The 49,708-nt window shown below is 44.1% G+C and carries 38 protein-coding genes and 1 tRNA gene; 23 read left to right on the forward strand and 16 right to left on the reverse strand.

The annotated features are described in order from the left end of the window. Positions 1-91: 91 nt before the first annotated feature. The gene (locus QZX97_RS01045; protein ID WP_295654655.1) at positions 92-1,306 is read right to left on the reverse strand and encodes an IS4 family transposase; all 1,215 of its coding nucleotides are present in this window, start codon (positions 1,304-1,306) and stop codon (positions 92-94) included. Between the two features lie 822 nt (positions 1,307-2,128). Between QZX97_RS01045 and QZX97_RS01050 the strand changes: the two genes are divergently transcribed. The 4 genes from QZX97_RS01050 (at position 2,129) to QZX97_RS01065 (ending at position 5,718) form a co-directional block, all read left to right on the forward strand. Continuing rightward, positions 2,129-3,457, forward strand: a complete 1,329-nt coding sequence (locus tag QZX97_RS01050; RefSeq protein ID WP_295664025.1) for an alpha-L-fucosidase — start codon at positions 2,129-2,131, stop codon at positions 3,455-3,457. A gap of 89 nt (positions 3,458-3,546) precedes the next feature. Continuing rightward, on the forward strand, positions 3,547-4,416 hold the full coding sequence (bla, locus tag QZX97_RS01055; protein WP_295654653.1) for a subclass B3 metallo-beta-lactamase: 870 nt from the start codon (positions 3,547-3,549) through the stop codon (positions 4,414-4,416). An 83-nt stretch (positions 4,417-4,499) separates the two neighbouring features. Further along, positions 4,500-5,285: an SDR family oxidoreductase gene (locus QZX97_RS01060; RefSeq protein WP_295664028.1), complete on the forward strand. Its 786-nt coding sequence runs from the start codon at positions 4,500-4,502 to the stop codon at positions 5,283-5,285. Between the two features lie 67 nt (positions 5,286-5,352). Then, positions 5,353-5,718 (forward strand): hypothetical protein, encoded by a 366-nt coding sequence (locus tag QZX97_RS01065; protein WP_295654650.1) that lies wholly within the window; start codon positions 5,353-5,355, stop codon positions 5,716-5,718. A gap of 132 nt (positions 5,719-5,850) precedes the next feature. On the opposite strand, the gene QZX97_RS01070 is transcribed toward QZX97_RS01065, so the two are convergent. Both QZX97_RS01070 and QZX97_RS01075 read right to left on the reverse strand, forming a co-directional pair. Then, entirely contained in the window at positions 5,851-7,140 is a 1,290-nt protein-coding gene (locus QZX97_RS01070) for a glycosyl hydrolase family 28 protein (protein ID WP_295654648.1), read from the reverse strand. A gap of 52 nt (positions 7,141-7,192) precedes the next feature. Then, entirely contained in the window at positions 7,193-8,854 is a 1,662-nt protein-coding gene (locus QZX97_RS01075) for an alpha-L-fucosidase (RefSeq protein WP_295654646.1), read from the reverse strand. A gap of 217 nt (positions 8,855-9,071) precedes the next feature. Between QZX97_RS01075 and QZX97_RS01080 the strand changes: the two genes are divergently transcribed. After that, positions 9,072-9,749 (forward strand): PRC-barrel domain-containing protein, encoded by a 678-nt coding sequence (locus tag QZX97_RS01080; protein WP_295654644.1) that lies wholly within the window; start codon positions 9,072-9,074, stop codon positions 9,747-9,749. Positions 9,750-9,814: 65 nt separating this feature from the next. Here the strand turns inward: QZX97_RS01080 and QZX97_RS01085 are convergent, their stop codons facing one another. Further along, positions 9,815-10,876 carry a proline iminopeptidase-family hydrolase gene (locus QZX97_RS01085; RefSeq protein ID WP_295654642.1) on the reverse strand — a complete coding sequence of 354 codons (1,062 nt, stop codon included), beginning with the start codon at positions 10,874-10,876 and terminating at the stop codon, positions 9,815-9,817. Positions 10,877-11,242: 366 nt separating this feature from the next. On the opposite strand from QZX97_RS01085, the gene QZX97_RS01090 reads away from it, so the two are divergent. The 7 genes from QZX97_RS01090 (at position 11,243) to QZX97_RS01120 (ending at position 20,065) form a co-directional block, all read left to right on the forward strand. Further along, positions 11,243-13,030, forward strand: a complete 1,788-nt coding sequence (locus tag QZX97_RS01090; protein WP_295654640.1) for a hypothetical protein — start codon at positions 11,243-11,245, stop codon at positions 13,028-13,030. A 373-nt stretch (positions 13,031-13,403) separates the two neighbouring features. Beyond that, positions 13,404-13,868: a nucleoside triphosphate pyrophosphohydrolase family protein gene (locus QZX97_RS01095; protein ID WP_295654638.1), complete on the forward strand. Its 465-nt coding sequence runs from the start codon at positions 13,404-13,406 to the stop codon at positions 13,866-13,868. 128 nt (positions 13,869-13,996) lie between these two features. Then, on the forward strand, positions 13,997-15,085 hold the full coding sequence (locus QZX97_RS01100) for an alpha/beta fold hydrolase (RefSeq protein ID WP_295654636.1): 1,089 nt from the start codon (positions 13,997-13,999) through the stop codon (positions 15,083-15,085). Positions 15,086-15,136: 51 nt separating this feature from the next. Next, complete coding sequence (locus QZX97_RS01105) at positions 15,137-17,101, forward strand: DUF3857 domain-containing protein (RefSeq protein ID WP_295654634.1); 1,965 nt, start codon at positions 15,137-15,139, stop codon at positions 17,099-17,101. Between the two features lie 92 nt (positions 17,102-17,193). Continuing rightward, the gene (locus QZX97_RS01110) at positions 17,194-17,946 is read left to right on the forward strand and encodes a peptidase (protein WP_295654632.1); all 753 of its coding nucleotides are present in this window, start codon (positions 17,194-17,196) and stop codon (positions 17,944-17,946) included. Further along, positions 17,943-18,788: a transglutaminase family protein gene (locus QZX97_RS01115; protein ID WP_295654631.1), complete on the forward strand. Its 846-nt coding sequence runs from the start codon at positions 17,943-17,945 to the stop codon at positions 18,786-18,788. The genes QZX97_RS01110 and QZX97_RS01115 overlap by 4 nt, the downstream gene beginning before the upstream one ends. A gap of 80 nt (positions 18,789-18,868) precedes the next feature. Continuing rightward, the gene (locus QZX97_RS01120) at positions 18,869-20,065 is read left to right on the forward strand and encodes a hypothetical protein (protein ID WP_295654630.1); all 1,197 of its coding nucleotides are present in this window, start codon (positions 18,869-18,871) and stop codon (positions 20,063-20,065) included. A 17-nt stretch (positions 20,066-20,082) separates the two neighbouring features. On the opposite strand, the gene QZX97_RS01125 is transcribed toward QZX97_RS01120, so the two are convergent. Next, entirely contained in the window at positions 20,083-23,412 is a 3,330-nt protein-coding gene (locus QZX97_RS01125; RefSeq protein WP_295654629.1) for a DUF5107 domain-containing protein, read from the reverse strand. 15 nt (positions 23,413-23,427) lie between these two features. Next, positions 23,428-24,774: a sugar porter family MFS transporter gene (locus tag QZX97_RS01130; RefSeq protein WP_295654627.1), complete on the reverse strand. Its 1,347-nt coding sequence runs from the start codon at positions 24,772-24,774 to the stop codon at positions 23,428-23,430. A gap of 133 nt (positions 24,775-24,907) precedes the next feature. On the opposite strand from QZX97_RS01130, the gene QZX97_RS01135 reads away from it, so the two are divergent. Beyond that, complete coding sequence (locus QZX97_RS01135; protein WP_295654625.1) at positions 24,908-25,801, forward strand: AraC family transcriptional regulator; 894 nt, start codon at positions 24,908-24,910, stop codon at positions 25,799-25,801. A gap of 5 nt (positions 25,802-25,806) precedes the next feature. On the opposite strand, the gene QZX97_RS01140 is transcribed toward QZX97_RS01135, so the two are convergent. Continuing rightward, the gene (locus QZX97_RS01140) at positions 25,807-27,009 is read right to left on the reverse strand and encodes a glycoside hydrolase family 27 protein (protein ID WP_295664031.1); all 1,203 of its coding nucleotides are present in this window, start codon (positions 27,007-27,009) and stop codon (positions 25,807-25,809) included. A gap of 443 nt (positions 27,010-27,452) precedes the next feature. On the opposite strand from QZX97_RS01140, the gene QZX97_RS01145 reads away from it, so the two are divergent. The 3 genes from QZX97_RS01145 (at position 27,453) to QZX97_RS01155 (ending at position 31,494) form a co-directional block, all read left to right on the forward strand. After that, on the forward strand, positions 27,453-28,427 hold the full coding sequence (locus QZX97_RS01145) for a ribonucleoside-diphosphate reductase small subunit (RefSeq protein WP_295654621.1): 975 nt from the start codon (positions 27,453-27,455) through the stop codon (positions 28,425-28,427). Between the two features lie 144 nt (positions 28,428-28,571). Continuing rightward, positions 28,572-30,950 (forward strand): ribonucleoside-diphosphate reductase subunit alpha, encoded by a 2,379-nt coding sequence (locus QZX97_RS01150; protein ID WP_295654619.1) that lies wholly within the window; start codon positions 28,572-28,574, stop codon positions 30,948-30,950. A gap of 322 nt (positions 30,951-31,272) precedes the next feature. Then, positions 31,273-31,494, forward strand: coding sequence for a (4Fe-4S)-binding protein (locus QZX97_RS01155; RefSeq protein ID WP_295654618.1), 222 nt, complete (start codon positions 31,273-31,275; stop codon positions 31,492-31,494). On the opposite strand, the gene QZX97_RS01160 is transcribed toward QZX97_RS01155, so the two are convergent. Then, the gene (locus QZX97_RS01160; protein ID WP_295654616.1) at positions 31,491-32,054 is read right to left on the reverse strand and encodes a hypothetical protein; all 564 of its coding nucleotides are present in this window, start codon (positions 32,052-32,054) and stop codon (positions 31,491-31,493) included. The two genes, QZX97_RS01155 and QZX97_RS01160, sit on opposite strands and share 4 nt — an antisense overlap. Before the next feature lie 104 nt (positions 32,055-32,158). On the opposite strand from QZX97_RS01160, the gene QZX97_RS01165 reads away from it, so the two are divergent. The 3 genes from QZX97_RS01165 (at position 32,159) to QZX97_RS01175 (ending at position 35,540) form a co-directional block, all read left to right on the forward strand. After that, on the forward strand, positions 32,159-33,787 hold the full coding sequence (locus tag QZX97_RS01165) for an ATP-binding cassette domain-containing protein (RefSeq protein WP_295654614.1): 1,629 nt from the start codon (positions 32,159-32,161) through the stop codon (positions 33,785-33,787). A 107-nt stretch (positions 33,788-33,894) separates the two neighbouring features. Next, positions 33,895-33,967: transfer RNA gene (locus QZX97_RS01170), tRNA-Lys, on the forward strand. Between the two features lie 271 nt (positions 33,968-34,238). Next, positions 34,239-35,540, forward strand: a complete 1,302-nt coding sequence (locus QZX97_RS01175) for an OFA family MFS transporter (protein ID WP_295654612.1) — start codon at positions 34,239-34,241, stop codon at positions 35,538-35,540. A gap of 20 nt (positions 35,541-35,560) precedes the next feature. Here the strand turns inward: QZX97_RS01175 and QZX97_RS01180 are convergent, their stop codons facing one another. Further along, on the reverse strand, positions 35,561-36,847 hold the full coding sequence (locus QZX97_RS01180) for a glycosyltransferase family 39 protein (RefSeq protein ID WP_295654610.1): 1,287 nt from the start codon (positions 36,845-36,847) through the stop codon (positions 35,561-35,563). An 81-nt stretch (positions 36,848-36,928) separates the two neighbouring features. Between QZX97_RS01180 and QZX97_RS01185 the strand changes: the two genes are divergently transcribed. Continuing rightward, complete coding sequence (locus QZX97_RS01185; RefSeq protein ID WP_295654608.1) at positions 36,929-37,282, forward strand: hypothetical protein; 354 nt, start codon at positions 36,929-36,931, stop codon at positions 37,280-37,282. On the opposite strand, the gene QZX97_RS01190 is transcribed toward QZX97_RS01185, so the two are convergent. Continuing rightward, positions 37,279-37,938 carry a PepSY-associated TM helix domain-containing protein gene (locus tag QZX97_RS01190; protein WP_295664033.1) on the reverse strand — a complete coding sequence of 220 codons (660 nt, stop codon included), beginning with the start codon at positions 37,936-37,938 and terminating at the stop codon, positions 37,279-37,281. The genes QZX97_RS01185 and QZX97_RS01190 overlap by 4 nt on opposite strands. Then, positions 37,928-39,448 (reverse strand): DUF2271 domain-containing protein, encoded by a 1,521-nt coding sequence (locus QZX97_RS01195; protein ID WP_295654603.1) that lies wholly within the window; start codon positions 39,446-39,448, stop codon positions 37,928-37,930. The genes QZX97_RS01190 and QZX97_RS01195 overlap by 11 nt, the downstream gene beginning before the upstream one ends. Before the next feature lie 474 nt (positions 39,449-39,922). On the opposite strand from QZX97_RS01195, the gene QZX97_RS01200 reads away from it, so the two are divergent. Both QZX97_RS01200 and QZX97_RS01205 read left to right on the forward strand, forming a co-directional pair. Then, a complete protein-coding gene (locus tag QZX97_RS01200; protein WP_295654602.1) occupies positions 39,923-40,084 on the forward strand; it encodes a hypothetical protein in 162 nt (53 codons plus the stop codon). Between the two features lie 95 nt (positions 40,085-40,179). After that, positions 40,180-40,656, forward strand: a complete 477-nt coding sequence (locus tag QZX97_RS01205) for a VOC family protein (protein ID WP_295654600.1) — start codon at positions 40,180-40,182, stop codon at positions 40,654-40,656. 3 nt (positions 40,657-40,659) lie between these two features. Here the strand turns inward: QZX97_RS01205 and QZX97_RS01210 are convergent, their stop codons facing one another. Continuing rightward, entirely contained in the window at positions 40,660-42,276 is a 1,617-nt protein-coding gene (locus tag QZX97_RS01210) for an ATP-binding protein (protein ID WP_295654598.1), read from the reverse strand. Positions 42,277-42,415: 139 nt separating this feature from the next. After that, complete coding sequence (rpoN, locus tag QZX97_RS01215; RefSeq protein ID WP_295654596.1) at positions 42,416-43,894, reverse strand: RNA polymerase factor sigma-54; 1,479 nt, start codon at positions 43,892-43,894, stop codon at positions 42,416-42,418. Positions 43,895-44,084: 190 nt separating this feature from the next. Here rpoN and mscL point away from each other — a divergent pair, with 190 nt between their 5' ends. Further along, a complete protein-coding gene (gene mscL, locus QZX97_RS01220; RefSeq protein ID WP_295654595.1) occupies positions 44,085-44,495 on the forward strand; it encodes a large-conductance mechanosensitive channel protein MscL in 411 nt (136 codons plus the stop codon). On the opposite strand, the gene mutS is transcribed toward mscL, so the two are convergent. From mutS to QZX97_RS01235, 3 genes are all read right to left on the reverse strand, one after another. Beyond that, positions 44,492-47,101, reverse strand: a complete 2,610-nt coding sequence (gene mutS, locus QZX97_RS01225) for a DNA mismatch repair protein MutS (protein WP_295654656.1) — start codon at positions 47,099-47,101, stop codon at positions 44,492-44,494. The two genes, mscL and mutS, sit on opposite strands and share 4 nt — an antisense overlap. Before the next feature lie 146 nt (positions 47,102-47,247). Continuing rightward, positions 47,248-48,018, reverse strand: coding sequence for a rhamnogalacturonan acetylesterase (locus QZX97_RS01230; protein ID WP_295664036.1), 771 nt, complete (start codon positions 48,016-48,018; stop codon positions 47,248-47,250). 109 nt (positions 48,019-48,127) lie between these two features. After that, complete coding sequence (locus QZX97_RS01235) at positions 48,128-48,778, reverse strand: hypothetical protein (protein WP_295654592.1); 651 nt, start codon at positions 48,776-48,778, stop codon at positions 48,128-48,130. Positions 48,779-49,708: the final 930 nt, after the last annotated feature.

A 49,708-nucleotide genomic window follows, 5' to 3' on the forward strand; every position in this document is an offset into this window, starting at 1 on the left:
CATTACTGTCCGGTAAAAATCAGTTTTAGTAAAAATAGCCGATTTTGAGCGAATGGGCTTATGTTTTTTCTTTTAGTTCAAACCTAAGCCCCTACCCATCAAAGATAGTTGGTTGTACAACAGGTTTTTCCTGATATTTCTTGCGCCATTCCTTTTCCGATCTTCCGATCAGCTCGGTGAGCTTATGGTAGCTAAACAGGTGCTGGCGGGCAAAACTCACCAGGTTTGAAAAGGATATTTTCTCCTTTATGCCTTTTTTAATGACAGTAAAGAGCAGATTGGCGATCAGGGTACACCATATCTGTATTTTAATGGCATTTTCATTGTCGCCTAAAAAGTATTTCAGCGGAAAGTTCTGTTTCAGTTGTTTAAAAAGCAGTTCTATTTGCCAGCGTAGCTTATAAAGTTGCCCTATTTCTTCTACTGTCATATCAAAGATATTGGTCAGGAACTGGAATAGCCTTTTCTTCTCATCGTCATAATAAACAACCCTTCTCAGGAACAGAAGCTGTTCTTTTTGGTCTTCACCTTTGTAGCTGATCTGTATTTTTTCATCTTTAAGGTAGCCAGCTGGGATGTTGTCGGGTATTTCTGCTTCTTCCAGCCCATCGTAAACAGCATTATCCTTCAGTCTGGTCACAAAGTGTACCTGTTCACCTGTCCATTTGGCGTATTGCTTATAATCAACGTAGGCGCGGTCAAAAACAGCGATCTGATGGGGCTTTAAGTCCAGTTTGGAAAGAAAGGTATGGTCATGTGTGGCCGCATCTGTAAAATGGATCAGTTGTGGCACCTGTTCATAGGCGTTTAACATCGTGTGTACCTTAATGCCGCCTTTGCTTTTGCCATCAATTGGTTTGCGCCCTACGCACTTCATAATGGCCTTAAAAAGGCTTATGGTAGTGCTGTCGATCAGATATATCCGTTTGAGCAATTGTTTGTCCAGTTGGCTGTCCGATAAAACCTCTTTATAACGCTTGTAGAGTTTATCGTACACTGCCCCAAAGAATTCTTCGCTACGGTTGGCATTGGCATCACTCAACGTACTGCGGGGTGGGGTATAGTTTATCCCTAAATGGATAAGCTTATCGCCATACGCCGCTATACCATGGGTTACCTCCCGCAAAGACGTGCAGTTGTTCATGATGCAATAAAGCATACACATTAAATGCTCCCATGATTTGCAGCGTTTGCAATAGTAATCGGCTTGCTTTTGTGTAACCAGTGTCTCAAAAGACGACCGGCTGATCATCCCTGTTAATTGTGCGAATACCGGCTGTCCGGAAAATGTTGTACCTTTAAGCATACTTTTTGAGTGTGGTAACTTAAAGGTAGAAAAAACGGGCGGGCTCTGGCCCTCCCGTTAATTTTTTGGTTTGTTAACCGGACAACAATGATATAAAATATTGAATGGAGAAATTTCGGGCACTAAATTACACTTAAATGAACATCATTGGGGCGACAGGAAAATCCCATTACGCAATTTAATTGTTTTAATAAATCATAAGCCAATTGAAGAGTTTCAATATGTAAAAATCTTGACTTTAAATGACCTGCTTAATTATGTGAGTTATTTTAAGCCCTGTTTTACAACGAAAGAGACGCAAAAAATAGCTAATCATTTACTGAATTTCATAAGAAGATAAAAGAATACCCCCTACGCTCTTTTTTTATTAGCAAGTGATTAAATTTTGTCTAGCTCATCATTTTTTGCGTATTTAAAATCTTAAATTTTAATACTATTTAACGCCCCTCATTTTGCTTATCCATAATGACACCGCCCAAATACAGGTGACAGCAAATACCATAAATACGGGAACATAGTATTGACGAAAGAAGGAATGGAAGTATCCTCCCACCAAAACATACGCAGAAGCAACACAAAGTTTTAGCACGATAAATTCGGTGTTCGACCAGCTGGTTTTAGTTTTAAAAAAGTTCATATAACCATTTTTTATAAAAATCGCTAAAGATAAGCAATTGTATATTGACAGTCATCACATTATTAGTTGACTATTGGCCATTGAATCAAACCGGTAAGTGTACCCCAATAAATGGTCTGATGCCGGTGCATCGGCAAAATCTTTTTATCATTGTATTTGTTATTTAAGAACCATCCACACCCGCTATGATGAAACGATTGATATTGACCTTCATTTTTTGTGTTATTACTGTTTTGGGACATGCTCAAACCAAAATAGACCCTAAAACCATCGCCGCCAAAATGCAATGGTTCCAGGATGCTAAACTGGGGATATTTATACACGCGGGTATTTATTCGGTGAACGGCATTGATGAATCATGGAGTTTTCATAACAAAAAAATCAGTTATGCCGATTATATGAAACAGCTGAACGGGTTTACCCTAAAGCATTATGACCCCACTTTTTGGGCCGAACTGATTAAAGAAAGCGGTGCAAGATATGCCGTTATTACTACTAAACACCACGACGGTGTGGCGATGTACGATACCAAAAAAGACAACCTGAGCATCGTAAAAGCAACGCCTGCTAAAATGGATATGATAAAACCCCTTTTTGATGAACTGCGCAAGCGGGATATTAAATGCGGGGCTTATTTTTCGTTGATTGACTGGTCGCATCCGGATTACCCCGGTTTTTTGAAAGATAGTTCGCGCTATAATGTTAAAGATGATGATGCGCGCTGGAACAGATTCAGGGACTTTTTTCAGGGACAAATCAAAGAAATTGGTGAGAAATTCAATCCTGACCTGTGGTGGTTTGATGGGGATTGGGAGCACAGTGCTGAAGAATGGGAATCGGAAAAGGTGAGGCGTATTATTTTGACAAAAAATCCCGCTGCTATTATTAACGGCCGCCTGCAAGGTTACGGCGATTATACCACCCCAGAGCAAAATTTCCCGGTGAGCCGCCCACCCTATAATTGGTGGGAACTGTGTATGACCACTAATGACAACTGGGGCTACCAGCAGCACGATCAAAACTGGAAGACGCCTTATGAAATCATTTCGATTTTTGTTGATGCCGTGGCCAACGGCGGAAATTTACTGCTTGACATCGGACCAAAAGAAGATGGTACCATACCACCTGAAGAAATCAATATATTGAAGGAACTGGGCGCCTGGAACAAAAAGAACGGAGAAGCAATATTTAACACCGTGGCCGGCATCCCGCAAGGTCATTTTTATGGGCCTACTACCCTATCGAAAGATTCGACGACGTTGTATTTGTTTGTGCACGGGAAAACAAGCGGGCAACTTATGTTGAAAGGATTGGATAATAAGATAAAGGACATTTCGGTAGTGGGTACCGGCACTAAACTGAACCATAAAGTTGTGGGAAAAATATCATGGAGCCCTGTTCCCGGTCTGGTTTATATCAATTTGCCCGAAGGTGTGCAGGATAAATATATCACTGTGTTGAAATTAAAACTTGACAAACCGATAAAACTTTACCGGGGGCAAGGCGGGTTATAGAATAGCTTGGGGCAAAATAATTTAAAAAGGATTGCACCGATAGGGATTTATTTGGCGCAACACATTAATTTAGCATGTAACTAAATGCAATGAAAGCACAGTTTAAATCCATTTTGATGGTGTTCTGTTTAATGAGTACTGCCTTATTTGTTTATCCCCAGCAAATTGTAAAATTGACCCCTTCGCCGGAATGGTCAAAGGCATACCCTCCTTTCCGCATAGTAGGGAACTTGTATTATGTGGGCACTTACGAGCTGACCAGTTACCTTATTGTTACGCCAAAAGGGAACATTTTGATTAATACAGGGCTGCCCGGTTCAGAAAATATGATACGGTCGCAAGTGGAGAAACTGGGTTTCAAGTTTTCGGATATCAAATTATTACTGACCAACCAGGTACATTCGGACCATGTGGGCGCTATGGCTGCTATCAAAAAAATGACGGGTGCAAAAATCATGGTGAATGAGCAGGACGCGCAGGAGTTGGCCGATGGCGGCCAATCGGACTATGTGCTGACGGACAAAAGTTTTTTTTACCCTCCGGTTAAAGCGGATGTATTATTGCACGAACACGATACCATAAAGTTCGGTCGCACACAGATAGTTGCGCTGCACCACCCGGGCCATACCCGAGGCGCCACCAGTTTTTTGTTTGATGTGCAAGACGGGCACCGCAGTTACCGCGTACTAATAGCCAATATGCCCAGCATTGTGGGCGATACCAAGCTATCGGGCATGCCAACCTATCCTAATGTAGGCAAAGACTTTGCTTATACCTTAAAGGCGATGAAAAACATCAAATTCGATATTTGGCTGGCAGCACATGCCAGTCAGTTTGACCTGCATAAAAAGCATAAACCGGGCGACCCCTACAACCCCGATGCGTTTAGGAACCAAAAGGGTTATGACGCCGCTTTAAGGAATCTGAATAATGCTTATTTGAAGAATTTGAGCCAATAAAGGCTGAGTTCTTGTCAATAACACTGAGCTTAATTGCTTAGTTTTGGATATTGAAAATAAATAAAATTTAAACAATCTAAATCATGAAAACTACTGCTTTAATAACAGGAGCCTCCGGCGGCATTGGGATGGAATTGGCAAGAGTACATGCCAAAAAAGGTGGAGATTTAGTTTTAGTTGCAAGAAACAAGGGAAAGCTTGACGAGATAAAAAAGGAATTGGAAAGCTTATACAACGTTAGCGTACACACTATAGGCAAAGATCTTTCACTCGAAAATTCAGTCAAAGAAGTGCATTTAGAAACTACACAAGCCAATATTCAAATTGATTACCTGATTAATAATGCTGGTTTTGGGGATTTTGGCATGTTTTGGGAAACGGACGGGAACAAAGAGCTGGAGATGATTAATTTGAATATCACTGCCCTAACACTACTCACCAAACTGTATCTAAAGGAAATGGTTACGCGTGGAAGTGGTAAAATAATGAATGTGGCATCCACGGCCGCTTTTCAGCCAGGACCTACCATGGCGGTTTATTGTGCCACAAAAGCTTATGTGCTGAGTTTTTCGGAGGCAATCAGCAATGAAGTGAGCGATAAAGGGGTTACGGTAACTGCCCTTTGTCCGGGCGCTACAGAAAGTGGTTTTCAAATGGCAGCCGGTATGGAAAACAACGAACTTTTTAAAGGCAAAAAATTACCAACCTCAAAAGAAGTTGCCGAATATGGTTATGCGGCGATGCTAAAAGGCAAAACCGTTGCCATTCATGGGTTCATAAACTATATGATGGCTACCTCAGTCGGGTTTTTACCACGGGCACTTGTTTTAAAAGTTTCGCGCATGGTTTTAGGAAAAGTAAAACAATAAAAATGATATGCTATTTGTTTCGATAACCCGACTACGTGTAAAAACGATATTTTATTTATTTGCTTTTATGAAGGCCAATGAGGCTTCCGTGAAGACGCTTGTAAATTCGGAAGGCTTGATAAAAGGCAAGGAACTGGTGGACAAGAACCTGACTTTTTGGACCATTACCTTATGGGACAGCGAAGAAGCCATGAAAGGATTTAGAAACTCGGTTGCGCACAGAAATGCCATGCAGCAATTGCCTACCTGGTGCAGTGAGGCATCATACCATCATTGGATACAGGAAGAAAATGTATTGCCGGATTGGCCAACAGCTTCGGATAGGTTATTTAATGAGGGTAGATTATCTAAAGTCAGAAACCCTTCAAAGGCGCAAACAACAAACAAATTTCCTGCTATAAAATGGACGAAGATGGAGCGGGTGTTGAAATAACATCCGTTCTTCTATCCATTAGCGTGCTCAATGCCATCGTGCTGCGCACTAAAAAAAGTTCACCATTACCAGCTGTTTTAAACAAAAAAGCAGGGTTCCCTTTCGGAAGCCCTGCAATGATATGGTTTGGGTTTACTGTTTTGCGGGAGCCGGGGTGGTTACTGCGGTTCCGTTTATCACCACGTTTTCGAGGATGGCGGTTTTGAACTTGCTCACGTCGTAATCGGCATTTTTGAGGGTTACGTTTATGTTTTTGAGCGTAATGTCTTCGAAGGTGGTGCCGTTATTACCTGCTACTTTGCCTATAGAGCCGCCCGTGCCTTTGATGTTTGACAGTTTGATGTTACGCACCAGCGATGTTGGCGGTGCCTGACCTTTCAGGTCGAAATACTGGGTCCAGGGGGCAATGCTGAGGATGACTACGTTGGGGCCAGCGATGGTGATATCATCCAGGCTGATGTTTTCGTATTGTTGCGGGGTATCGGGGCGCAGTTTGAGGCGCAACACAGTGGGGCCGGTGGTGGTACAACGCCTGATGTCCACATCGCGCACCAGTGTGGCTTCGCTGCCGCAGGTCATGATGCCGCCGCCTTGTTCAAAGGTACAGTCGTAAATATGGATACGCTCATCGGGCGGGCTGTCTTTGTCTTGCATTGCAAAGGGGCCTTTTGAGCCTTTAAGGGCAATATCATCATCCCCTACCGAAAATGAACAAAAGCTGATTGTTATATCCTGTGAGCTATCGACGTCGATACCGTCGGAACTTGGTGCATGGTTGTCCGGTACCTTGCCGCTTGGTGCTTCAAAGCGGCAATGGTCAACAGTTACTTGCTGGTCGCGGTACAAGTGCAGGTTCCAGAAGCCGGAGTTATGAAAAGTGATGCCTTGTATCACCACATCTTTTGAGTTTTGGATAAAGGTCAACTGCGGACGCTCAACACTGAGGTTGGTGGTGTTACGGTCGGCACTGCGGCGGCTGTAGAATAGTTTCCAAAAGGGTTCGCCGTTACCGTCGAGCATGCCCTTGCCGGTGATGTGCAAGTGGTCCACCTTGTCGGCATTGATGAGCGCGCAACGCCATGGCTCTGTATGGCCTTCTATGCGGCGCGGACCTTTTGGGTAATCCTCGATATTTTGTGAGCCGCGGAGTACGCCGCCTTCCTGAATATCGAGGTTAACACCGGGTTTCATAAAGATTGCGCCGCTTAAAAAAGCGCCTTTAGGTATCACTACTGTGCCTCCGCCTTTTTTAGCGCATTCGTCGATAGTAGCCTGTATAGCTTTGGTGTTTAAGGTGGTGCCATCGCCAACTGCACCGTGGTCGGTAATTTTGTAGAGTTTGGGGGCAGTGCCTGCTGCCAATGCCGTTGTTGCCAGCATCGTGGAAAACAACAGGACTACGAGGGTTATTTTGGTCTTCATTTATTGGTTAATTGGGTAGGCAATGATACTAAATTTAAGTAAAACGGTACAATTAATTCGCGCCAAGCGATGCTTCATAGTTTGGTATCGGGTTGCCAGATGTTGTGGTTGTTGGCGGGTTCATTTTAAGGCCGGTTATTTTTAGCACATAGGCGTAATCGCATGGGGCGGTTGCAGGTAGCGTAACCTTTAAACCGCTGGCATCCTGCCCGAAGGCCAAGGATCCTGCCGAGCCCAGCATGGTTACCGAACTAATTTTACCCGCCGGAGCTTTGCCATCGGCCAATGAAGCGATGGTTATTATGCCTCCCTGCCATTTACCAACAATGATGGCGTATAACGCATCGCCATTTACAGTAAAGCGTATGCGTGGGCCATTGTCTTCGCCGAATTTAATCCAGTTGTGGGTATCATAAATAGCCTCACCGTTGATGCCAAGCCATTTGCCGACACCCAATAAAGTTTCCTGTTGGGCCTGCGGGATGGTGCCATCGGCCATAGGTGACAGGTTGAGCATCATGGTGCCGTTTTTGCTCACAATATCGACCAGGTTACCGATGACCGCACCGGGGCCTGCTACATGCATACCGGTTGTATAACCCCAACTGGAGCCTATCTTAGTATCAACATCCCAGGTACCTGTGCGGATTCCGGGAGGAACTTTACCTTCAAAATCGAGGATGGACCCTATGGTAGCGACGTTGGTACCAGATGGCGCGTACGCGGCTTTTTTGGTATTCAGAGATACTTCTTTACCCCATTTTTTTGCACTGTTGTAGTAGTATGCGGCTACCATTAGTTTCAAGGGGTCGAGGTAGCGCTGATCCACACCGTTATCGAACCAGAGCATATCGGGTTTGTAATTGTCTATCAGTTCGACATTCCGTTCGAACCAATTAACGAGGAACTTGCGGCATGCTTCGTCGCTGCGGTCGGCTACGTTGTAAAAGGCTGTCCATTTGGGGTCGAAGAGGTCGGCTTGTTCGGCTTTCATCTTGTCGAGCATGGCCTGCGGCGGGTTGATGAACTGGAAGTTTTCGATCTGGTGGTTGGTAAAGCCAAATTTGAGGCCTTGTTTACGAACGGCAGTACAGAGCTCGCCAATCAGGTCGCGGTGAGGGCCCATTTGTTTGGCGTTGTATGGGTTCACCTTGCTGTCCCATAAGGAAAAGCCATCATGGTGCTGGCAGGTGGGCATCACAAATTTAGCGCCCGACTTTTTGAAAAGTTCGGCCCAGGCGTTCGGGTCGAATTTCTCTTGCGTAAACATGGGGATAAAATCCTTGTAGCCAAATTTATCCTGCTCGCCAAAGTGCTGCACGTGCCATTCCATGATGCCTTTGGTGCCGTACATGTGTTTTTCGTACCACTCGTTATGGTAAGCCGGAACAGAATACAGGCCCCAGTGCATGCAAAGGCCAAATTTGGCGCCTGCGTACCATTCGGGCACTTTATAGTTCGCGGCAAGCGATTCCCAGGTAGGTTTGAAAGGCCCCGAAGGCATTTTAGTTGGTATGGATTTTACTGCGGCCTCAACCACTTCGAGGCGGGTTTCGGGTGCCATATCAAAGTCATGGGCGTTACCCTCCTCACCTATCAGTTTATTAAAGGTTTTTGGAGTGTCAATTTTTGCTGTTTGTGCGTTTACAGAGCTCGAAGCGAGGAATATTGCCGCGGTAAAAAGCAGGTATGGGAGTGTTTTGGTATTCATCATAATTGGTTTGCAGGAATTAAAAAAGGTAATGCGATGGTAAAATTATAGTTAGTGGCAATAGTTGGCATCCTGTGCTATCCTGTGAAATTAACGATGTAACCTGAATATTACCGGCAATGGTTATACTAAACGTTAGGTCGTTGTTTATATGCAAAACAAATGCTTTATCTAAAGGTTAGTTGGTTAGTACATTTTTGTAAATCAAGACTATAAATTTATGAAACGTAATGTAAACAGTTTAATTGGCTTTAGTGTTGCCGCAACTGATGGCGAGATTGGTGAAGTTGAAGACTTTCATTTTGACGACGAGACCTGGACGATACGTTACCTGATTGTTAAAACGGGGAGCTGGCTATCGGAGCGAAAGGTGCTTATTTCGCGTGAAGCTTTGCTAAAAGATTCGTTTGCCGCCAGCATATTCCATGTAAATATGACGATGGAACAGGTGCAAAACAGTCCGGATATTGATACGGACAAACCTGTTTCGCGCCAGCAGGAGGCTAAGCTAAATTCGCACCATTTTTGGGGTATTTATTGGGAAGGTGGTAATTACGCCGGAGGTATGGGTGTTGGCAACCCACCGCATGTTACTCCAAAAGAGAGCGACAAAACGGGTGAAGATTTCCATTTACGCAGCGCAAAAGAGGTAAGTGGTTACCGTATACATGCCCTTGATGGTGAGATTGGCCACGTTAACAATTTTATTGTTGATGATGAGAACTGGCAACTATTAAATTTTGTTGTAGATACGCATAACATCATTGGTGGCAAAAAAGTACTGATTTCGGTAAAGGATGTAAGGTTTATATCATTTACCAATTGGGAGGTTTTTGTGAACCTGCCGATAGCCGATGTTGAGGGCTGCGAGTTATTTGAAGAAAGTAAATATGAATAATTTTAACAACAAAAGCCATGTATAATTATACCCGGCTTTTGTTAGAAAGGTATCCAAATAAAGGGTTACATCTTCACCTTTTTATCCCCGGCATCCACAGCTTTTATAAATTTGGTAAGGCCAGCCATATAGGTTTCCTGATCGTCGTACAGGCTCATATGGCTGCCTTTGGGGCAATACAGGTAGCTCCCGTTTTGAACCTGTTTCGACATCCATTCCATGTGTTTGGGGTCCATTGTGTCGTATTTGCCGCCGATGGTTAATGTGGGTACATATAGTTTGGGCAGGTCGGCTTTGCGGTCCCACAGGAGCAATTTGCCCGAAATGCCAAACTCGCTTGGGCCCTGCATGGTTACATACAACGATTTGTTGAGCTTGCCCAGAGAACGGTTTACCGGCTCGGGCCATTTATCGGGCGGGAAACGGCAGATATGTTGGGCATAAAAATTGGGCATAAGCAACTGCATGTATTCGGGGTTGTCAAAATCTTTTTTTGCTTCGATGGCGCGCAGGCGGGCCAATACTTTGGGGTCCATGGTTTTTGACAGCACCTCAGCGGCATATTTGCCATAGTCGGGGCAACTCGACATCATGTTCGATATAATCAGCCCTTTCAGGTTTTTCTGGTATTTCAATGCGTACTCCATGGCTAAGATACCACCCCATGAGTGGCCCAACAAGTAAAAGTTGGTACTGTCCAATTTGAGCGCCGTACGTACCTGTTCCACCTCTTCCACGTAACGCGGCAGGCTCCACATCGAGGTATCTTTAGGGTCGTCGGAGTTACCGCAGCCTAATTGGTCGTAATAAATGAGCTCCACTCCTTCTTTTGGTAAAAAGCTTTCCATGCACTCAAAATATTCGTGCGTAGCGCCGGGTCCGCCGTTGAGCAACAACAATTTGATTTTAGGGTTATCGCCCAGCTTTTTTGTCCAGATGTTGAACTTTCCTTTTGGTGTATTGATGGGGATTATTTGTATACCCCCTGTTTTTACCCCGGCGGTGGTGTCTTTAAAGTATTCGGCCAAGGTGATAGACCCGGTTTGCTGCGTAGCAGGACTTTTACAGGCGCAAACGGCAGTAACGGCCAGCATAAAGATGGCCTTGATAAAAGAATTTGTTTTCATGGTTTTTTAATGAGGCGTTATGGTGCTAATATAATAGTTTATGATGAAAAAGCGGCAATGATCCTATTCCAAAAAAAGGGGAAAAATGAAAGCTTATTGAGACATCAACATATTTTAAATAAAATATGATATTTTAAAATAAACACCTTATCTTGCATTAACATACCTCTATATTACCATGCGATATCCCCGTAGCGCATTGTAAACCAATTTTATATAGCTAATAGTTAAAAAAACTGCTTAGTGTTAAAATTGCCGTTGAACTATTTTTATAATAATTAATTATTAATCTACAATTAATATTACATTAACTATAGAGTATTAAATTAACCAATTATATCAACCACTAATTAACCTTAATCAATTATGAAAAGAACGACAGGAATTATTGCTTTTATGCTTCTCATGGGTTTTGTTTTATGGAAATGCAGCACCCACCGCTCCGCAATCCAAGGAGCTTTACCGCCGGATGTTTGTCCGACGTGCGTGGTCGCGGCCGACACCTTCAAACACTGGTTTGTTGGCGATTCGGTAAAACTTAACGGAACCGTAACGCCCGCCAACAGCGTTGCTTTTCAACACAAAAACAATTGTCAGTTCTACCAATGGTCGGAAAGGATGTTTTTGTGGGCGACCTCGCCGACCAAAAACGGGCCGGTACTTGCGTCGAGCGAGTTTTTTAACGTTACGCCTCCTGATTCGGCCGGTAACCGCATGCTCATCCCTCACGTGGCAGGTTATCCCATCCGAATGACGGGGCATATCGCAAAATTTGGCCCTAACAGGTTACCGATTGTTGTAGACAAAAAAGGAAAGTTCTTTGAAGTGGAAAAACCAACACCAGGTGCCAAAACTGTTGTGAAAGATGCCAGCGGAGCTACCGTTGAGGTTGACCATGTTATAGTTGCCGCGCATAACTTCTCATTCATTGACAAGACCGGAAAAGCCATCGTGCATCCTCAGGCGCTCATCCAGCATAAGCGCAATGCTTCGCATTTCGTTCAAAAGTTTATGGTTGGCAAAAAGGCCGTGTTCCTTGACGGTGCGGGCAATGTTGTCGACTCGGAAGAAGGGCAAGCTACAGGCGACGCCTTGCGGGCACAAAATGGCTCGTTGGTATACTATCTTACCCTGGTTAATGATGTTTATGCCGAATACCTGAACCTGGCAAAAACTTTTGCGCCCGCCATGCGTAAAAGATTCCCAACAACAGCTACCGAACTGCACGCCATAGTTGTGTACGCCAAAGCTCATAACCGACAGTTGCCTGATTCGAATGCGCTGGCAATGGAGATAAAATCGTCATGGGTAGAAGCCAGTTCGCTTGGTGCGGATTCAAGCAATTATGTGCTGATGACGGCTACCATCCCTACTTATGATACCACGAAAAACACTATCTGGTTGCCAAAAAGCGAAAAGACGGTTAGAATGGCCTTGGTGGGCATGCATATTGCCGGTAGCGTTGCAGGCCACCCTGAGATGGTTTGGTCGACATTTGAGCACAAAATGAATACCCCGAACGCGCCATTTTCTTATTTAAATTCCAAAAAAGATACCGTAAATGTACCACAAGACGGTGGCACGGGTTGGTTGTTTACCGCCAACGCAGCCGATACAGCATTCAACGTATCGCATATTACAACTAACGACCCAAGCGTACAAAACGGACCAAACACAGATACCCTTTTTGCCCAACCAAATTTTACCATTAGTGCCAGCAATACACTACGGACTATGCCCTGGGGCAGTCCGAGCCCGGCAAAGGCTTATAGCAACCCGCAGGATACCACATCGGTTGCTTCGAACACGGAGATACTATCAATCAATACGTCCATAACCGGAATGCTCGCGCCCGGCGATATCAGGGCCAACTACCTTTTGATAGGCGCCACCTGGACGCCTAACGGCTCTGCGCCAAGCGGCAACAGCTATAGCGGTGTTGATACTGCCGGGGTATCGATAGGCACAAGCGTGTTGGCCAACAGCACGATGGAAACCTACTTCCAATCGCCATCACAATCGTGCTTCACCTGCCATAGCAATAATCCGGGCACACCAACATTAAGCCCCGATACGATAAGCCACGTCTTCACAAATATCCAAATCTTTCCACCTGTTTTTACAGGAGTTGCAGGAAAGGGTAAAAAAAAGTGACATATAATTAACTGACCTAAAGCCTTGTATGAAAATACAGGGCTTTTTTTTGGCTTTCTGCACAGGACTATGCATAGTCTGCATTTGAAGATACGGGAAAGATTTGCTATATTGTATACTTTAAAAAAGTGTTTACACGTGTTGCAAAGTATTAAAAAGAAATAAAATATACCCATATTTACCCATAATGATGGAGGACGGAAAATGGAAGCTGTAAAATGTAATTGAAAAAATAAGAGGTATAAAACACCCATCAATACCCTTATACTAAATTCGAAATTGAACATTCGAAATCCGAAATTAAAACAACACCCATAAATACCCATATAGTACATTGAGAACCGACAATAGAATTAAACGAGTACAATAACCAATGAAAGAACCAAACGCATTGAACAAAGTAGCTGAGTTTCACAGCACATTTAAACACCCTATAGTTGCCGCGCCGGCCATTCCAACACCACAACGGTGCGAGTTGAGGGTATCGCTATTGGCCGAAGAGTTGGACGAACTAAAGCAAGCCATTAAAGACAATGATATGGTTGAGATAGCTGATGCCCTGTGCGACCTGCAATATGTGTTGGCGGGTGCCATATTGGAATTTGGCTTGGGCGAAAAGTTCGGCGACCTGTTTGGCGAGGTACACCGGTCGAACATGAGCAAGGCTTGTAAAACAGTTGAAGAAGCTGAAGCGACCATCGCACATTATAAAAGCAGCAGTAATGTTGATTGCCATTATAAAGAGATTGACGGGCTATATTTAGTATATCGCGATGCGGACAACAAGACCTTAAAGTCAGTCAATTATTCGGCGGCTAAATTGGGTGGGATACTATAAGCTTCGCTTAATGTAAGATGGAATAGGTAAGACGGAAGATGTAATTTAAAAACACCCATTTTTACCCCCCCCCCATTGTTTTTTGAATGTAGAAGTAATATGTATAAAACGTTATAATTCATAAGATTATGAATACGCCAAAAATAATTGGTCTGCTTGTGATTGCTTTGCTGCCGTGGTTCATCCGCACCTATGCGCAAAGTACTTACCCCGCTCCTGTGGAGCATGATTACATGGCTAAAAATTTCGTGTTTGAAGATGGCGAAAAACTGGATGAACTGCGCTTGCATTGTTACACAATTGGCACCCCACATAAAGACAAAGATGGACAGGTTACAAACGCTGTGTTGATTATGCACGGGACCGGAGGTTCGAGCAAAAGCCTGTTGACCGAGCGCTTTGCCGGGCATTTATTGGGACCGGGGCAATTGCTCGATGCTGCCAAATATTTTGTGATATTTACAGACGATATCGGGCATGGCAAGTCGGGCAAGCCGAGTGATGGACTACACATGAAGTTTCCGAAATATACGTATAACGATATGGTGAAAGCCGAATATCTGTTAGTAACACAGCACTTAGGCATCAATCATTTGCGGTTGGTGATGGGTACTTCGATGGGCGCCATGCATACCTGGGTTTGGGGTTACACCTATCCCGACTTTATGGACGCGCTGATGCCTTTGGCAAGTTTGCCCGTGGAGATAGGCGGACGCAACCGGATGATGCGCAAAATGGCAATAGACCTGATAGAGATGGACCCTGCATGGATGGGCGGCGAATATAAAGCCCAACCTAAGGTGGGCTTGACGGGCGCCATATCGTCGCTTATTTTTATGGGGAGCAGTCCGCTGCAATTGCAACGTTCATCGCCCACCAGGGAGCAGGCAGAAGCAACATTGGCAAAAACCGAACAACAATATCTGAATACAACCGATGCAAACGACCTGATTTACGCTTTTGATGCCTCGCGAAATTATAACCCCGAGCCTTACCTCTCAAAAATAACGGCCCCATTGTTTGCTGTTAACTCGGCAGACGACGAAGTGAACCCACCCGAGCTGGGCATTATGGAAAAAGAGATAAAAAAGGTTGTAAAAGGGCGCTATATTTTATTGCCGATTACGGACCAGACCTCGGGACATGGAACACACTCTAACCCAACGGTATGGGGCAATTATTTGAAAGAATTGCTGGATATTTCGGAGAAAAAGTAATAAAATAACGAATCGGTATTGTTAAAGTTGAGTGCTCAAAAATCAACCTAAATGAAAAGAACATTAACATTTATTATCGCGTTATTACTACTATCAAGGATATGCGAGGCACAAACAGACCGATCTACGTCGGCTTTTGGAACAGTTGATACTGCAGACTTGCAATTAAGTGGATGTAGCTTTGAAAAGGATGCCAAAGCCATGATACTTTTTGACAAGGCTGATGTGTATGCCTGTGCAGATTCGGTTGTAATGATGAGACACAAAAGGATCAAGCTATTTAAAGATTATGATAAGGATATTACGGCTATAACACTCACCTATCATTCTTATCACAATTTCGAAACTGTTTCATCTATTGAAGCCCAAACCATCAGCATTGAAAACAACAAAATTACAATTGTTAAACTTGACCCCAAGCTTATTTACACCGAGGTAATAGATAAAAGCGAAAAGAAAATGGTGTTTGTTTTTCCGGAAGTGAAACCGGGTTGCATCATTGAATATCGATACAAGTGGAAAACAATCTCGCCCGCAAATTTCCCAACATGGTTTTTCCAAAATACTATCCCGACACGATATAGCGAGTTGGATGCGACGATGTCGGCCCAGGTTGATTACAAAACATTAAACAAGGGCACACAGCCACTGGTTTTAGATACGAATGAGGTGGTATCGCTGAAAAGAAAAGAGGGTAAAGCGGGGCGCAAATATTACTGGGCAAAAAGCAATCTGCATTCACTTGTAATGGAACCGTTTATTACGCCCGGTAAAATGAACTTTCAATATATGTTCTTTCAGTTGCACTCGTTAAGTATGGAAGGGACAACGCAACAGGCTCCATTTGATAGTTGGCAAAAAATTGCCGGAGGTATGGTGAGAGACGAAGATTTTGGCTTGCAATTGAATAAAGAGCTAAGTAAAGAAGACACCATTATAAAACTTGCACAACAGTTTAACACAAATGATGAAAAAATAGCTTACCTGTTTACGACGGTAAAAAGAAACATGAAATGGAATAACGTTGACAGGTGGTATACAGACGATGGTGTTAAAAAAGCCTGGAGCAAAAAAACCGGTAACTCGACGGAAATTAACCTGATACTGTATAACCTGTTGACGCGTTCGGGAGTTAAGGCCTACCCGATGGCGGTTTGCACCCGCGATAACGGTACTATAAACCCTTCTTATGCCAGCTTTTCGTTGATCAATAAAGTAGTAATTTATGTACCTGCCGACAGTAATAAAATATACGTGCTTGATGCTTCGGACAAATACAATGTGTATAAAAACGTACCTGCCGAATTGCTGAATACTTATGGGATGGTAATTTACCCTATGGGTGGATGGGTAACTTCCAACATGGTATTCTTAAAAAGCGATGCTCCGGCTCAGCAGGTTATTTCTATAAACGCTCAAATTAAACCAGACAGCAAAATAACCGGAACCGCAGAAACGAATTATTATAGTTATAACCGGGCAAACTATCAACTACTATACGATAAGCTTGGCGAAAGCAAGTATATCGACATGTTACGCGGCGATGATAATAAGCTTAAGATTTCGGACCTGAGTTTTGAAAACTCGACTATTGATACCTTGCCTTTGGTACAAAAATTAAATTTTGACTTGCAGCTTTCCGCGTCTGACGATAATTACATTTATTTTGATCCAAACCTATTTTCTTCGCTTAAAACAAATCCTTTTTTAAGCGAGCAACGTTTCTCGGATATTGACCTTGGCACCTGCAACGCTTTATATGTTACCGGATATTACAAACTGCCCCAGGGTTATAAAGTGGATGTGTTGCCTAAAAATACCTTATTGCATATGGATGATAACAGTATTAGAGTTAAGCGACTTGTTGGAGTTGATAGCGATACTGTGGAGATAAATTACACCATCGTTTTTAAAAGGTCATTATTCAGTGTTAACGAATATGCCAGTTTGCGCGATTTTTATAAAAAGATGTATGAGCTTTTGAACGAGCCAGTTGTGTTAAAAAAAGGGCTGTAATGCTGAGTTTTTTTCACAATTACTGAAAACATTTATAGTAGTAACCCGATCTTTTAATTTACTTTGCGTCGTAAATTTTCTAAATTGTAATTATGACTTATTGCTTAGGCATTAAAGTAAATAAGGGCCTTGTGGCCCTTGCTGATACACGCATTACATCGGGCAACGATGTAACGACCAAGAAAAAGATATATACTTTTCAAAAAGACAATTGCTCCATTTTTATCATGACCAGCGGCTTGCGGTCGGTACGGGATAAGGCCATTACCTATTTTAATGAGGTTTTGGAAAATGGGGTAGATAATTTCAGCAAGATGTATGAGGCCGTAAACGCTTTTGGGGAACAGGTGAAACGGGCTGCTGAAGAAGACAAAGAATCGTTGGAGAAAGCGGGTTTTAAATTTAACCTGAACACCATTATAGGCGGGCAACTGGCGGACGATGATGAGCACAAGCTTTTTCTGCTGTACCCGGAAGGCAATTGGGTGGAGTTGGGCGAAGGTGCACCATTTGTTATCATCGGCAACGAAAAGCAAGGCAAGGCGATATTGAACCGGGTGCTTAAACCGGAGACCAGCTTAAAACTGGCACTCAAAGCGGCGTTTGTGTCTTTTGATTCGACGCGGATAAGCGCGGCCGATGTTGACTTCCCGATAGATGTGGCGCTGTACAAGAGCAATAGCTTTGACCTTGTGGAATACCATTACGAAGAGGATGACCTAAACGCGGTATCGACCCAGTGGGACCTGCAATTAAAAAAGGCCCTCAAAAATATTTCAAACCATTGGATGGACTCTGCGTTTATCAAACTTGACAAGACACTTAAAAAACACAAAAAAGCATGAAGTTTAACGTTGCGGCAAATCTTACCTACGAAATACAAGCCCCAACTACGTTGATATTAAATATACATGCCGCGCGGTCGACACACCAGGCGGTTTTGCAGGAGACCTTTAACGTTGAACCTTATTTTAAGACGGAAGAACTGCTTAATGCCCAAAACCAAAACCGCTATATCCGTTTTGAGGTTACAGAGCCGCAAACAGTTAGCATCAGTTACAAGGCACTTATCGATACTTCGTTTAAGAAGACGAATATTGATATACTGACCGATGTGCCGGTAATGGAACTTGACCCTACCATACTTCCCTTTTTAGCGCCTAGCCGATATTGCCAATCGGACAAGTTATACCGTTTTGCAAACTCAAAATTCGGGAAAATAAGCAACGCCTTTGAAAAAGTGCTGGCCCTGACCAATTGGATTTACGAAAATGTGGAGTACCTGAGCGGCTCAACTAATTCGGAGACTTCGGCATTTGACACAGTTACCGAGCAGGCCGGTGTTTGCCGCGATTTTGCCCATTTGGGCATCGCCCTGTGCCGCACTTTATCCATCCCGGCAAGGTATTTTACAGGTTACAGCTATTTACTTAGTCCGCCCGATTTCCATGCCTGTTTTGAGGCTTATTTGGGCAAGGAGTGGGTGTTGTTTGATGCCACCAAATTGGTACCCCTAAACGGAATGGTAAAAATAGCCACAGGGCGTGATGCAGCGGACACGGCCATTGGGACTACTTTTGGCCAGGTGCTATGTACACGTATTACCACCAGTTGCGAATTGGCAGCCGATAAATTCAGGCCATTTTATTATAACAGCAAAAACCCGAGGGGGTTAACGTATTTGTAGCAACTAAGGTTAACGGTTTGTTAACTTTTGATTAACATGCTAAAAGGTAATTTTGCCAAACAAATTTTACCCCTCCGGTTATGACCAATCGCCTTTCTGCAAGTTTTTCCAATTCACTAAAAGCGCTTTTTACCTTATTGGTTTTTACTGCTATTAGCCAAATCAGCTATGCGCAAAAGCAAAAGGCTTCGCCCATCATTAATATCATATTTACTTCGGATGCGCATTTTGGCATTACCCGGCCTAACTTCAGGGGCGATACGGCAGTTATCGGAAATACGGTAAATATCGCAATGGTAAAACAGATGAATACATTACCGGGCTTAACCTTACCACAAGACGGTGGTGTGATTGCAGGTAAACCGGTTGCAGCAATAGATTATATTGCAGAGAACGGTGATATAGCCAATCGGATGGAAGTGCCAATACAAAGTGCGGCAGCATCGTGGGCACAATTTGAATCAGACTATATAAAAGGTGTACACCTTACAGGCCATAACGGTAAACCTGCTGGTTTTTTAATTGTACCTGGCAATCATGATATTTCGAACACGGTAGGGTTTTATAAGACGATGAAGCCCGCAACCGACCCTTCATCGATGGTGGGTATTTATAACCTGATGATGAAGCCCAAAACACCTATGACTAATGCCAGTTATAAATATCCGGAAGACAGAATAAATTACTCGCGTGATGTGCAGGGCATACACATGATGTTTATTACTTTGTGGCCTGATTCGGCGCAACGAATATGGATGGAGAAAGACCTGGCTTCTGTGCCAACAACTACCCCGGTAATGATATTTACGCATGATCAACCTACCTGCGAGGCCAAACATTTTACCAACCCGGCCCCAATGCATACCATTAATGCAGACAGCAAGTTTGAAAACCTGACTGCTGAATATTATAAAGAGGGATTAAAGGCAAGTAAAGACGATGGCGGGACAGAAATAGAACAACGCGGCTGGGTAAAGTTTTTAAAAGCCCACCCGAATATTAAGGCATATTTCCATGGCAACAGCAACTGGAACGAGTTTTATGTGTATAAAGGTCCTGATAATGACGTGAGCTTAAATACTTTCCGCGTCGATTCGCCGATGAAAGGGAAATACTCATCGAAAGATGAAACCTTGCTTTCGTTCCAACTGATATCGATTGATGCTGCTACGCAGACCCTTACAGCGAGGGAATGCCTTTGGAATACCAATCCAAAAGACGCAAACCAAAAGGTGGTCTTTGGTAAAAGCATCACGGTATCGTTAAAGGTGGAATAACCATTCTTTAACAGTTATCATTCCGAACGACCGGATATTAATGCCTGATGCGTTTTAGCACCAAAATGCATGGCATCGTATTGTAAAACCTCATTCAAGGCCTTTTTTGATTCGTCAACATTGCCCAAGCCGGCAAAGCCTAAACCTAAAATGTAAAGACAATGTATTTTGTTTCGCAGATTCAGGTCATCGTCAAATATCAATAGGTTGGGCAGTGAAACAGCAAAATAATCGAGTTTCACATCATTATCCATGTGTGCCTTAGCGTAAGCAACGAGGTTATTAAATATCGATGTGGCTTTTTCATTGTCGCCTATTTTTTGCCATGCCAAACCCTGGTAGTAAATTTTATCGGGTTGCTGGTCGTTATAAAACATGGCCGCGCCGGGTTCTGATAGCCCTATTGTCGCTTTTTTGAAAAAGGCGGTTGCTTTATCCCGCTCACCTAAACCTTTGTAAGCGCATCCGAGCCAATAAAAAATGTCATTCTCCTGGGCACCGTATAATTTGCCCTCACCCAAATTGTGCGGGTAAACCTGCGCTTGTTCTAATTGCGTGATGGCGGTTTTGTATTCACCTTGTTCGATATGCTGCTTGGCCATTTCGATCAGACTATAAATATACTGGCCCGATACCCCACCCTCGCCACCCTCCCACGGATGAAAATGACGAGCCATGATAAGGTCGTATGCTTTGTTATGTTTGCCGATGAAATTGTAGATGGCGGCACGCTCCAAATACAGGTCATCACGCTCTGATAAGGTGCGCAGGTTGGCTTCTAAAAACTTAAGCCTGTCCTGCGGTGATTTGTTAAGCCGTTTGTGCAACTGGTCGAGTTCCATCAGCACGCGGGCGTCCGTTTTGTCCCATTTAAATGCTTTCTCAAAACTTTGCAGTGCCTTTTCGGCATCATTCAGTTTGTTAAAATAGGCGATGCCGAGGTTACGGTTTACGGTAGGGAAAGTACTATCTTTTTTTGCCGACAGTTCCCAACAGGCAATGGCATCGGAGTACTGGCGTTTATCGTACCATAAATTACCGAGGTAATAGGACGCTTTGGCGTCTTCGGGGTTTTGCTCCATGGCATATTGCAGTGCCAAAATATCTTCCAACCTGTTTGGGAAACATAAGTACGGATTGGCAGCCTTTGCCTTATCCAAATATTTCTTCGCCTTATCGTTCGCGTTTTGCTGGCCTGCAAACCAGGCCAAATAGTAAAACACCAATGGCGAGCGCCCGGCGACAGGTGTCAGGTTCAAAAGGTTTGTAGCTTCTTCATACAAGCCGGCAGCCGCGTAATCCAAAGCGTATTCGGTTAGGTTATGTGCTGTCTTTCGAGATAACTTTAACAACTCATTCGAGCTTTGTTCGGACCTATCATTCTCGCCTGTTTGTTGATAAGATAATGACTTTTCATACAGCGCGCCAATGTTGAAGGCATCCCTGTCCAGAGCCTGGCCGCAGACAATTAGTGCCTGTTCATATTGTTTCTGCTTGCGCAGGATGGCGGCTTTTAATACATAGGCCTTGTTGTTGCGGGCATTTTTGTCAATCGCCCAATTGATGTGCTCTAATGCCAATTCATAGTCGCCGCGGGCTATATCTATTTGCGAAATAGCGAAATAGGCACTATCCTGCCATGCGTTACTCCAGGTGGCTTTATAAAAGGCATTATAGGCCTCATCGGCTTTGCTCTGGAACTTCAGGCTGAGACCGAGGTTATAGTAGGGCTCACCATCGTAAGGGTTGGGGTTGCGCGATATGCTGGTCTCGACCGCTTTACGGAAATAGAGCTCGGCTTTGGCAAATTGCCCCCGGCGCAGATACCAGGCCCCTAAGGCGTTATTGTTGCGAATGTCTTTTGGGTCGCGGCGCAGAGCTTCTTCGTAATACGGCACGGGGCTGTAAGTGGCATGGCGGTATTGTTCCAGGTGTTGGGCCGTGAGGAATAGCTGCTCATTGTTCTCCACATCCTTTGGCTGCAAGGCCGGTTTGGCCGGTTCGGGTACTTGGTTCTGTTTGTTTTTTGAGGGTTGATAACGTATCAACTCGCTACCGTCGGCATCAAATACCAATAACAGCAGGTCGTTCTCATTAAATTCCCGCTCAAATTTGAGCGTGTTTTTGTACACCTTTTCGGGCGACAAATCGGTGGTTTGTTTACGCAGTATACGGTCTTTTTCTTTTAATATTACCTGCACGTTAGCATGAGCCGAAGTGGCGAATACTTGGGCAACTAAACTGCCCTCAACCAGCTCCATCCCTACCAAAATATCTTTCGTGGCGTTCTTTACCATACCTAACTCGCGGTAAGGCATAAAATATTGGGTAAAGGTTTTTTCCTCATAGGGCATCAGCCAGCTAAAATCGGGCTGGTTATCGGTAAAAACACCGGTCATCAGTTCGATGTAAGGGCCGTCTTCATCCGTCAGGTTCCTATCCCACGCGCGGCCGAAATCGCTGTGGCCCCAGGTCCATTGTTTTTTACCGGGCGAAACATGATGATTGGCCACGTGCAACACACCGGCCTGCGTATCATGCTCATATCCGCCAACAAAATCATAGTCGGAATTGATGGCCATATAGGATGTTGAGACCGGGATGTTTTTGTATCGTGATATATCCGTTCCGGGCGAGTAATCTACTTTGTAATAGGTACCGGTAGCGATTGGAAAGGTGGATACATCACGTTTCCCATGATCGAACACGGCGTTAACATCGGGCGGAAAAACGGATTGGTAATCGTCGTTTACCTTTACAGCCGGGTTTGCCCACCATAAAAAGGTTTGGGGCAAACTGGTGCGGTTGTAAAGCTTGGCTTTTATCTCGAGGTATGCCTTGTCGGGATGTAATGTAAAACCGGCCATGCCTTTGGTGCCAAACATCCGTTCCACCTCGCTTACCCAAACGGTTTTGCTGCCATCGGCGTTTTCTTCGATGGTATGGTCGATAGGCTCAAAGGTGCTTGGTCGGTGATGCTGTGGCCAGTTAAACTCGATTCCTCCGGATATCCACGGACCGGTCAGGCCTACCAAAGCGGGTTTTACCACCTGGTTATAGTAGATAAAATCACGTTGCTTTATCTTATCGTAAGCCCGTTGTAAGCGGCCGCCCAGTTCGGGCAGTATCATTATTTTGAGGTACTTGTTTTCGAGGTAGATAGCGTTATATGCCTTATCTACCTTTTCATCGTATATTTTTTCGATAACGGGATTGGGGTAAACGGCACCGCTGCTGCCCTGGTACACCCGTTTTTCGAAAAACATGGGATTTTTGTCGGGCTTGCCGATACCGTAAGTAGGGATAATTACTTTTTCTTCCCAAACCTGCACAGCATTATCACTCATCGTATTGTACATTTATTAATGTGCGGTAAAGTTGTTTTCCAATTGTTCGAGGGTTTGACCTTTGGTTTCATTTACCCTTTTCAATATAAATAAGAACCCGAAGAAGCAAATTGCCGCGTAGAGATAAAAAGGCCCGTAGGTACCGAGTTTGCTTGCCAGTATAGGGAAAGTAAATACCAAAATAAAGTATGCCCCCCAAAGTGATACGATAGCGACAGACGAGGCTACGCCTCGGATATGGTTAGGGAATATTTCGGAAATGAGTACCCAGGTAACGGGAGCTAACGATATGGCATAAATGCTGATGGCGAGCAATACAAATACCGAGGTTAACCAAACTACGGCATGGCTTTGCAGCAGGAAAGCGAGCAGGATGTAAATGACCGAAAGGCCAATAGAACCGATAAGCATTAGTGGTCGGCGGCCCAATTTATCAACCAGCAACATGGCCAAAATGGTAAAGACAAGGTTCACTACCCCGATAGCCACTGTTTCAAAAAGTTGTTTGTTTAAACTTGCACCTACCGAGGCGAATATGGTGGAGGTGTAATTGAACACTACGTTGATGCCGCAAAACTGCTGGAATATGGCTAAAGTTATGCCCACCATAACGGCAGGGCGGACTGCTTTTTGAAAGACAGCTCTGTAAGATTGTTTCTTCGCCCCTATTAAGGACTTTTCGATATCGGCCAGGGTGCTTTCGACAAAGCTTGTTGAACCTATTTTGTTGAGGACTTGTTTAGCCTTACCATCCTGCCCGGCCTTTACTAACCAACGGGGACTCTCCGGCAACCAAATTACACCTATTAAAAACAGTGCGGATGGGATAACACCGAGGCCAAACATCCAACGCCAAACATCGGGACCTTTATCGGCAAGGGTATAGTTGACGAGGTTAGTGATGAGGATGCCTAATACGATAGTAAGCTGGTTGATGGCCACATTACGGCCACGAATGGGCGCAGGCGAAATTTCGGCAATGTACATGGGGCTGAGCATGGATGCCATGCCGACACCGATACCGGCGGCAAAGCGCATGGTTACAAAAACGCTTAAACCGGGTGCAAAGGCCATACCCAACGATGATATGGCGAATATGGCCGCCGAAAGCATGAGGCCGGGTTTGCGGCCATATTTATCGGCAATATTGCCTGCCAGTAAGCAACCAACAATGCAGCCCAGGGCTAAAGAGCCGGTTAAAAAGCCTTCCCACCAGGCATCCAGGTGAAAGGTTGATTTGAGGAATGGCAATGCGCCGGAGATAACGGCAAAATCAAACCCGAAAAGGTAGCCGCCAAGGGCCGATATAAACGAAATACCGATAATATAACGGTTGTTAAACACGGGGGATTGTTTTGTCATGCTCTTTTTATTCAGGATGTAATTGGTAATGTAAATTTAGGTGCATTAGCGGCGTAAAGAATGGATAAAACCTGTTTAAAAATGTACTATTTTATGATATAACATGCAATAATGCTTATTTTAGCTTTCAATAATGGATAATACACCGCAAAACGATAAAAAGGTAGCAGAAGGCTTTTTAGGCCAAAAAATGATTGTGCTGCCGCCTAATGTGCAACAACTGATGGCAAAAAACCAGTTGGCGCGGTCGCTGTACGCGACTGCACTTGGCTATTACCCTAATGCCTCTTATCACGACAGGGAAAGAAAAACAGGTACAGCGCAGTACATACTATTATATTGTGTGGAAGGCAGAGGTTGGATACAATTGAATGGCACAGAATATTCACTTTTGCCCAATACGTTTTTTATTATACCCCAAAATACCCCCAACCATTATGGGAGCTCCCAAAAAGAACCATGGAGTATTTACTGGGTACATTTTAACGGTTTGCAAGCCGACCTGCTATACAGCCGATATGCCGGCAAGGCCAATGATGGCACACAGTATATAGCCTACGACCATTCGCGCATTGCGCTATTTGATAAACTGGCCGGGATGCTCGAGAGTGATTTAAATGACGTCGTTACCGAAACTGTATATATCAACCTGTTGCAATTTATCAGCTCATTCATCTATACCGGCGCGGCATCAGAACCTGTTGAACAAGACGCAGTATCGGCTTCCATTAGCTTAATGAAGGAAAACATCAGTCGTAGTTACCAGATAAAAGAACTGGCGGACCATGCCCGGTACTCCGTTTCGCATTATTCAGAACTGTTCAGGCGGAAAACAGGGTTCGCGCCGATACAGTATTTTTTGCAGTTGAAAATACAGCGAGCTTGCCAATACCTGTATTTTACCAAAATGAACATCAAACAGATATGCGGCGAAGTTGGTTTTGAAGACCCTTTTTACTTTTCGCGGATGTTTAAAAAACAGATGGGCCAGTCCCCCCTGCAATACCGGAAAATGCACCGATCCTAACGGCGTTATTGATATAGCTTCAGCATCACGACATCGTGCGGCTGAACAGTTTGAGTGAAAGCCTTTTTGGTATTACCAGCTTCTTTATTGTTCCAGATGTCGAAAACTTTGTAGGTACTTGTTGTAAAATCGATGCTCATTTTTGACAGGTCGTCTGTCAAGGGGTGGTCCTTCCAATTAAAATCAATAGGTTGGGCTTTTGATGAGCGGTTAAGGAAGCAAATGGCAACGCCTTTTTTCAAGGGTTTTACCCAAGTTTCGAGGCTGTCTTTTTCGGCGTATTTGTAGCCTTCGATGCCGAGTGAGTCCTGGTCGACCGACACAGCACCCTTGTTAGTTAGTATAGCTTGTGTTTGCGGTGTCATTTTGCGGAGGTCGTTACCGGCGATGAGCGGCGCGGCCAGCATGCACCACATCGAAAAATGGGCGCGGTCTTCGCCCTGGGTCATGCCGTTGCCAACTTCTAACATATCGGGGTCGTTCCAATGGCCGGGACCGGCATATTTGCGGAGGTCTTTTTGCTCATCCACGATGTGCATAGTGCTAAACGGATTCCAGCCTTTATTATGGGTAACGTTATCAAAACGGGCGGTGATATCAGTAGTGGTACGCCATAAATGGCCCACGGGCGCTGCCCATTCCCAGGGCTTGTTGCTGCCCCACTCGCATAAGCTGAATATCACTGGTCTGCCTGCGGTTTTAATGGCTTTGCTCATGGTGGTATAAGCTTCTTTGGCGTTTATGCCTTCGGTATTGCACCAGTCGAATTTAAGATAGTCAATACCGATGGATGCGTAAAAGCGGGCGTCCTGGTATTCATAGCCACGTGTACCGGGGTAACCGGCGCAGGTTTTGGTACCAGCGCAGTTGTATAGACCGAATTTGAGGCCTTTTGAATGTACATAATCGGCAACTGCTTTCATCCCATGAGGGAATTTAATGGGGTCGGGCACCAGGTTGCCGTTGGCATCGCGTTCTTTGGCCATCCAGGCATCGTCCAACACCAAATAAATGTACCCGGCATCTTTCATGCCGCTCGATACCAACTGATCGGCGGTGGCCATTACCAGTTTTTCGTCGATATGTACAGCGAAGGTGTTCCAACTGTTCCAGCCCATGGGCGGGGTTAGCGCAAGGCCATCAAACTTTTGAGCGAAGGCACCGACGGTAAGGCTTGCCGCGATGACAAATAAAAATACTTTTTTCATTTCCTGTTGAATCAATGTTGATAAAAACATATCAAAAAAAGATGTAATCCGGGTTAAATTTATTGGTTAAATGGTGCTATACACCAAAAAAACGACAGTGCCGTTTGCGAAGCAATATTACGAAAAAAACTGATTACACCATGTTGAAATTGTTGAAAAGTACCCCCCTTGTTTATAACTATCCTATACTAATAATACCCTATTGCCTTAACTTTGATTTAGTTCTTTTAGCGTCTTTTATGGTTTAAGAAGCCGGCCGAAACATGGTCGGATATAATTCAGTAACAAAGGGTTATTTTTTTAAACCGGGCATATTCGGAAAGATCATAACAGGGCTCCAAGCTAAATTTTTTAAAGAGTACTAAACCCTATATCGAAATACAGTGACGGGGGTTTGTCGGCTTTTGTGAGATGGCAATACAATAAATGGGATAACAAATACTATGGACAACGAACAAGAATTACTGCTCAGGGAAAACAAAGACCGCTTTGTTATTTTACCCATTAACTACCCAAAGATTTGGGAGATGTACAAAAAGCATGAAGCCAGTTTTTGGACAGCCGAAGAGATAGATTTGGGCGACGATATGAAGGACTGGAACGCAATGAATGACGGTGAACGCCACTTCATTTCGCATATATTGGCCTTTTTTGCGGCAAGCGATGGTATAGTGAACGAAAATCTGGCGGTAAACTTTATGAGCGAGGTGCAATTGCCCGAAGCAAGGTGCTTTTACGGTTTCCAAATTATGATGGAGAATATCCACTCGGAAACCTACGCGCTGCTGATTGATACCTATATTAAAGACACTACCGAAAAGAACCGTTTGTTCCATGCCATTGAAACTGTACCATGCGTAAAGAAAAAAGGCGAATGGGCGTTGAAATGGATAGAAAACGGAACATTTGCCGAGCGCCTGGTTGCATTTGCCGCGGTTGAGGGCATTTTCTTCTCGGGAAGCTTCTGTTCCATATTCTGGCTGAAAAAACGCGGCCTGATGCCCGGTTTGACCTTTAGCAACGAACTGATATCGCGCGATGAAGGCATGCACTGCGAATTTGCATGTTTATTGTATGGTATGTTGAAGAACAAGTTATCAGCGGAAGCGGTAACCAAGATCATTGCCGACGCGGTGGAAATAGAAAAAGAGTTTATCAGTGAGGCCCTTCCCGTTTCGCTTATCGGGATGAATGCCAAACTGATGAGCCAATATATTGAGTTTGTGGCCGACAGATGGTTGGGCGAACTGGGTTATGATAAATTGTACGGCGCGTCAAATCCGTTCGACTTTATGGAAATGATATCGCTGCAGGGCAAAACCAACTTTTTTGAAAAACGTGTTGGCGATTACCAAAAGAGCGGTGTGCTTTCGTCGGATGCGAAGAGCCAATCGTTCTCGATGGATGAGGATTTCTGAGGAAGATGTATTGCGATATGCGTATAGCGTATTGCGATGGAGCAAAGATTAATTTTAAGCCGGTAAGAACGGGTAATAAGTAGTAAGTAACAATCAATAACAATTAAAATCGTTCTCTTTAGGGAGGACAAAGGAGGGGGAAAAATGTACGTAATAAAACGCGACGGAAAAAAGGAATCCGTAAAATTTGATAAGATAACAGCCAGGATAGAGAAACTGTGCTACAGTTTAAACCCTGCATTGGTTGACCCTATTGATGTTGCCAAAAAGGTAATTGAGGGCTTGTTTGATGGGGTAACCACATCGGAACTGGACAACCTTGCTGCCGAGACCGCCGCGTCGTTGACCACCAAACACCCGGATTATGCATTATTGGCATCGCGTATAGCGGTATCGAATTTGCACAAGAACACTATTAAATCGTTTTCGGAAACGATGCGATTACTGCACGATTACGTGGACAAAAAGACCGGCAAACCTGCTCCCCTGTTGGCTGATGATGTTTGGGCCGTAATTGAAAAAAATGCAGAAGAGCTGGATAGTTCTATCATATACGACCGTGATTTTGGTTTCGACTATTTTGGTTTTAAAACCCTCGAAAAATCGTACCTGTTGAAACTGGACGGCAAAATAGCCGAGCGCCCGCAGCATTTGTTTATGCGCGTATCGGTAGGTATCCATAAAGAAGATATTGAGAGCGCCATCAAAACTTATAACCTGATGAGCGAGCGTTGGTTTACCCATGCCACACCTACCCTCTTTAATTCGGGCACGCCGAAACCACAAATGTCATCATGCTTTTTGCTGACCATGCAGGATGACAGCATCGACGGTATTTATGATACTCTAAAACAAACAGCCAAAATATCGCAAAGTGCAGGCGGGATAGGCCTGAGCATACATAATGTACGTGCTACTGGTTCGTATATAAGCGGAACTAATGGTACCAGCAATGGTATTATACCGATGTTGAAGGTGTTTAACGACACCGCCCGTTATGTTGACCAGGGTGGCGGCAAGCGTAAAGGCGCTTTCGCGATATACCTGGAGCCATGGCATGCCGATATATTTGAGTTTTTAGACTTGCGCAAAAATCACGGTAAAGAAGAAATGCGTGCACGCGATTTGTTTTACGCGCTTTGGATATGCGACCTTTTTATGCAGCGCGTAGAGGCCGATGGCGACTGGAGCTTGTTTTGTCCGCATGAAGCACCCGGATTACATGAGTGCTGGGGCGAGGATTTTGAACTGCTGTACACCCGTTACGAAAAGGAAGGCCGTGCCCGCAAAACCATTAAAGCACAGGAACTTTGGTTTGCCATATTGGATGCCCAGGTTGAAACCGGCACACCATACTTGTTGTATAAGGATGCTGCGAACAGCAAATCGAACCAACAAAATTTGGGCACTATAAAAAGCTCGAACCTGTGTACCGAAATTATCGAGTATACCGCTGCCGACGAAGTTGCCGTTTGTAATTTGGCCAGTTTGGCGCTGCCACGCTATATTACTGATGGCGAGTTTGACCATGAAAAACTGTATGAAGTAACCTACCAGGTTGCAGTTAACCTGAACCGTATCATCGACAATAATTATTACCCGGTTGAAGAGGCACGCAACTCGAACATGCGCCACCGCCCTATTGGCTTAGGTGTACAAGGTTTGGCGGATACCTTTATCAAACTGCGCCTGCCATTTGAAAGCGAAGAAGCCAAGAAGCTGAACAAGGAGATATTTGAGACCATTTACTTCGCGGCCATGATGGCGTCGAAAGATTTAGCTAAGAAAGACGGGCCTTATGCTACGTTTAAAGGTTCGCCTATATCAAAAGGAAAATTCCAGTTCGACCTATGGGGTGTAACCCCTGATAGCGGCCGTTGGGATTGGGACAGTCTGCGTAAAGAAGTGGTAAAACACGGCGTACGTAACTCCTTATTAGTTGCACCGATGCCAACCGCATCCACATCGCAGATATTGGGGAACAACGAATGCTTTGAGCCTTATACCTCGAATATTTACACCCGCAGGGTGTTGAGCGGCGAGTTTGTTATTGTAAACAAATACCTGCTGCGCGATTTGGTAAACATGGGCCTTTGGAACAACGATATGAAGAACCAAATCATCAGCGCCAATGGCTCGGTACAGGATATTGCCGAGATACCACAGGAGATGAAGGAACTTTACAAAACAGTTTGGGAAATTAAGATGCGTACCATTATTGATATGGCTGCCGACAGGGGCGCTTATATCTGCCAGTCGCAATCGTTGAACCTGTTTGTAAGCTCACCAAATGCTTCCAAACTTACCTCAATGCACTTTTACGCATGGAAGAAAGGTTTGAAGACCGGCATGTATTATCTGCGTACACAGGCAGCATCGCAAGCGGTTAAGTTTACTGTTGAGAACCAGGGCGGCAAAAACATGGAGCCGGTGATACCCGACCATGTTACCGAAATAGCTGACGAAATACCAGCCGGGCCAAGCTGCTCGATGGAAGAAGGCTGTGTTACCTGCTCGGCATAACACTCGCGTCAAAACGTAATTTAAAGGCTATCTGTTAAACGGGTAGCCTTTTTTGTTGACCGGAAAAACAATACTCACATTGAATTTTTGTATATTTGTATGAGAGCGAGGCGCAGAGCGTTGAGCGCAAAGCGCGAGGAAAAGAGTCTTAAATTATTCGTACTTTTTCCCCTTGATAAGATGTTGCAAGGTTTGAATGTTGTAAAGTTGAAATGTTTTTTAAAGTTTTGAATTGGGTGAAGGGATAAAAAAGTTTGAAATATCCTTACTTTTTCCCCCCTGCTGTCCGGGTCAGGTATCGTAAACAATAAAAATTAAACCTATGAGCCATTTAGATAAATCCTATAAAAACGAAGAGATCACGGTATTTTGGAAACCGGAGGTATGTATCCACAGCGGCAATTGCGCGCGCGGTTTGCATGCGGTGTTCGACCCGGCGCGTAAGCCATGGATAGTGATGGAGAACGGCACTACGGAAGACATAGTAAGGACGGTAAAACATTGCCCGTCGGGCGCGTTGTCATTTGAGTATCACGAGGCTTAGGTCAGTTGCTTTAGCAGTCTTAACCCTCTGGAGCGGATGCCGGGGCCACCAATAGTTACGAGTATTCTTATCTGTTCGGCCAGCATCGTTGGTATCCAATCATAACGTGCTCGTAAATTGAAGGCCAATTCCATAGCAAAGACCTTTACAGCGATTGGCGCGGCGGGATCGATCAGGAAATCAAAGCATCGTTCGGCGATGGGTTCAAGGTCGGTCTGCAATAATTTGGCTTTGATAACTTTGTCGGCTTTTTTCCCTGTAAGGTGTATCAATATTTTGGAATAGTGGCGCTGGCAGCTTTGGTTGGTGATGATGAGAAAGTTGGCTATGATGGTATCGATAACATCAACAAAACGGAGCAGGTCGACAAAATAGAGGTTTTCCATTATCCATGCGGCACGGAAGGCTATTTGTTTTTCGGGGTAAAGGGTAATGCTGAGCAGGTCGGCAAGGTCAAATTTTTGGTGGTGCAGGATGGCAGTCAGTTCAATAACCTTGTTTTTACCCAGTGTTTGGGATATTTGATATAATAGTTCATCATGGCTGATTTGTCGGTTCATTGTATGGTTAAATTTATGAAATGAGGCGCTAATTTTACAATGGTTAAATAAATTGCCCTGTACTGCGGTTTCCAATTTTGGGGTAAAAAGCGTACCTTTGCGGCATGATTACGGTTTCAAATCTTTCTTTGCGTTATGGTAAACGCACACTTTTTGAGGATGTTAACTTAAAGTTTACCCAAGGCAACTGTTATGGCATCATTGGTGCTAACGGTGCGGGTAAATCAACGTTCTTGAAAATACTTTCGGGCGAAATTGACCCGACAAGTGGCTCGTATAGCTTTACCCCCGGCGAACGTATGGCGGTGTTGAACCAAAACCACTACGAGTTTGACGAGTTCCCCGTGATAGAAACCGTGATGATGGGCTACAAAGAAATGTATGCCATTATGAAAGAAAAGGATGCCATTTACCTAAAAGAGGATTTTAGCGATAAGGATGGTGAGCGCGCCGGTGAATTAGAACACCTGTTTGCCGAAATGGATGGCTGGAACGCCGAAAGCAATGCCGCCACCATGTTAAGTAACCTTGGTATAAAAGAGGACCTGCATTATAAACTGCTGAAAGAGTTAGATGGTAACCAAAAGGTGCGCGTGTTATTGGCGCAAGCGCTGTTTGGCAACCCCGATATATTGCTGCTGGATGAGCCTACCAACGATTTGGACATCAACACCATTGCCTGGTTAGAGAACTTTTTGGCCGATTATGAGGCCATTGTATTGGTCGTATCGCACGACAGGCACTTTTTGGACACGGTTTGTACCCACGTGGTGGATATTGACTTTGGCAAGATGACCATTTATACCGGTAATTATACGTTCTGGTACCAATCGAGCCAGTTGGCTTTGAAACAACGGTCGGACCAAAACAAGAAACTGGAAGACCGTGTGAAGGAGTTGCAGGATTTCATCCGTCGCTTTAGCGCAAATGCGTCGAAATCAAAACAAGCAACCAGTCGTAAAAAAGCTTTGGATAAAATCAACCTGGACGAGATACAGCCGTCCAACCGTAAATATCCGGGTATCATCTTTAATAACCTCGGTCGCGAGGCCGGCGACCAAATATTACAGGTTGAAGGCTTGAGCAAGAAACTTAATGGTGAAGTATTGTTCAGCGATGTGAGGCTGATGGTGAACAAAGGCGATAAGATAGCGATACTATCGCAAAACAGCCTGGCTACCACGGCTTTCTACAATATTTTAATGGGACGCGACAAGGATTTTAACGGCGACTTTAAATGGGGTGTAACCATCAAAGCTGCCGATATACCGGTTGATAATCAAGAATATTTTGAAGGTAAAAACGATAACCTGATTGACTGGCTGCGTGAATACGGTGAAGGCGATCAGGATGACCAGTTTATACGCGGCTTTTTAGGTAGGATGCTATTCTCGGGCGAAGAAGTGCTGAAGAAGAGCAATGTATTGAGTGGTGGCGAAAAAATGCGCTGTATGTTTAGCCGCATAATGCTACAGCAAGCCAATGTACTGCTGTTTGACGAGCCTACCAATCACCTTGACCTGGAATCTATCACGGCATTGAACAATGGCATGCAGGATTTTAGGGGCACCATACTGTTCACCTCGAGCGACCATGAGTTGACCGAGACTGTTGCCAACAGGATTATTGAACTAACCCCGGGTGGCGCAATCGATAAGCTAATGACCTATGACGAATATATCAATAGCGAAGCGGTGAAGAAACAACGGGAAGAAATGTATTCGTTAGCTTAAAGCCGAAAGCCTAAAGCAGAAAGGTGTTAACACTAAAAATGCTTTGTGCTTTTAGCTCTTTGCTTTCTGCTAAAAAAATCGTTTATTTGACGTCCTCAAAAATACCAGACTCCTTAGCTCAGCTGGTAGAGCAAGTGACTCTTAATCACTGGGTCCAGGGTTCGAATCCCTGAGGGGTCACAAATCAGTTCATTTCCCTCTGTAAATCAATAATTTACAGAGGGATTTTTGTTTTTCTGTCAATACTTTGGGATGAGGGGTTGATATTTTGATAGGGAGATTAAACCCAACCCCTTACACAATAAATACCTGAATAGTTGAGGCTAAATCTTTGCTTAAGACTGCAGGCATCTTAAATATACAACAATCTCACATCTAAAAATAACCACAGTCATTTTTTGCGGCGGCCTACACGCTTTTCTTTGCGATAGATTAAAAAACATACATAAAAATGAGCAAAGTAAAAAACAGGTGGTTAGTGGCGGCTTCGGCGGTGGGGATACATTTATCTATCGGTTCGGTGTACGCATGGAGTGTATACACCAAACCATTGATTGCAAAATTCGGCTGGAGTTTAAAAGAAACCCAGTTTACCTTTAGCATTGCTATATTCTGCCTCGGCCTTTCGGCAGCATTTTTGGGCCACTTCCTCGAAAAAAACGGACCCAGAAAATCGGCGCTCCTATCGGCAGTAATGTTTGGATTAGGCATTGTTGGTTCGGGCCTGGCCGTGCAGTTAGGTTCGTTACCCTTGTTATATTTATCATACGGTGTTATTGGTGGCATCGGGTTAGGTATAGGCTATATCACCCCTGTTGCTTCATTGGTTAAATGGTTCCCCGATAAACGAGGACTCGCTACAGGTCTCGCCATTATGGGTTTTGGCTTTGCTGCTGTAATAAGCGGTCCGCTTATCGTCAAGTTGATTGGTTTGGTGGGTATAGCCAATACCTTCTTTATTATGGGGAGTGCCTATTTTGTCATCATATTCGCATCGGCACAATACCTTGCCCCGCCACCCGAAGGTTGGCTACCCGAAGGCATGAAAGCCGAGGATTTAGCCAACAAAAAAGCCAACAACAGCGAACTCTCGCAACTTACCGCTAACCAAGCCATTAAAACCAAACGCTTTTGGTACTTGTGGGTTATGCTGTTCATCAATATATCGTGCGGTATCGCTATTATTTCGGCAGCATCGCCTATGGCGCAGGAGGTGGCAAAGCTCACCCCTATCGCGGCTGCAGCTATGGTTGGCTTTATGGGCATATTTAACGGCGGTGGCCGTATCGGATGGGCTTCATTGTCCGATATTATCGGCAGACCAAACACATTCTCCGCTATTATTGCCATACAGATCGTGGCATTTTTGCTTATACCAAACCTATCAAACGCCATCGCTTTCGAGGTGGTTATCTTTTTGATCATATCCTGTTACGGCGGCGGCTATTCAACTTTAGCGGCTTATCTCGGGGATATGTTTGGCACCGAGCATTTGGGTGCGGTGTTAGGTTATATTTTAACCGCCTGGGCTGCGGCGGGTTTGGCAGGGCCGATATTCGCGGCGATGATACGTACCGCTACCAACAGCTATGATGGTAGTTTATATTGTTTCGCAGGTTTATTGGTGGTTGCGTTAGGAATCTCATTCCTGATTAGAGGCGAGATAAAAAAACTACGCGAAGAAACTGTTAAAGCCGAAGAAGTGGTGATTGAAGATGAATTTGAGGCAGCTTATGTTGAGTTTACTGATTGATAAACCATTGATCCGGATACCTAAGCCGGGAATTTCATTTCCGGCTTAGGTAGTTTACTTATCATGTAACCAATCCAAAAAAGTAATACCGGCATCACAACATCCAGTTGGCGTGGATAAGCACTCAGTGCCGCACTTAAGAGCAAATAGATAGTTGTTATCAGCAATGTCATTTTGACGGGGAATGCTATCTTTCGCCAATTGAGCAAGGTAAGGATGAGCGCTATTAGCGAAGCCCATAAAATTGAAGAGCCAATAACAATATTGCGCACGATGGCAGCATCCTGATAGGAATAAGAATAAGGAAAATTGAACAGCATCCGCGAAATGTTGTTAATATAGTTTGATAGAAATTTTGAGGGATGGGCTTTGATGTTGACAACGGCGGCCCGTTTAAAAAGCGAGTCCTGCTGTATAGGGTTATGCTTAAGTATAGCGCTAACTTCTTGCGAATGGTTTTTCTTTAGGATAACCACTGTTTCGGCCGATTTAAAAAGGGTTGGATATTGTTTGTTGGTAAGATCAGGCAATTTCCAGTCGCCGTATTCATTGTCGTACGGCGTACTCATCCAGTAAAGACTCATCCCGCCCGAATTACCCCAATAAAAAACCTTGCCGGTAATATGGTATGTATAAAACAAGTACGGGATTGAAATACCGAACGCGATAACAAGTATTTTGATGGCTTTGATATAATGTACCCTGTTTTTTTTGAACATCAAAGCCAATAAACAGGCGCCTATACAAACCACTATCACGTAGCCAAAAACCACTTTGGTGAGGATAAGGAATCCTAAAATCAGGCCCGAGATAAACATATACAACGGCTTATGTTTTAAGCCATAAATGGTTACGCAGTATAAAAACGATGACACCAAAAAGCCAGTTAAAGCCTCGGTATACAAAATAGGCAACATGGCCAATGCGTTTGGATAAAGGGCCAATACCAAACCACATACCAACGCTATAGTATTATTGCCTAACAAACTCAGTGATTTGTACAAAAACACAACCGTTAGATAAAGGTAAACGGCGTTCATTAAAGTGGTGTAAAGGTCGGGAGTGTGCAAGGCTACAAATGGCATCAGGATGATAGGATAGCCGGGGCCGTTCCATAAGTCGATGTTTGGGGCAGGGTGCGAGTAGAAACCATGCACCAGGTTTTTTGCAAAAGCCATATACCTCACTTCATCGCCATACAAGCTTGGCCATTTGTTTTGTTTGATAAGATAGCTATAGTACAAAAGCAATGGGGAAAATAAGAGATAGGGAAAGTTTAGCAACTTCTTAAATTGGGGCATCTTCATTGAAATAAATATACAATATATTTTTATCGGATTTTAAATGATACACGCTAAATTTAGCTCACGATAAACTAAATACACAAAATGTATAAAGCATTGTATCTAAGCCCAATGGTGCCGTCGTACAACATTGGTGCAACCGTGAGTTTCTTTTCGGATTTGTTTGGTTTTTCGATAGCCATGAATGAAAGCGGATATGCTATTGTATATAAAGACAATCTAAGCATACACATACTAAACGCAGGAACAGCCATCGGTGAAATGGAGTTCTATTTGGAAGTTGATGATATCGACGGTTTGTGGGAAAGCATCAAACATAAATTCGAGGAAATAAAGGTAAGGGCACCGTTCGATAGGGAATACGGTATGCGCGAGTTCCATGTCATCATACCGAATACCAAAACCTTAATGTTTGTTGGACAAGCAATTGCTCGTTAAGGCACCAAAAAGTGATAAACGAGGTACCCTATTAGCGTACCTACCCCAACCAATACAAACCCGCTGAAACGTTTTTTCTTCATAAAGCAAATCATAACGATACCTGTAATGGACAAGAGCGTTAAAAAGATACTTGCAGCGTCTATCATAAGTCCCCATTTTTTGCCGGCGTCCCTGCCTTTGTGCAAATCGTTTATTACAGCAACTAGTCCTTGGCGTGTTTCAGTTAACTTATATTCAGCCGTATGGCGATCAATAAAGGCGTCGGCACTATAACCCGGGCCCTTAAACGAAACCGTGCATTGGTTGTCGTCAATAAAAAAATCGCTTACATCACCGCGGACGTTGTTGTCATGCTTTAGCTTTTCAACAATTTCTAATTTAGCTATGCGGGTAGTATCTTTTGCATTTACCCATTTAAGCGGTACTTTACCGGTATATTTTTTTATTTGTTCTTTACCTTCAAACCAATCGGCGTGGTTTAAGGTCAGGCCGGTTACGGCAAAAAACAGGATGATGATAAAGCTCAACATCGACAAGTAAATATGAAGCCAGCGTGATGCGGATGCAGTTCGCTTTTTCCAGACTGCTTTTGGATGTTTTTCCGTTTTTTTAAAATGAGACGACGCCTTGGCCCCTTGAGTACTATTGGTCATCTGTTTTTTTGGCGTATTCAAGTGATGCGGATGCTACCTCTGTGTTAGCTGGTAAACTTACCGGTTTAATTTTTTTTGTAAAATCGAGGTCCTGGGTTATCAACTGATGCGTGCCGTGTTCGCGCGCTACTTCAATCATAATCGTGTAGGTGTCTTTTTTAACAAAGGTGCCTTTATCATCCTTTCCATCCCATTTCAGGGTGTACTTACCTGCCGGTCTTGTTGCGCTGGTGGTAGAGCTCACACTGCCGCCAACATCCATAAGAGAGCTATAGTAGGCATCGTACCAATAATGCATGTCGTTGAGATATTTGGGCTTATTGTACCATAATGCGATATCACGAACGGGCTTTTTATCTTTATCAACAACCCAAACGGCTACATAAGGCCTATGAACACGCATACCTTCAATTTCGGCCAATTCAAGGTTTATTTTCAATTCGTAAGCCGGGTCCCATGCTTTGTCGGCGGCAAAAGTGCTTTTTGTGGCTACTTGTTTTACTTCGGGAATCTCCAGCACCTTCCATCCTTCGCTTTCAATTCGTTTACCGTCGCTGGTTATAATCATATATTCGGCACCGGGCACAGTTTTGGCGAGCTTACTGCTTTCTTCAGGATTCAATACATTAAAGGCCGTTGCCAAAGCACCTGCATCTGTTGCATTCTTGGCCACTACTGTCGCGCTTATAATGTTGTCTGCCGGCAAACCAGTGCGCGGATCAACAATATGCGAATGCCATACACCATTTACCAGTTCGCCACGACGGTAATTTCCGCTGGTGGCTATTGTCTTATTATTAATCAGCAACCTATCGATAGGCAAATCATTTTCGGCATCAGCTTTCGGATTACTTACCTGTACTTGCTCGGTATGAGCGCCCTTCACAACAATATCACCACCAATGTTCATTACGATGCCTGTTGCTCCCTTTGTTTCGAGTGCCACGTTGCAAGCTCGGTCCATAATATAACTCTTAACAAACGAGTTGAGCATCAAAGGTGCATCATCCAAATGCGTTGCGGATTGTTCGGTTTTGTTTAACGACCAATGTGTTTGTTTTACCGTGGCAACAGCCGCAGCCAGGTCGGCTGTGGTTGGATGTGTGTTATTCTTTGCAGCCTGTTTCCAAACCCGCCCTACCGTTTCGGCCGAAGCATCGAGTGCGCCACCGCTTTGTTCGCGCCATTTATCAAACATTTCCAGCACCTCAAAAAGCTCGGGCGATACTTTTACTGCCATATTTTTTGTTTGGCTCCATTTACCAAACTCACTATTTGCATCGTAGCCGCTCAGTATTTTATTTAAACGGTCTATTTCGTTCATAGCTGCTGTTTCGGCTATTTCTGCTGATTGCTGTGATGCCGATGAGACCTTTAATTCGAGTGAAGTACCTAATACGTTCTCATATTCGGATGTGTATAACCTATTGGTTTTAGTGGGAGGTATAGCGGCGCTGCTGCAAATCAGCAATAAAAACAAGCCACAAACGGCAGTTTGATATCTTTTCATTTTCAATTTTTTCAGGGTAAACAACTAATATAAACCTTAGCAGCTTTTTTATATGACTAAAGGTTATAGTTAATAACCGCTAAGATAAGGTACCGATTGCAGGATTTTAGAAGTAATAAAAAAATTACGATTTTGATAAAAACGTGCGATAAGCAATTCCTTATTGAAAACGTGTAAACCCCTCATATGTTTTACCGTTAAAAAACTGATAAAATACGGTGTTTTCACTGATTCCTATCTAAAATCAAGAGGCTAATTTTGTCCTGTTCCGTGCTGTTCCCCTAGGCATGGAGCCAATTTTATTATTGTTAACCTTCACTCTTAGTATTATGATTAGAAACACCGTATCAACAGAAAAACCTTACAAAGAAGGATTGGTAATCTTTCTGGTTATTATTTTACTTGTTTATCTGGCATGTTCCGCCTGAGCGATTATCTATCAAACTGATCCTTTACAATAAAACACACTGCACTATGAAACAAATTAAACTACTGTTTTGCCGATTTGGATTCCATGATTGGGTACAAATGAGCATTAAGCACCAGCGATGCAAAAGCTGCGGCAAAAAACAGATATTGAGCCAGTACGACATTGTTGATTTTTGGGATGAATTAAAACCCAAAAACGGAAATTAGAGCACATTGCGCGAACAAACCCGTTAAATGTCGCGATAATACCTTTCAAATGCGGATTGATGCGACTATGTTTGCACAAACTAAAACAGCACATCATGCAAAAAATAACTCCGTTTTTATGGTTTGATGGCAATGCCGAAGAAGCTGTCGATTTTTATGCTTCTGTTTTTAAAAATTCTGTTATTGTAAGTAAAGACCGTGCAGGAAATTCCGGAGGCCCGTGGCCTGCAGGTTCTTTAATATCAGCTACACTTGAAATTGATAGCAATCGGTTTATCCTATTCAATGGAGGGCCCTTATATCGCTTTAGCCCTGCCACATCGCTATATGTAAACTGCGAAACACAGGAAGAAGTAGATGCCCTCTGGGACAAACTATCGGAAGGTGGTAAACCCAATCGCTGTGGCTGGCTCGATGATAAGTTTGGCGTTACCTGGCAAATAGTGCCGAGTGCGCTACCCAAACTGATGAACGACAAAGACCGCGCAAAAGCCGGCCGTGTAATACAGGCCATGATGAAGATGGGGAAAATCATTATCGCCGAACTGCAAAAAGCTTATGACGGAGAGTGATTTTTAGTTAAAATTGTCATAAATTTCAATTGGTAAAGTGAACCAAAAGTTGCAGCCTTTTCCAATCTCGCTTTCAACACCTATGTTGCCATTATGCTTGCGAACAATTTCCCAACATATATATAAGCCTAAACCTAAACCAGCATACGACGCTTTTGAGTCTTCTGCCTGGTAATACCGATCAAAGAGGTATGGAATTTTGTTTTTTGCAATACCGGGGCCATTGTCTTTAATAGAGATCCGGACTGCAGAATGCTTACGCTCAATAATCACATAAATATCAAGCGAGTGCGGAGCGTACTTGACAGCATTATTTATCAAATTTGCAACAACTTGTTCAATGCGATGTTCATCGGCATAAATCTGCAAATCTGTGTCCCCTTCAATACTGACATTATATTTCCCTTCCATACGTATGTGAGTACAACTATTGTTGATCATTTCCGCTAGTACAAAAGTAGTTTTATCTAACTTAAGCTCGCCTTCCGACAACTTTTTTACATTCAACAGGTTATCTACCAAGTCGTTCATTTTGTCAACACTTTTATTAGCCTGTTCTATCATTCTGATATGGACCGGAGAAAATGGTTTTTCTTTAATCAAATTCAACATCTGCAGGCTCAATTTGAGACCAGTAATAGGTGTTTTTAATTCATGACTGGCTATACTCAAAAAGTCATCTTTTCGCTGATCCAATAAGTATTTATCATTAACGTCCATAGCTACAGCCATTACGGCGATAACCTCATTATTTGAGTTTTCAATCGGTTTGTAGATGACGTCAAAGTACCTTTCAACAATCTGGTTATGATGCCTTACCGGTCCCTTTATACCCTTACCGCAGTGTTCAACACCTGTTTTGAAAACCCCCATAATGATGTCCATATAGGGATGTTCGGCTAACTCGGGCCTTGCCTCAAGTATAGTTTTGCCAATGATATCTTCATTTTGTCCCCACAAGTCAAGTATAAACTCATTCGCCTGCTCAATTACCATGTTCGGCCCTTTATAAATGGCTATACCAACAGGTGCTTGTTTTACCAGGTTTTTAAAACGATTTTCGCTTTCGTAAAGCTTTTGATTCGCTTCCTCCAATTCATAAACTTTACGACGGAGCTCCAGCTTTTCAATCACGAATCCGGCAACAATCATCAAAGCTGATATCTGTTCTTTACTTAAACTTCTGGCTTTGGTATCTAATACACACAAAGAACCCAAGGCGTATCCCTCATTGTTCACTAAAGATACACCGGCATAAAAGGTAATATGATGTTCGCCGGTTACTAAAGGATTATTTGAAAATCGTTCATCCAAAGTCGCATCCTCAATAATCATCACAGGTTGAAGCGATGTCATGGTATGGTTGCAAAATGAAAGCTCGCGCAAATTTTCCGTTTCGTCGGTACCTGCACGTGATTTAAACCATTGACGTTCAGTATCCATAAAAGTAATGAGCGCAATAGGAGTTTGACAAATAACTGAAGCCAGTTCCGTCAAATCATCAAAGTCTTTTTCGGCTTCGGTATCTAAAATACGATACGAGCGTAATGCAGCAATGCGATCTGATTCATTATGTTGAAAAGATTTTTGAGCGTATGAACCGGTGGACTGTATAGTCATTTAGGCATATTTGATAGTAAAGATTTACCAAGGTACACCTTTTGTTATCTATCAAAAAACATACGACCGATAAACACCATATTTTGACAAAAAGCAACACCTCAGGTTTAGCGCTGCTCACCTTTTATTGAAATGGTGCCTACAACTCCTTCCTTAACCTTGCCACGGGGATATTCATCTGTTCGCGGTATTTAGCTACCGTGCGGCGGGCTATGTTGTAACCATGTTCTTTGAGGATATCTGTCAGCTTTTCATCGGCCAAAGGATGGTGCTTGTCTTCAGCACCAATAAAGTCTTCGAGTATCTTTTTTACTTCTTTATTTGATACTTCTTCGCCGCTGTCCATCTGGATGGCCTCGCTGAAAAAGGATTTTAGCAGGAAAGTACCAAATTCGGTCTGTACATATTTAGAGTTGGCCACACGCGATACGGTGGATATATCCATCCCTATCTTATCCGCAATATCTTTTAATATCATCGGGCGCAGGTTACGCTCGTCGCCGGTGAGGAAGAAATCGTACTGATAATGCATAATGGCGTTCATGGTCTTCAGCAAAGTTTGCTGACGCTGTTTGATGGCATCGATAAACCATTTTGCCGAATCGAGCTTTTGCTTGACGAATTGTACCGCCTCACGCAGTTTTTTATCCTTTTGTGCGGCCTTATCATAATGCTGGAACATATCCTGGTACGAGCGACTTACACGCAGTTCGGGTGCATTCTTCGAGTTGAGTGTCAATATCAATACCCCATCGTTATTGCTGATGTGGAAATCGGGTATCACCTGCATTTGCTTGGTGTTTACTTCGTTGCTGTCGCCTGGTTTAGGGTTTAGTTTTAATATCTCGTTCACAATACCTTTCAACTCATCAGGTGCCAGGTTCAACGACTTCTCAAGCTTATCGTAATGTTTACGGGTAAATTCGTCAAGGTAATTCTCTACCACAATCATCGCTTTTTTAACGATTGGGTCGTTAGGGTCTTTCTTGCGGAGTTGTATCAGCAAACATTCCTGTAAATCACGAGCACCAACACCCGGCGGGTCAAACTGCTGTATCAGTTTCAGCATTTCCTCCACTTCATCATCCTCCGCAAACACATTTTGTGAAAAGGCAAGGTCATCGGTAATCGAAGTGATTGGCCTACGCAGATATCCATCATCGTCCAAACTGCCAATAATCTGCTGCCCTATCCTAAAATCCTTATCCGATAAGGGCACTAAATCAAGCTGGTTTTGCAAACTCTCGAAAAACGAACTTTGTACAGCTATCGGTATCTCTTTTCTCTCCTCATCGTCATCACCATTCTGATCGTAGCGCGAACCATAATCATTCACGTTATCATCCTGCAGATAATCGTCTATGTTAAACTCGTCGAAATCGCTTTGCTCGCTATCGTCGCTATTAAAATTATCGTCGTCGGGGTCTTTATCCGGGTAAGCCTCTTCAGGTTCCGTCATGTTCGAGAGGCTGAGGTCCTCCAATGCAGGATTTTCTTCCAATTCCTCTTTTATCCGGGTATCGAGCGACACAGTAGGTACCTGCAACAGCTTGATGAATTGTATTTGCTGAGGTGATAGTTTTTGTAGAAGCTTCTGCTGTAAATTTTGTCTTAACATAAATCAGATGGGCAAAAATACACTAATTAGCGCGACAAAAAAAGGCCAACAATTCATAGTATTGTTTATAAGCCAAAAATATTGTTCCTAATAATCTTGGCGGTTTTGATAATATTAACCCTTCTCTATGCCATTTGTTCAGTATTTAAATAAAAAAGTTTAAAATTGTGAACTTAAACCAACACACATTATGAGCATAGTAAAAGAATTTAAAGAATTTGCTGTCAAAGGCAACGTTGTAGATTTGGCTGTCGGCGTTATTATTGGCGGCGCTTTTGGCAAGATAGTTTCTTCATTGGTTACCGATGTCATTATGCCTCCTATCGGCTTGCTCCTGCATGGTATCGACTTCAAAGACATCAAAATAACACTTAAAGAAGCCGTAGGAAAAACACCGGCTGTGGCCATCAACATAGGCTCTTTTATCAATGCCGCTATCGATTTCATTATTGTCGCTTTTGTGATCTTCCTGATGATAAAAGGCATCAACGCCATGAAACGCAGTGAAGAAGCTGCTCCTGAACCCGAAGTTGCACCTGAACCTACAAAAGAAGAACTATTGCTAACCGAAATAAGGGACTTACTGGCAAAAAAGGCTTAACTCTTTATCATCCGCTGTATCTCGTCGAGCTTCATCATCGCCTCGACGGGCGTAAGCGTATTCACATCCAGGTTGTTCAGCATATCGCGTATCTTGATCAAAACAGGGTCGTCAATGCTGAACATCTGCATCTGAACCGCCTGCTTTTGAACCTTTTTGATGCTCTCTTTAATGCTTTCGCCACCGGTGCGCTCGTGCTCCAGCTTCTTCAATATCTCGTTGGCCCGGCTCAACACCTTTTGTGGCATACCGGCCAGCTTAGCTACATGGATACCAAAGCTGTGTTCGCTGCCGCCGGGAACCAGTTTTCTCAAAAAGATGATCTTATGCCCTATTTCCTTAACCGTTACGTTAAAGTTCTTGATACGGCTGAACGAATTGGTCAGCTCGTTCAACTCATGGTAATGCGTGGCAAACAGTGTTTTGGCCTTGGCTGTTGGATGGCCATGCAGGTACTCGGCAATGGCCCAGGCCAGCGATATCCCGTCATAAGTGGAGGTTCCTCGCCCTATCTCATCTAATAATATCAAACTCCGGTCGCTCAGGTTGTTCAAAATGCTGGCGGTTTCGTTCATCTCCACCATAAAGGTCGACTCGCCTGATGACAGGTTATCCGACGCGCCAACCCTTGTAAATATCTTGTCCACCAAACCTATCGCGGCTTCCTTTGCAGGAACAAAGCTGCCCATCTGCGCCATCAGTACAATGAGGCCTGTTTGTCTCAGCAGAGCCGATTTACCCGCCATATTCGGACCGGTAATGATGATGATCTGCTGCGTTTCCGAGTCAAGGAACACATCGTTAGTGATATACTCCTCCCCCAAAGGCAAGTTCTTCTCAATTACCGGATGGCGGCCACCCTTGATATCGAGTATGCGGCTATCGTTTATCTGTGGTTTAACGTAGTAGTTCTTTATAGCGATGGTAGCGAAGTTGAGTAGCACATCCAATTGCGCCACCAGTTGCGCGTTCAGTTGAATAGGTTTAATATATTCCATCAGGGCATACAAAAGCTCGTTATACAGCCGTGTTTCGAGTGCCAGTATCTTTTCCTCTGCACCCAATATCTGCTCTTCGTATTCTTTCAGTTCGGGGGTAATGTATCGCTCGGCGTTTACCAGGGTTTGCTTGCGTATCCACTCGGTCGGCACTTTGTCCTTGTGGGCATTGCTCACTTCCAAATAATAACCGAACACGTTGTTGAAAGCTACTTTTAAAGATGGTATCCTCGTCAGCTCAGCCTCACGCTTTTGTATCTCGAGCAAATATCCTTTACCGCCAAAGGCTATCTTACGCAAGCGGTCCAACTCTGCGTCTATGCCCTCGGCTATCACCCCGCCTTTGATAACCATTACCGGCGGATCAGGCTGTATTTCATGCTCAATCCGTTCTTTGATGAGTGTGCAAGGGTTCAACTGCTCAGCAATGGTTTTCAGTGCCTTGTTCTCGCTTTGGCTGCAGATATATTTAATGGCCTCGATGCTTTGCAAAGCTTTTTTCAATTGCCAAACCTCGCGCGGGTTGGCTTTTTGTAGACCTATTTTAGATATCAAACGCTCCAGGTCGCCAATATGGCGGATATGTTGCTTCAGTTCTTCGCGCAGTTCCTCGTAATTGATGAGGTGCTCCACAACATTCAGCCTGTCTTCTATCGGCTTCCGCTCTTTCAGCGGCATCACTATCCATCGGCGCAACAGCCTCGCCCCCATTGGCGAACTGGTATGATCCAACACATCCACCAATGTAGCCGCGTTCTCATTTGCCGAACCGATCAACTCCAAATTACGGATACTGTACCTGTCCAACCACAGATACCTGTCCTCCTCAATCCGGCTGATGGCCGAAATATGCTGCAGGTTGCGGTGTTCGGTCTCGTTCAGGTAATGCAGAGCTACTCCCGCTGCCACGGTACCCAAATTCAATTTCTCCACGCCAAAACCTTTCAACGATTTGACCTCGAAATGCTTCAGCAGCGTTTCCGTAGCGTAGTCGCCGCTATAGGGCCACTCGTCCAGTGCATAGGTATAAAAGCGGTCGCCAAAGGTTTCTTTGAACTCGGCGTTGCGGCTTTTGGGGTAGATCACCTCGCTTGGGTTAAAGCTTTGCAGCAGTTTGTCTATATAGTCGCTATTACCTTGGGCGGTCAAAAATTCACCAGTAGATATATCCAATAGGGCTATCCCAACGCTGTTCTTCTCAAAATATAGCGAAGCCAAATAGTTATTGGTTTTTTGCTGTACGATATTGTCGCCATAGGCCACACCTGGGGTAACCAGTTCGGTAACACCACGTTTTACAATGGTCTTAGTGGCTTTCGGGTCTTCCAACTGGTCGCAAATCGCCACACGCTGACCGGCCCTTACCAACTTCGGCAAATAGGTATCCAGCGAATGGTGCGGAAAGCCCGCCAGCTCCTGGTGCATGGCCGCGCCACTGGCACGTTTGGTCAGCACAATGCCCAATATGCCCGAAGCCTTGATGGCATCTTCGCCAAAGGTCTCGTAAAAATCGCCCACACGGAACAGCAGGAGCGCACCAGGATACTTGATCTTGATGGCATTGTATTGCTGCATTAATGGCGTTTCTTTCGTCGCGGGATGTGCCAACTTAGTTCCTGTTTTTGTCAAATGGCTAAGTTAAACCATTGCCTTGTTATTGTTCAATTTGTTGAAAAGTTGAACACCTGTGGATTAAGTACCCATTGCGCTCGTTTGCAACGGGCGCTTAACCTGGTCCGGCGTTTGCAACGCCCCTACTTTTGCAAATACTTCTTAAACGGGTCATTTTTCAAGGTCCTTAAGCCTTCCACCACGCAGGTATCGTTGAACTTAGCGCCTGCCTCAATGGTATGCGTATGGTCTTTAACTGTAAAATAGGTCGACATCACCTTGTCCATCCCAATCTGGTCGTAATGGTCGGCTATAATCTTGTTCAGGTCGATGAACTCCACACCTTCCTGCGCGGCGGCTTCTTTGTCCCAGCCCACATATTCCGAAGCTACACGGTCAACCTTACCGTCCTTCCACATATCGCGCGGTACCAACGAAAGCACAATTGGTGTACCGCCCATCGCCTTGGTCTCGCGGATATAGCGCCTGATGTTCCAGCCAAATGAATGTACCATCTCCGTCTTTTGCGTTTTGGGATTGGTTACCTCCGCCGAATCATCACCATTGCCCCGCAATGTTAATGCCGTACCGTCGTTATGGCCAAATTGTATCAGCACATAATCTCCTTTCCTGATGTTCGGCCTTACCTTTTCCCAAAAGCCGCCTGTAACAAAGGTGTGGCTACTGGTACCGCCAAAGGCTTTGTTTTGGATGGATATCCTGGTAGTGTCGAACATTTCATGCAAAAAATGTCCCCAACCCCATAAACCGCTGTCACCGCGGTCATAAGTACCGTTGCGCACCGTCGAATCGCCTATAAGCCAAAGGGTAGGTTTCTCTTTCTGGAATAACACAAACGAACTCAGCAGCATAAAAGCCGCTATAAACAAAGGTTTAGCATATCTTTTCATCATGGTTGTTTTTTGGCGAACTGGTTAGGTTCAGCTACAATTGGTTAACTGGAACTAATATAGGTTGTATACTTCATTTTGCACAACCTCATCGCGATTGTTATACATGCCCTCACTTCTTCTTTGCCTGCATCACATATTCCTCAAAGTCGTTATAATAATCGTCCACCGTTTTTGCTTTGATGGCCGGCCATTTCGCTTTGGGCAAACTGAGGGACTTTTTTGTATCCGAGTTTCCTAAACTCGCCATCATCACATCCATTCCCGAAAGGTTGATCCAGCGTTCATCATAATGCTCCTCATTTGCCCTCACAAAGGCGACTACCCGTTGCACAATACGCTCCAGCGTATCAAGGTTACGCATGGCGTACTGGTTTATCGGCGGACCAAAATTCTCGTTGTACAAAGCCGCCGTCGCGGTTTTATCGGCACAGCGGTTCACATCATACCTGGCCCGCAACTGCGCCGTATAAAACCAAAAACTAGCCTCATCCCTCCTGTCCATATGGAACAGCGTGTACGACAAGGTATAAAGCACCGGCGGCGTAAACCCATTCGCCTCAGCCACCACCGAATCCACCAATGCCACCTTGCCCACATAATTGGTATCGCTCAGCAATAGCATCACCCGGATGTCGTTATCTAACCTGATGGTCTTGTACACCCCCACCGGCGCCACCAGGTGGTCGGTCATAGTTTGCGCCCATAAACCACTGGTAAACAGCAACATAAACAACAATAAGGCATATCTCTTTAGCAACATGGCTATTTTATTTCGGATTTCGAATGTTCAATTTCGAATTTACTTAGGGGGAAAAAGTAAGACTTATTTTCCCCATACCACTCTTGACTCCTGACTCTCGGCTCTTGACTCTCTTCCCACAAGGGGGGAAAAAGTAAGACTTATTTTCCTCCATCCCATTCTTGACTCCTGACTCTCGGCTCTTGACTGTCTCCCCACAAGGGGGGAAAAAGTAAGACTTTTTTAAACCCCTTTATTCCTCCGTCCCACTCTTGACTCTCCTGACTCTCGGCTCTTGACTCTCTCCCAACAGGGGGAAAATGTAAGAAATAATTAACCTCCAATCCCACTCCATGTCATTTCGAACGAGCGATAGCGAGGAGAAAACTTCTCAAAGCGAACTCCGGGCGCCTATCCTTCGCAGAAGGTTTCTCCCTACGGTCGAAATGACAGCTTTGATAAAGTGGGAAAAAGTAAGACTTTTTTAAAACCCTTTATTCCTCCATCCCATTCTTGACTCCTGACTCTCGGCTCTTGACTCTCTCCCAACAGGGGGAAAAAGTAAGAAATAAATAGCCTCCAATCCCACTCCATGTCATTTCGAACGAGCGATAGCGAGGAGAAAACTTCTCAAAGCGAACTCCGGGCGCCTATCCCTCGCAGAAGTTTTCTCCCTACGGTCGAAATGACAGCTTTGATAAAGGGGGGGGAAAAGTAAGACTTTTTTCAACCCCTTTATTCTTCCATCCCACTCTTGACTCCTGACTCCCGGCTCTTGACTCTCTCCCCACAAGGGGGGAAAAAGTAAGACTATTTTCAAAGAACAAACTCCCTTATTTCTCGCCCTCCCTTGCAATGACTTCCCGATAGCTATCGGGATGCCCCAATGACCAATGACATTTTCACAGGGGGGGGGGGGAAATTAAGACTATTTTCAAAAATAATTTTTTA

The sequence above is a fragment of the uncultured Mucilaginibacter sp. genome (genome assembly GCF_903893715.1).
Lineage (GTDB): Bacteria > Bacteroidota > Bacteroidia > Sphingobacteriales > Sphingobacteriaceae > Mucilaginibacter.

Excerpts from the sequence above, each read along its gene's own strand:
- QZX97_RS01045 (WP_295654655.1), bottom strand. The coding sequence starts at position 1,306 with ATGCTTAAAGGTACAACATTTTCCGGACAGCCGGTATTCGCACAATTA.
- QZX97_RS01050 (WP_295664025.1), top strand. The coding sequence starts at position 2,129 with ATGATGAAACGATTGATATTGACCTTCATTTTTTGTGTTATTACTGTT.
- bla (WP_295654653.1), top strand. The coding sequence starts at position 3,547 with ATGAAAGCACAGTTTAAATCCATTTTGATGGTGTTCTGTTTAATGAGT.
- QZX97_RS01060 (WP_295664028.1), top strand. The coding sequence starts at position 4,500 with ATGAAAACTACTGCTTTAATAACAGGAGCCTCCGGCGGCATTGGGATG.
- QZX97_RS01065 (WP_295654650.1), top strand. The coding sequence starts at position 5,353 with ATGAAGGCCAATGAGGCTTCCGTGAAGACGCTTGTAAATTCGGAAGGC.
- QZX97_RS01070 (WP_295654648.1), bottom strand. The coding sequence starts at position 7,140 with ATGAAGACCAAAATAACCCTCGTAGTCCTGTTGTTTTCCACGATGCTG.
- QZX97_RS01075 (WP_295654646.1), bottom strand. The coding sequence starts at position 8,854 with ATGATGAATACCAAAACACTCCCATACCTGCTTTTTACCGCGGCAATA.
- QZX97_RS01080 (WP_295654644.1), top strand. The coding sequence starts at position 9,072 with ATGAAACGTAATGTAAACAGTTTAATTGGCTTTAGTGTTGCCGCAACT.
- QZX97_RS01085 (WP_295654642.1), bottom strand. The coding sequence starts at position 10,876 with ATGAAAACAAATTCTTTTATCAAGGCCATCTTTATGCTGGCCGTTACT.
- QZX97_RS01090 (WP_295654640.1), top strand. The coding sequence starts at position 11,243 with ATGAAAAGAACGACAGGAATTATTGCTTTTATGCTTCTCATGGGTTTT.
- QZX97_RS01095 (WP_295654638.1), top strand. The coding sequence starts at position 13,404 with ATGAAAGAACCAAACGCATTGAACAAAGTAGCTGAGTTTCACAGCACA.
- QZX97_RS01100 (WP_295654636.1), top strand. The coding sequence starts at position 13,997 with ATGAATACGCCAAAAATAATTGGTCTGCTTGTGATTGCTTTGCTGCCG.
- QZX97_RS01105 (WP_295654634.1), top strand. The coding sequence starts at position 15,137 with ATGAAAAGAACATTAACATTTATTATCGCGTTATTACTACTATCAAGG.
- QZX97_RS01110 (WP_295654632.1), top strand. The coding sequence starts at position 17,194 with ATGACTTATTGCTTAGGCATTAAAGTAAATAAGGGCCTTGTGGCCCTT.
- QZX97_RS01115 (WP_295654631.1), top strand. The coding sequence starts at position 17,943 with ATGAAGTTTAACGTTGCGGCAAATCTTACCTACGAAATACAAGCCCCA.
- QZX97_RS01120 (WP_295654630.1), top strand. The coding sequence starts at position 18,869 with ATGACCAATCGCCTTTCTGCAAGTTTTTCCAATTCACTAAAAGCGCTT.
- QZX97_RS01125 (WP_295654629.1), bottom strand. The coding sequence starts at position 23,412 with ATGAGTGATAATGCTGTGCAGGTTTGGGAAGAAAAAGTAATTATCCCT.
- QZX97_RS01130 (WP_295654627.1), bottom strand. The coding sequence starts at position 24,774 with ATGACAAAACAATCCCCCGTGTTTAACAACCGTTATATTATCGGTATT.
- QZX97_RS01135 (WP_295654625.1), top strand. The coding sequence starts at position 24,908 with ATGGATAATACACCGCAAAACGATAAAAAGGTAGCAGAAGGCTTTTTA.
- QZX97_RS01140 (WP_295664031.1), bottom strand. The coding sequence starts at position 27,009 with ATGAAAAAAGTATTTTTATTTGTCATCGCGGCAAGCCTTACCGTCGGT.
- QZX97_RS01145 (WP_295654621.1), top strand. The coding sequence starts at position 27,453 with ATGGACAACGAACAAGAATTACTGCTCAGGGAAAACAAAGACCGCTTT.
- QZX97_RS01150 (WP_295654619.1), top strand. The coding sequence starts at position 28,572 with ATGTACGTAATAAAACGCGACGGAAAAAAGGAATCCGTAAAATTTGAT.
- QZX97_RS01155 (WP_295654618.1), top strand. The coding sequence starts at position 31,273 with ATGAGCCATTTAGATAAATCCTATAAAAACGAAGAGATCACGGTATTT.
- QZX97_RS01160 (WP_295654616.1), bottom strand. The coding sequence starts at position 32,054 with ATGAACCGACAAATCAGCCATGATGAACTATTATATCAAATATCCCAA.
- QZX97_RS01165 (WP_295654614.1), top strand. The coding sequence starts at position 32,159 with ATGATTACGGTTTCAAATCTTTCTTTGCGTTATGGTAAACGCACACTT.
- QZX97_RS01175 (WP_295654612.1), top strand. The coding sequence starts at position 34,239 with ATGAGCAAAGTAAAAAACAGGTGGTTAGTGGCGGCTTCGGCGGTGGGG.
- QZX97_RS01180 (WP_295654610.1), bottom strand. The coding sequence starts at position 36,847 with ATGAAGATGCCCCAATTTAAGAAGTTGCTAAACTTTCCCTATCTCTTA.
- QZX97_RS01185 (WP_295654608.1), top strand. The coding sequence starts at position 36,929 with ATGTATAAAGCATTGTATCTAAGCCCAATGGTGCCGTCGTACAACATT.
- QZX97_RS01190 (WP_295664033.1), bottom strand. The coding sequence starts at position 37,938 with ATGACCAATAGTACTCAAGGGGCCAAGGCGTCGTCTCATTTTAAAAAA.
- QZX97_RS01195 (WP_295654603.1), bottom strand. The coding sequence starts at position 39,448 with ATGAAAAGATATCAAACTGCCGTTTGTGGCTTGTTTTTATTGCTGATT.
- QZX97_RS01200 (WP_295654602.1), top strand. The coding sequence starts at position 39,923 with ATGAAACAAATTAAACTACTGTTTTGCCGATTTGGATTCCATGATTGG.
- QZX97_RS01205 (WP_295654600.1), top strand. The coding sequence starts at position 40,180 with ATGCAAAAAATAACTCCGTTTTTATGGTTTGATGGCAATGCCGAAGAA.
- QZX97_RS01210 (WP_295654598.1), bottom strand. The coding sequence starts at position 42,276 with ATGACTATACAGTCCACCGGTTCATACGCTCAAAAATCTTTTCAACAT.
- rpoN (WP_295654596.1), bottom strand. The coding sequence starts at position 43,894 with ATGTTAAGACAAAATTTACAGCAGAAGCTTCTACAAAAACTATCACCT.
- mscL (WP_295654595.1), top strand. The coding sequence starts at position 44,085 with ATGAGCATAGTAAAAGAATTTAAAGAATTTGCTGTCAAAGGCAACGTT.
- QZX97_RS01230 (WP_295664036.1), bottom strand. The coding sequence starts at position 48,018 with ATGATGAAAAGATATGCTAAACCTTTGTTTATAGCGGCTTTTATGCTG.
- QZX97_RS01235 (WP_295654592.1), bottom strand. The coding sequence starts at position 48,778 with ATGTTGCTAAAGAGATATGCCTTATTGTTGTTTATGTTGCTGTTTACC.